The 57,671-nt window shown below is 59.2% G+C and carries 48 protein-coding genes and 4 pseudogenes; 42 read left to right on the top strand and 10 right to left on the bottom strand.

Annotation, left to right across the window (positions count from 1 at the left end):
* The first annotated feature begins 81 nt into the window (after positions 1–81).
* Complete coding sequence (locus tag BN871_RS10750) at positions 82–537, top strand: GNAT family N-acetyltransferase (protein ID WP_048745923.1); 456 nt, start codon at positions 82–84, stop codon at positions 535–537.
* Between the two features lie 157 nt (positions 538–694).
* Complete coding sequence (locus BN871_RS10745) at positions 695–1,267, top strand: hypothetical protein (protein WP_069202424.1); 573 nt, start codon at positions 695–697, stop codon at positions 1,265–1,267.
* Between the two features lie 146 nt (positions 1,268–1,413).
* On the opposite strand, the gene lexA is transcribed toward BN871_RS10745, so the two are convergent.
* Entirely contained in the window at positions 1,414–2,037 is a 624-nt protein-coding gene (gene lexA / locus BN871_RS10740; protein WP_048745894.1) for a transcriptional repressor LexA, read from the bottom strand.
* Positions 2,038–2,247: 210 nt separating this feature from the next.
* Between lexA and BN871_RS10735 the strand changes: the two genes are divergently transcribed.
* The 5 genes from BN871_RS10735 to BN871_RS10715 all read left to right on the top strand — a co-directional run bounded on the left by BN871_RS10735 (position 2,248) and on the right by BN871_RS10715 (position 5,502).
* Positions 2,248–2,712: a LysM peptidoglycan-binding domain-containing protein gene (locus BN871_RS10735; protein ID WP_021877445.1), complete on the top strand. Its 465-nt coding sequence runs from the start codon at positions 2,248–2,250 to the stop codon at positions 2,710–2,712.
* Between the two features lie 137 nt (positions 2,713–2,849).
* The gene (locus tag BN871_RS10730; protein WP_373864513.1) at positions 2,850–3,062 is read left to right on the top strand and encodes a DUF896 domain-containing protein; all 213 of its coding nucleotides are present in this window, start codon (positions 2,850–2,852) and stop codon (positions 3,060–3,062) included.
* Position 3,063: 1 nt separating this feature from the next.
* On the top strand, positions 3,064–4,050 hold the full coding sequence (locus BN871_RS10725) for an aldo/keto reductase (RefSeq protein ID WP_048745891.1): 987 nt from the start codon (positions 3,064–3,066) through the stop codon (positions 4,048–4,050).
* Between the two features lie 97 nt (positions 4,051–4,147).
* On the top strand, positions 4,148–4,663 hold the full coding sequence (locus BN871_RS10720; RefSeq protein WP_232312963.1) for a hypothetical protein: 516 nt from the start codon (positions 4,148–4,150) through the stop codon (positions 4,661–4,663).
* Positions 4,664–4,716: 53 nt separating this feature from the next.
* Complete coding sequence (locus BN871_RS10715; protein WP_021877448.1) at positions 4,717–5,502, top strand: HAD family hydrolase; 786 nt, start codon at positions 4,717–4,719, stop codon at positions 5,500–5,502.
* A gap of 176 nt (positions 5,503–5,678) precedes the next feature.
* Here the strand turns inward: BN871_RS10715 and BN871_RS10710 are convergent, their stop codons facing one another.
* Positions 5,679–6,221, bottom strand: a complete 543-nt coding sequence (locus BN871_RS10710; RefSeq protein ID WP_048745889.1) for an acireductone dioxygenase — start codon at positions 6,219–6,221, stop codon at positions 5,679–5,681.
* Positions 6,222–6,376: 155 nt separating this feature from the next.
* On the opposite strand from BN871_RS10710, the gene metH reads away from it, so the two are divergent.
* From metH to BN871_RS10635, 15 genes and pseudogenes are all read left to right on the top strand, one after another.
* Positions 6,377–9,817 carry a methionine synthase gene (metH, locus tag BN871_RS10705; protein WP_048745887.1) on the top strand — a complete coding sequence of 1,147 codons (3,441 nt, stop codon included), beginning with the start codon at positions 6,377–6,379 and terminating at the stop codon, positions 9,815–9,817.
* 32 nt (positions 9,818–9,849) lie between these two features.
* Complete coding sequence (gene rnz / locus BN871_RS10700) at positions 9,850–10,806, top strand: ribonuclease Z (protein ID WP_021877452.1); 957 nt, start codon at positions 9,850–9,852, stop codon at positions 10,804–10,806.
* A gap of 328 nt (positions 10,807–11,134) precedes the next feature.
* Positions 11,135–13,381: a DEAD/DEAH box helicase gene (locus BN871_RS10695; RefSeq protein WP_048745884.1), complete on the top strand. Its 2,247-nt coding sequence runs from the start codon at positions 11,135–11,137 to the stop codon at positions 13,379–13,381.
* Between the two features lie 148 nt (positions 13,382–13,529).
* Entirely contained in the window at positions 13,530–14,876 is a 1,347-nt protein-coding gene (locus BN871_RS10690; protein ID WP_048745883.1) for a ribonuclease H-like domain-containing protein, read from the top strand.
* Complete coding sequence (locus tag BN871_RS10685) at positions 14,873–15,712, top strand: HAD-IIA family hydrolase (protein WP_021877455.1); 840 nt, start codon at positions 14,873–14,875, stop codon at positions 15,710–15,712. Before BN871_RS10690 ends, BN871_RS10685 begins: the two co-directional genes overlap by 4 nt.
* Before the next feature lie 34 nt (positions 15,713–15,746).
* Positions 15,747–16,565, top strand: a complete 819-nt coding sequence (locus tag BN871_RS10680; RefSeq protein WP_021877456.1) for an Fpg/Nei family DNA glycosylase — start codon at positions 15,747–15,749, stop codon at positions 16,563–16,565.
* A gap of 3 nt (positions 16,566–16,568) precedes the next feature.
* Positions 16,569–17,408 carry a deoxyribonuclease IV gene (locus BN871_RS10675; protein WP_021877457.1) on the top strand — a complete coding sequence of 280 codons (840 nt, stop codon included), beginning with the start codon at positions 16,569–16,571 and terminating at the stop codon, positions 17,406–17,408.
* Positions 17,405–17,776, top strand: coding sequence for a cyclic-phosphate processing receiver domain-containing protein (locus BN871_RS10670; protein ID WP_048745882.1), 372 nt, complete (start codon positions 17,405–17,407; stop codon positions 17,774–17,776). Before BN871_RS10675 ends, BN871_RS10670 begins: the two co-directional genes overlap by 4 nt.
* Before the next feature lie 11 nt (positions 17,777–17,787).
* Positions 17,788–18,570, top strand: coding sequence for an ABC transporter ATP-binding protein (locus tag BN871_RS10665; RefSeq protein ID WP_048745920.1), 783 nt, complete (start codon positions 17,788–17,790; stop codon positions 18,568–18,570).
* Between the two features lie 120 nt (positions 18,571–18,690).
* Positions 18,691–19,584, top strand: a complete 894-nt coding sequence (locus tag BN871_RS10660; RefSeq protein ID WP_332310212.1) for an SAM-dependent methyltransferase — start codon at positions 18,691–18,693, stop codon at positions 19,582–19,584.
* Positions 19,585–19,710: 126 nt separating this feature from the next.
* Positions 19,711–21,273 carry a serine/threonine-protein kinase gene (locus BN871_RS10655; protein ID WP_048745881.1) on the top strand — a complete coding sequence of 521 codons (1,563 nt, stop codon included), beginning with the start codon at positions 19,711–19,713 and terminating at the stop codon, positions 21,271–21,273.
* A 146-nt stretch (positions 21,274–21,419) separates the two neighbouring features.
* Positions 21,420–21,662 (top strand): hypothetical protein, encoded by a 243-nt coding sequence (locus BN871_RS10650; RefSeq protein WP_021877462.1) that lies wholly within the window; start codon positions 21,420–21,422, stop codon positions 21,660–21,662.
* A gap of 177 nt (positions 21,663–21,839) precedes the next feature.
* Positions 21,840–23,399, top strand: a complete 1,560-nt coding sequence (locus tag BN871_RS10645; protein ID WP_048745880.1) for an ABC-F family ATP-binding cassette domain-containing protein — start codon at positions 21,840–21,842, stop codon at positions 23,397–23,399.
* A 139-nt stretch (positions 23,400–23,538) separates the two neighbouring features.
* Positions 23,539–24,236 (top strand): annotated as a pseudogene (locus tag BN871_RS10640) (response regulator transcription factor).
* The gene (locus BN871_RS10635) at positions 24,233–25,606 is read left to right on the top strand and encodes a HAMP domain-containing histidine kinase (protein ID WP_021877466.1); all 1,374 of its coding nucleotides are present in this window, start codon (positions 24,233–24,235) and stop codon (positions 25,604–25,606) included. Before BN871_RS10640 ends, BN871_RS10635 begins: the two are co-directional and overlap by 4 nt.
* A 95-nt stretch (positions 25,607–25,701) precedes the next feature.
* Here BN871_RS10635 and BN871_RS10630 read toward each other — a convergent pair whose 3' ends face one another.
* Positions 25,702–26,184, bottom strand: coding sequence for a C40 family peptidase (locus BN871_RS10630; RefSeq protein WP_049867307.1), 483 nt, complete (start codon positions 26,182–26,184; stop codon positions 25,702–25,704).
* 197 nt (positions 26,185–26,381) lie between these two features.
* Between BN871_RS10630 and BN871_RS10625 the strand changes: the two genes are divergently transcribed.
* The 4 genes and pseudogenes from BN871_RS10625 (at position 26,382) to BN871_RS10610 (ending at position 29,458) form a co-directional block, all read left to right on the top strand.
* Entirely contained in the window at positions 26,382–27,242 is an 861-nt protein-coding gene (locus BN871_RS10625) for a carbon-nitrogen hydrolase family protein (protein WP_048745879.1), read from the top strand.
* A 31-nt stretch (positions 27,243–27,273) separates the two neighbouring features.
* Positions 27,274–27,942, top strand: a complete 669-nt coding sequence (locus BN871_RS10620; RefSeq protein WP_048745878.1) for a GNAT family N-acetyltransferase — start codon at positions 27,274–27,276, stop codon at positions 27,940–27,942.
* Positions 27,943–27,984: 42 nt separating this feature from the next.
* Positions 27,985–28,652: pseudogene (locus BN871_RS10615) on the top strand (GNAT family N-acetyltransferase).
* Positions 28,652–29,458: an MBL fold metallo-hydrolase gene (locus BN871_RS10610; RefSeq protein WP_048745877.1), complete on the top strand. Its 807-nt coding sequence runs from the start codon at positions 28,652–28,654 to the stop codon at positions 29,456–29,458. The pseudogene BN871_RS10615 and the gene BN871_RS10610 overlap by 1 nt, the downstream one beginning before the upstream one ends.
* Before the next feature lie 78 nt (positions 29,459–29,536).
* Here the strand turns inward: BN871_RS10610 and BN871_RS10605 are convergent.
* Together BN871_RS10605 and BN871_RS10600 are read right to left on the bottom strand one after the other, a co-directional pair.
* A pseudogene (locus tag BN871_RS10605) lies at positions 29,537–31,365 on the bottom strand (ABC transporter ATP-binding protein).
* Positions 31,349–33,094 carry an ABC transporter ATP-binding protein gene (locus BN871_RS10600; RefSeq protein ID WP_048745876.1) on the bottom strand — a complete coding sequence of 582 codons (1,746 nt, stop codon included), beginning with the start codon at positions 33,092–33,094 and terminating at the stop codon, positions 31,349–31,351. Before BN871_RS10600 ends, BN871_RS10605 begins: the two are co-directional and overlap by 17 nt.
* Positions 33,095–33,686: 592 nt before the next feature.
* On the opposite strand from BN871_RS10600, the gene BN871_RS10595 reads away from it, so the two are divergent.
* Complete coding sequence (locus tag BN871_RS10595) at positions 33,687–35,666, top strand: endonuclease MutS2 (protein ID WP_048745916.1); 1,980 nt, start codon at positions 33,687–33,689, stop codon at positions 35,664–35,666.
* 88 nt (positions 35,667–35,754) lie between these two features.
* Here BN871_RS10595 and BN871_RS10590 read toward each other — a convergent pair whose 3' ends face one another.
* On the bottom strand, positions 35,755–36,414 hold the full coding sequence (locus BN871_RS10590; protein WP_232312959.1) for a thiamine diphosphokinase: 660 nt from the start codon (positions 36,412–36,414) through the stop codon (positions 35,755–35,757).
* Positions 36,415–36,548: 134 nt separating this feature from the next.
* Between BN871_RS10590 and BN871_RS10585 the strand changes: the two genes are divergently transcribed.
* Together BN871_RS10585 and BN871_RS10580 are read left to right on the top strand one after the other, a co-directional pair.
* A complete protein-coding gene (locus BN871_RS10585; RefSeq protein ID WP_048745872.1) occupies positions 36,549–37,193 on the top strand; it encodes a trimeric intracellular cation channel family protein in 645 nt (214 codons plus the stop codon).
* Positions 37,193–37,708, top strand: coding sequence for a low molecular weight protein-tyrosine-phosphatase (locus BN871_RS10580; RefSeq protein WP_048745871.1), 516 nt, complete (start codon positions 37,193–37,195; stop codon positions 37,706–37,708). The genes BN871_RS10585 and BN871_RS10580 overlap by 1 nt, the downstream gene beginning before the upstream one ends.
* An 87-nt stretch (positions 37,709–37,795) precedes the next feature.
* On the opposite strand, the gene BN871_RS10575 is transcribed toward BN871_RS10580, so the two are convergent.
* Complete coding sequence (locus BN871_RS10575) at positions 37,796–38,527, bottom strand: esterase family protein (RefSeq protein WP_048745869.1); 732 nt, start codon at positions 38,525–38,527, stop codon at positions 37,796–37,798.
* Positions 38,528–38,930: 403 nt separating this feature from the next.
* Between BN871_RS10575 and pdhA the strand changes: the two genes are divergently transcribed.
* The 9 genes and pseudogenes from pdhA to BN871_RS10530 all read left to right on the top strand — a co-directional run bounded on the left by pdhA (position 38,931) and on the right by BN871_RS10530 (position 51,144).
* Positions 38,931–39,995 (top strand): pyruvate dehydrogenase (acetyl-transferring) E1 component subunit alpha, encoded by a 1,065-nt coding sequence (gene pdhA / locus BN871_RS10570; RefSeq protein ID WP_048745914.1) that lies wholly within the window; start codon positions 38,931–38,933, stop codon positions 39,993–39,995.
* 41 nt (positions 39,996–40,036) lie between these two features.
* Positions 40,037–41,014, top strand: a complete 978-nt coding sequence (locus BN871_RS10565) for an alpha-ketoacid dehydrogenase subunit beta (RefSeq protein ID WP_021877477.1) — start codon at positions 40,037–40,039, stop codon at positions 41,012–41,014.
* A gap of 121 nt (positions 41,015–41,135) precedes the next feature.
* Positions 41,136–42,474, top strand: a pseudogene (locus BN871_RS10560) (dihydrolipoamide acetyltransferase family protein).
* Between the two features lie 3 nt (positions 42,475–42,477).
* On the top strand, positions 42,478–43,893 hold the full coding sequence (lpdA, locus tag BN871_RS10555; RefSeq protein ID WP_021877479.1) for a dihydrolipoyl dehydrogenase: 1,416 nt from the start codon (positions 42,478–42,480) through the stop codon (positions 43,891–43,893).
* Positions 43,894–44,262: 369 nt separating this feature from the next.
* Positions 44,263–45,057 (top strand): thymidylate synthase, encoded by a 795-nt coding sequence (locus BN871_RS10550; RefSeq protein ID WP_021877480.1) that lies wholly within the window; start codon positions 44,263–44,265, stop codon positions 45,055–45,057.
* Positions 45,054–45,548 (top strand): dihydrofolate reductase, encoded by a 495-nt coding sequence (locus BN871_RS10545; protein WP_021877481.1) that lies wholly within the window; start codon positions 45,054–45,056, stop codon positions 45,546–45,548. The genes BN871_RS10550 and BN871_RS10545 overlap by 4 nt, the downstream gene beginning before the upstream one ends.
* Positions 45,549–45,757: 209 nt before the next feature.
* The gene (locus BN871_RS10540) at positions 45,758–47,245 is read left to right on the top strand and encodes a glutamate synthase subunit beta (RefSeq protein ID WP_048745912.1); all 1,488 of its coding nucleotides are present in this window, start codon (positions 45,758–45,760) and stop codon (positions 47,243–47,245) included.
* 415 nt (positions 47,246–47,660) lie between these two features.
* Positions 47,661–48,593: a glucosaminidase domain-containing protein gene (locus tag BN871_RS26180; protein WP_157060261.1), complete on the top strand. Its 933-nt coding sequence runs from the start codon at positions 47,661–47,663 to the stop codon at positions 48,591–48,593.
* A 46-nt stretch (positions 48,594–48,639) separates the two neighbouring features.
* Positions 48,640–51,144 carry a DNA topoisomerase 3 gene (locus BN871_RS10530; protein ID WP_048745867.1) on the top strand — a complete coding sequence of 835 codons (2,505 nt, stop codon included), beginning with the start codon at positions 48,640–48,642 and terminating at the stop codon, positions 51,142–51,144.
* Between the two features lie 82 nt (positions 51,145–51,226).
* Here BN871_RS10530 and BN871_RS10525 read toward each other — a convergent pair whose 3' ends face one another.
* Positions 51,227–53,023 carry an ABC transporter substrate-binding protein gene (locus BN871_RS10525; protein WP_048745865.1) on the bottom strand — a complete coding sequence of 599 codons (1,797 nt, stop codon included), beginning with the start codon at positions 53,021–53,023 and terminating at the stop codon, positions 51,227–51,229.
* A gap of 204 nt (positions 53,024–53,227) precedes the next feature.
* On the opposite strand from BN871_RS10525, the gene BN871_RS10520 reads away from it, so the two are divergent.
* Positions 53,228–53,422, top strand: coding sequence for a hypothetical protein (locus BN871_RS10520; RefSeq protein WP_021878170.1), 195 nt, complete (start codon positions 53,228–53,230; stop codon positions 53,420–53,422).
* 93 nt (positions 53,423–53,515) lie between these two features.
* Here BN871_RS10520 and BN871_RS10515 read toward each other — a convergent pair whose 3' ends face one another.
* Both BN871_RS10515 and BN871_RS10510 read right to left on the bottom strand, forming a co-directional pair.
* On the bottom strand, positions 53,516–54,265 hold the full coding sequence (locus BN871_RS10515) for an HAD family hydrolase (protein ID WP_048745863.1): 750 nt from the start codon (positions 54,263–54,265) through the stop codon (positions 53,516–53,518).
* Positions 54,266–54,520: 255 nt separating this feature from the next.
* Positions 54,521–54,739 (bottom strand): hypothetical protein, encoded by a 219-nt coding sequence (locus tag BN871_RS10510; RefSeq protein ID WP_021878172.1) that lies wholly within the window; start codon positions 54,737–54,739, stop codon positions 54,521–54,523.
* Between the two features lie 177 nt (positions 54,740–54,916).
* Here BN871_RS10510 and BN871_RS10505 point away from each other — a divergent pair, with 177 nt between their 5' ends.
* The 3 genes from BN871_RS10505 to BN871_RS10495 all read left to right on the top strand — a co-directional run.
* Complete coding sequence (locus tag BN871_RS10505) at positions 54,917–55,639, top strand: phosphonate ABC transporter ATP-binding protein (protein ID WP_021878173.1); 723 nt, start codon at positions 54,917–54,919, stop codon at positions 55,637–55,639.
* 68 nt (positions 55,640–55,707) lie between these two features.
* The gene (locus tag BN871_RS10500) at positions 55,708–56,316 is read left to right on the top strand and encodes a DUF3298 and DUF4163 domain-containing protein (RefSeq protein ID WP_021878174.1); all 609 of its coding nucleotides are present in this window, start codon (positions 55,708–55,710) and stop codon (positions 56,314–56,316) included.
* 111 nt (positions 56,317–56,427) lie between these two features.
* Positions 56,428–57,671, top strand: a 1,244-nt coding sequence (locus BN871_RS10495) for an amino acid permease (protein ID WP_048745861.1), incomplete at its 3' end; no start/stop codon positions are given.

The following is a 57,671-nucleotide window of genomic DNA, read 5'->3' as shown; positions in this document are numbered from 1 at the left end:
CTGTTTAATTTCTCCCTTTTTCCCCTACCCGGACACCGATATAATACAGGTAATGGATTGGACAGGGGAGAGAATGAAATGATGAGAATTATGTTGGATGACTTAAACGGGCCTGATGTCCGGGCTTTGATCGGGGAGCATCTCCGGGGGATGGCCGAAAATTCTCCTCCTGAAAGCATTCACGCGTTGGACTTGAATGAATTGAAAAAGCCGGAAATCACTTTCTGGAGCGTCTGGGAAGAGGGGGAATTGCTCGGATGCGGCGCTCTCAAGGAGCTCGACGCCAGCCATGGCGAGCTCAAGTCCATGAGGACGGCTTCGAGACATTTGCGCAAGGGCGTTGCCCGAAAGCTTCTTGATCATATTATCCAGGAAGCCAAACGAAGGGGTTATGCTCGAATCAGCTTGGAGACAGGCTCCATGGATGCCTTTGTTCCGGCCCGCGATTTGTATGCGTCCTTCGGCTTTATCGAATGCGGGCCGTTCTCTGGCTATGAGGAAGACCCAAATAGCGTATTTATGACAAAGCAATTATGAGAGAGTGCAGATCAACCCAATAAGCTTTGACGGCGGCTGTCCGATCGGACAAGCCGTTTTTTCTTGTTCTCGGACAATCTTAGGGCGGCATAGGCTCATACTCATAGGCATCTTGCCGGAACATTCCGGTTAGGATTCGTTAACAGGGGGGAAGAGCGTGGCCAGACAATCAAAGCCGAGAGCTGGGGTGTCAGGGCTTGTGCTCGCGCGGACAGCCTCCAGCATGCTGCCGCTTTATGCCCGGTTCGTTAGAAGCCGTCCATTCGCCGAGGAATGGAGCGCTGCAGTACGAGCGGCGGATCTCGATACGCTGTTGAAGCTGTTCAAGGAGGAGGCTCCGCTTGCGCCGGTCAATTCGTTCAGTACGAACGGCATCGGATTTTTCGTGGACTTCAACTATCCACCGCCGGTTCGAGCGTACACGAATGCGACGACCATTCCGCCCGGAACGGCGCAATTCGCTTTTTCGGCAGCTGTGCTCCGCAGGCTATCGGCGGCCGTGCTGCCGCTCTACCGGAAGCTGGCCGGCAGCGGCACCTTCGCCAAGGAGGCGGCGGTTCTGATACGAAGCGGGCAGGAGGAAAGATTCCGCCGATTGATCAGGCCCTATGTGCGAAGCCGGTACTTGACCGGAGTTCATCTTGAATCCTCGGGATTCTACATGAGCTTTCAATACCCGGGCTCCAAGCATATTTACCTGAACGAGTTTTTCCACGAAAAGTTTCGATGACAATGCGAAAAGCAGCGAACAACAGCGAAAAATAAGAACCTTTGAAAAACAAACGCGCACTCTGTCAGAGTGCGCGAATGGGTGAATAAAGCCGGATATGGAGGGGTAATGGAAGGGACTTCCTATTGACCCAAAAGGGACATGCCTCAGTGAAGATTGCGGAACAATCCGATTACCTTGCCGAGAATCGTCACATTCTTGAGCCGGATCGGCTCCATGGAGGCGTTCTCGGGCTGAAGCCGAATATGGTCGCGTTCCTTGTAGAACGTCTTGACCGTCGCTTCGTCATCTTCCGTCATGGCTACGACGATATCGCCGTTGCTGGCGGAAGGCTGCTGGCGGACGATGACGTAATCGCCATTATGTATGCCCGCTTCGATCATGCTCTCCCCGACGACGCTCAGCATGAACACCTCGTGATCGCCGACATAGTCAGCCGGCAAAGGGAAGTACTCCTCGATGTTCTCGGTCGCCATGATCGGCACTCCGGCCGTTACCTTGCCGACGACGGGAACGCGGCTGATCGAGACGGGAAAGGGCAGCATGGCGGCATCGTCGCCGTCGAGAATCTCGATGGCGCGCGGCTTGGTAGGGTCTCGGCGGATCAGGCCCTTCTTCTCCAGGCGGTCCAGATGGCCATGCACCGTGGAGCTGGATGCCAGGCCTACCGCCTCGCCGATCTCACGTACTGAAGGTGGATAGCCTTTGTCCCGGACTTCGTTCTTGATGAAGTCAAGAATGGCCTGCTGGCGGTTGGACACTTTAGACATCGCAATCACTCCAAAACTAGAAATTAGTAGAAAGAAATATGTAGGCAAAGTATAGCACAGAACCCGAGTTCGTACAAACATAAGTTCGAGAAACAGCCGTTCGCATAGGGCGATTCCGATCGGCGAACATACGTTCCAAATAAGCGTTGACCAAAACAAATGTTCGTGTTATTCTGGGAATAAGAACAAACGTTTGGGGAGTGAACGGTCATGATGACTTTATCTGGATACAGCACGCCGGAGCGAGGCTCTGAGGCAACGGTCCGCAGGCAAGTGAAGAAGCAGGAACATCATTATCTCAAGGAATGCTTCCGTCCCGGAGCAGTTCCCGGCGATTCCAGATTCATCCCCCGTTCCTCCGCTGTCTCGGCAAGGACAGCCGGGAGCAGACGTCCGCGCCGCCTGCTTCCATATGCAGCGTCAATCCTCCTGTTCCTTCTGGTCTTCTCCAGCTTTTGGGGATTTTCCGGAGCGAGCTCTTCTGGAATCGCCCCCGCAGCTGAGGGCGAGCTGACCGTCACGGTGACGAGCGGAGACACTCTCTGGTCCATCGCCGGGAATTCCGGCCTTTCCCATGACATCAGGCGCAGCGTCTTCATGATCAAGCAGCGCAACGGCCTGAAGGATTCCGATCTGCAGGCGGGTCAGACCTTGATCATTCCCAAGCAATCTTGAACGGCTTCTTTTAGGCCTCGCCCGTTTTGAGAGTCTAATTTCATTTCGATAGATATCAGCCCCGGGAGACATCGCCGGGGTTTTTTGGCTTTCTTGACAAGCTCTTCTCCGTAGTTCAAAGTTAGAAGGAAACGTCAATGAACAGAGGTGAACGACGAGTGGATATCGATGCCTTGATCGCAAGGATCAACGAGCTTTCCCGCAAGCACAAATCTGTCGGGCTGACGCCTGAGGAAGTCATAGAACGGACGCAGCTCAGACAGCAGTATCTGGCCAATTTCAAGCGCAATTTCAAGCAGCAGCTGGACAACATTGAATGGGTGGATGACGAGAACAAGGGGGGCCAATAAAATGGAATACCGATTGCTCGGCAAAAGCGGGCTAGCCGTCTCGGAGCTGTGTCTCGGAACGATGATGTTCGGCAATACGACGCCTGAAGAAGAAGCGGCTCGCATGATCCACCATTTTCGCGGCGAGGGCGGCAATTTTCTGGATACGGCCAACGTCTACGCCGGCGGCAGATCGGAGGAGATCGTCGGACGGGCGATCGCAGGCAATCGGGACGAATATGTGCTGGCCACCAAGGTCCGCATGCAGACGGAAGAGCATATCAACGGAGCCGGACTGTCTCGCAAGCATATCGTTCAGAACGTGGAAGCGAGCTTGAAACGGCTCGGCACCGATTATATCGACCTCTACCAGGTCCATGTATGGGATCATGCCACTCCGCTGGAGGAGACGCTGCGCGCCCTGGACGATCTCGTCTCCGCCGGCAAAATCAGGTACATAGGATGCTCGAATTACTTGTCCTGGCAGATGATGAAGGCGCTCGCGATAAGCGACAGCCGGGGATGGTCGCGCTTCATCAGCGTGCAGCCGCAATACAGCCTCCTGAATCGCGAAATGGACCGCGAGATGGTGCCGCTCTGCCTGGAAGAGAACGTCGGCATCATTCCATGGGCGCCGCTTGGCGGGGGCTTCCTGACCGGCCGTTACGGACGCGAGGAGCCGACAGAAGGCAGGCTGACTGCGAATGCCGGCGAGAGTTCCTGGCAATACCGGAATACAGATCCTAATTTCCGCATCCTGGACGTCCTTAAGGAGGTAGCCGCGCAAGCCGGCAAGACGCCTGCGCAAACGGCTCTCCGCTGGCTCATCCAGCAGAAGGGCATCACATCGCCGATCTTCGGAGTGAGCACTTACGCGCAGTACGAAGAAAACATGGGAGCTGCGGGCTGGGAGCTGACGAAGGAGCAATTCGAAGCTTTGGACGAGGCGAGCCGCCTGCCTTCGGAATATCCGACGCGATTCCTGGAGAAATTCCGCAGGCCTCTCTGACAGGCGGCCATCGGCGTCTCCGCGCGAAACGGGAAGCCGCCCGCTTACGTAATACCGACAAGCCGTCCTAATAAGGCCAACAAAATCTATGGCAGAGGTGACCCTATTGTCTCGTTCCTGGGAACGCAAAGTACGCCGCAATTCGGCGCAAATCAATGCAACTAGAAAAAAGAGGGGACAGACCGCGATCAAGCCTGCGGCGTCCGGGGATCGTACGGAACGGTTCAAAGGCCGCAACTACATTTCCCCGATCATGCTGGTGCTCTTCGTCGCCTTGTATGTGCTGATCCTTCCAAAAGATGAAGGAGCGACGAACTGGAACTGGATCGTCGTGGCGATGTACGTCTTCTTGGCTTTGATGTTCTTCCTGCGGCGCCCTTATCTGGCGGTCGGAGCCGATTTTGTGCAGACGCGCCGCATGACCGGCGACAAGCGTCTCAATAAAGAAGCCATCAAAGGCATCTCGGTCATGAAAAGCTATGTCGTCATCGAGCAGGTCAAAGGTGCGAACTGGGTGTTCTCCCGGGTGCTGAACCGATATCCTACGGACCGTATGGCGGTCAGCCTGGAGCAGTTCGCCGCCCGCAACGGCATTCCTTTTACGCAGAAATGACATCCGGCTTGCAGCCGTCAGCTTGGACATAACGGTTCGGGAGGAAGAGAGAGATGGCGAAGAAAGCGGTACTTTTTGATCTGGACGATACGCTCCTGTGGGATGAGCGGAGCGTGGACGAAGCCTTCCAGGCCACTTGCGAATGGGCCAAGGAGCAGGCGGGCGTCGATCCGAAGCGGCTGGAGGAGGAAGTGAAGCGGGAGGCGAGAGAGCTGTACAGCTCGTATGAAACGTTCCCGTTCACGCAGCAAATCGGCATCAATCCGCTGGAAGGGCTTTGGGCCCGCTTTTCGGAGGGGGAGCTGGAATCGTTCCGCAAGCTGGAGCAGCTCGCTCCAGGCTACCGAAAGGATGCTTGGACCCGCGGCCTCGCGGCCATCGGGGTCGACGATCCGGCGCTTGGAGCGGAGCTGGCCGAGCGCTTCCCGAAGGAACGCCGCGAGCGGCCGATCGTATACGAGGAAACCTTCGAGGTGCTGGACTCCCTCAAAGGCAAGTACAAGCTGCTTCTGCTGACCAACGGATCCCCGGATTTGCAGCAGGAGAAGCTGCTCGGCGTGCCTGAGCTGACCTCCTACTTCGACGAGATCGTCATCAGCGGCAATTACGGCAAAGGCAAGCCGGATGCCGACATATTCCGCCATGCTCTTGAACTGCTCGGAGTCGATCCGGAGGATGGCATCATGGTCGGAGACAAGCTTACGACCGACATTCTCGGAGCGAACACGATCGGGATGACATCGGTATGGATCAACCGGGGCGGAAAGGCGAAAAATCCGGAGATCGTGCCCAGCCATGAAATTACGAGATTGGATCAGCTCATTCCGCTGCTTGCATAAGGCGTCGCAGGACAGTTCCCGATGTGCAAGCTTCCGCGTCCCAAGCGGAGGCTGCGGGAATGCGCCGGCAGCGCGAACCGCGAATCGGCGACTGGAACGGTCATCCCCGAATAAAAAGGCTGCCGCCCCGTCTTCAACCGAAGACGACGGGCAGCAGCCTTTTTGGCGCCGGCAAATCAAGCTTTCTGGAATTCAGGATCGGAGTAGTTATGGGCGATCCAGCCGTCTTTCTCAATAAACAGACGGACAGCGACAATTTTGCGGTTCTCCATCAGGGTGAAGAAATGCGGCTTGTTCTCCGGAACGGAGATGACGTCTCCGGCTTCTAGCTCTACGTCGAAGTAGCCGACGTCGTCGGAGCCCTTGATGATGAAGATGCCTTTGCCTGCTGTGATAGCGCGGATTTCATCCTCGGTATGCGTGTGGACGTTCTCGAATTTCTGGAGCAGCTCGTCCAGATTCGGAGTCGACTCGGACAGAGTGATGATATCCCAGATCTGATAGCCTCGGCGGCCCGCCAGATCGCGGATTTCGGAGTCGAACGTTTCCAGGATGGAGGCCTTTTCGTCGTCGCTCAGGGTGAACTTCTCCTGCAGGGACGCGTCGAGCTTGCTCATGTCCCAGTGCTCGTAAAGCACTTCCTGGGAATCCAAAAATGCTTTTACTTGCTCATCGCCGGAAATGCGATCGTTCGTATTGCGGATGCGGATTTCAGCCATCGGCAATTCCCTCTTTTCCCATTGAAATGAATTGAATATAGCGCTAATTTCTATTATAAATCAACTTTCGGGGGTTGTCGATTACAGTTCTTTTCACTCCCGCGATCATCTGATAGACTAAAGGATAACGATTTTTGACGGAGAGGTGCAGAAGATTGTCGAAGCCGAGTTTGCAGGAAATGCTTGAGAAGCGAATCTTGATTCTGGACGGGGCCATGGGCACGATGATCCAGCAGGTCGATCTGACGGCCGATGACTTCGGCGGCGAGGAGCTGGAAGGGTGCAACGAAATGCTTGTGCTGACCCGGCCCGAGGTCATCCGCAGCATCCATGAGCAGTACCTGGAGGCAGGAGCGGATCTCATCGAGACGAATACGTTCGGTGGAGCCAGCATCGTCCTCGCCGAGTACGACATTCCGGAGCGGGCCCGGGAGATCAATCTCGCCGCAGCGCGCATCGCGAGGGAAGCGGCGGACAAATATTCCACCGACGAGCATCCGCGCTTCGTCGTGGGCGCGATCGGTCCGACGACGAAAACGTTGTCGGTGACAGGCGGCGTCACCTTTGAAGGTCTCGTGGACAGCTATTTCGAGCAGGCGGTCGCCCTGATCGAGGGCGGCGTCGACTGCATGCTGCTGGAGACATCCCAGGATACGCTCAACGTCAAGGCGGGCAGCATTGCGATCCGCAACGCTTACGAGGCGACGGGAAAGACGCTGCCGCTGATGATATCCGGCACGATCGAGCCGATGGGCACGACGCTGGCCGGCCAGAATATCGAATCCTTCTACATCTCCCTGGAGCATCTCAATCCGATCTCGATCGGGCTCAACTGCGCGACAGGTCCGGAATTCATGCGCGACCATATCCGCACGCTGAGCGAGATCTCGCTGGCGGCCGTCAGCTGTTACCCCAATGCGGGCCTCCCGGACGAAAACGGCCATTACCATGAATCTCCCCAGTCGCTTGCCCTCAAGATGGGCGCATTCGCCGAGAACGGCTGGCTGAACATCGCCGGCGGCTGCTGCGGTACGACTCCGGAGCATATCCGGGCGATGGCGGAAACGATGAGCCGGTACGCCCCGCGCGGCCGCGGAGGCAGCCATCCTCCAGCTGTATCCGGCATCGAGACGGTCTACATCGAATCCGACAACCGTCCCTATATGGTAGGCGAACGGACGAACGTGCTCGGCTCGCGCAAGTTCAAGCGCCTCATCGTGGAAGGCAAATACGAGGAGGCGGCTGAAATCGCCCGCGCTCAGGTCAAGAAGGGCGCCCATGTCATCGACGTCTGCCTCCAGGATCCGGACCGCGACGAGAGCGAGGACATGAAGAAATTCCTCGAGATCGTCGTCAAGCTCGTGAAGGCGCCGCTCGTCATCGACACGACCGATCCCGCGGTCATCGAGCTGTCGCTCAAATACAGCCAGGGCAAAGCGATCATCAACTCCATCAACCTGGAGGACGGCGAGGAGAAATTCGAGCAGGTCGTGCCGATCATCCACCGATATGGGGCAGCCGTCGTCGTCGGCACGATCGACGAGCGCGGACAAGCCATCACAAGGCAGGACAAGCTCGAGGTCGCCAAGCGGTCCTATGACCTGCTCGTGAACAAATACGGACTCCGTCCGGAGGATATCATTTTCGACCCGCTCATGTTCCCTGTCGGGACGGGCGACGAGCAGTACATCGGATCGGCCGAGGAAACCGTCGAAGGCATCCGGCTCATCAAGCAGGCGATGCCGAAATGCCATACGATCCTAGGGATCAGCAACATCAGCTTCGGGCTGCCGGAAGCCGGACGCGAGGTGCTGAACTCTGTCTACCTCTACGAATGCACCAAGGCAGGCCTCGATTACGCGATCGTCAATACGGAGAAGCTGGAGCGGTACGCTTCCATTCCGGAGCATGAGCGCAAGCTGGCCGAGGATCTGATCTACCGCACGAACGACGAGACGCTCGCCGCATTCGTCGCCGCATTCCGGGAGAAGAAGGTCGAGAAGAAGGAGAAGGTGTCCAATCTGCCGCTGGAAGAGCGGCTTGCTTCCTACGTGGTGGAAGGAACCAAGGAAGGCTTGTTCGCGGATCTGGACGAAGCTCTCGGCAAATATTCCGCTCTGCAGATCATCAACGGACCGCTCATGAAAGGCATGGACGAGGTCGGACGGCTGTTCAACAACAACGAGCTCATCGTCGCCGAGGTGCTTCAGAGCGCCGAGGTCATGAAGGCATCCGTCGCCCATCTCGAGCCTCACATGGAGAAGACAGAGTCGTCGGTCAAGGGCAAGATCATTCTTGCCACCGTCAAGGGCGACGTCCACGACATCGGCAAAAACCTGGTCGAAATTATTCTTTCCAATAATGGGTACCATATCGTCAACCTGGGCATCAAAGTGCCGCCTGAGCAGCTGATCGAAGCCCAGCGCAGGGAAAAGGCGGACGCCATCGGCCTTTCGGGGCTGCTGGTGAAGTCCGCGCAGCAGATGGTCATCACGGCCCAGGATCTCCGCAATGCCGATATCGACGTCCCGATCATGGTCGGCGGTGCCGCCTTGACCCGCAAGTTCACGAAAACGCGGATCGGTCCGGAATATGACGGCTTGGTGCTTTACGCCAAGGACGCCATGGAAGGCCTCGACCTCGCCAACAAGCTGATGGACAAGGACCATCGCGCCCGCTTGAATGAAGAGCATGCCGAAGCGAAGGCCAGCGGCGCCGTCGCCGTGGAGGAGAAGCCGCAGCTGCCGCAGCAGAGCCGCGCGGCCCGCTCTACCGTCAACCGCGATGCTCCCGTGTATTTGCCGCCGGATCTGGACCGCCATATTCTGCGCAACGTCCCTATCCCGCATATCGTTCCTTATGTGAACATGCAGATGCTGCTCGGCCATCATCTCGGCGTGCGCGGCAAGGTGGAGGAGCTGCTGGCCGCTCGCGAGCCCAAGGTCATGCAGCTCAAGGATACGGTCGATTCCATTCTGCATGAAGCGGTTAAAGAAGGAATTATCCGGGCTCACGGCATGTACCGGTTTTTCCCGGCCCAATCGGAAGGCAACGATATCGTCGTGTACGATCCGCAGGATCCTTCCCGGATTCTCAAGCGCTTCAGCTTCCCGCGCCAGCAGGTCGAGCCTTACCTGTGCCTGGCCGATTATCTGAAGAGCGTGGACAGCGGCATCATGGACTATGTCGGATTCCTCGTCGTGACGGCGGGAGAAGGCGTACGCGATCTGGCCGGAGAATGGAAGGACAAAGGCGACTACCTGCGCTCCCACGCCCTGCAGTCGGTCGCTCTCGAAGTCGCGGAGGGGATGGCGGAGCGCGTTCACCATATGATGAGGGATATGTGGGGCATCCCGGATTCTCCGGACATGACCATGAAGCAGCGCCACGGCGCCCGCTATCAGGGCGTCCGGGTTTCGTTCGGCTATCCGGCTTGTCCGAATCTGGAGGACCAGGGCCCGCTGTTCGAGCTTCTTCATCCCGAGGATATCGGCGTTGAGCTGACCGAGGGCTTCATGATGGAGCCGGAAGCATCCGTGTCCGCGATGGTGTTCGCCCATCCCGAAGCCAAATATTTCAACGTCGATAAAGCCTAAAGGAATTGGAATGGAAGGGGGAGCCGCCATAAATGGAACTGACATTATTGGGAACCGGCGCCGGCAGGCCCTCGCGCCTGCGCAACGTGACCTCCGTTGCCCTGACGCTTCCGCAGCCGCGCTGCTCGGTGTGGCTGTTCGACTGCGGAGAGGCGACCCAGCATCAGCTGATGCGCACTCCGCTCAAGATGAGCAAGGTCGAAGCCGTGTTCATCACGCATATGCACGGAGATCATGTCAACGGCTTGCCCGGACTGCTCAGCAGCCGCTCCTACCACCCCGGGGCAGGCAAGCTCCGTCTGTTCGGGCCGGAAGGAATCCGGGAGTACGTGCAGGCCGTATTCAGGCTGACAGCCTCGCATCTGGACTATGAGCTCGAAATCACCGAGCTGGCTCCCGGCATCGTCTACGAGGATGAGCTGTATGCCGTCGAAGCGGACAGGCTGGACCACCGCGTCGCAAGCTGGGGATACCGAATCGTCGAGAAGGACAAGCCCGGCGCCCTCGACTCCGCCAAGGCACGTTCATTAGGCGTCCCGTTCGGCCCTCAGCTCGGGCTGCTCAAGCAAGGACAGGACATCACGCTTGACGACGGACGCGTCATCCGCAGCAGCGACGTGCTCGGACCTGCATTGCCGGGGCGGATCGTCACCATACTCGGCGACACGACTCCTTGCCCGGCGATCGTACGCCTGGCCAAGGATGCGGATCTTCTTGTCCACGAGGCGACGTTTGAAGGGGCGATGGCGGCCAAAGCGAAAGCCTACGGCCATTCCACGACGCTGCAGGCGGCTGCTGCAGCCGCCGAAGCGGGTGCGCGCAGACTCGTCATGACGCATTTCAGCAGCCGCTACCGAGATGAGGACATGCCGGCGCTGGTCGCCGAGGCGCGCGGCATATTTGCAGAATCCTATGCGGGAGCCGACCTGCTGACCTTACCTATTCCCAGACAGGGTGAAGAGGAGACGGGGGGCTACTGCTTGATTTGAGCCGAAAGGCGGCAGGACTGCCGTCGATACGGTTCCAGGAACGGCCCTTTTCCGCATCGGCGGAAAAGGGCCGTTTGCCTTTCGGCGGCTCGTATGCGCCGTGAAGAAGGAGAATGCCGCAACGAAATTGATGGCTGTGCGGGCAACGAAAATGGAATCTATATTTGCCGATATTAATAGTTAATACAATAAAATATAAACGATACGAATGATGAGGAGCGCGGAAGGACGCTCCAGGCTCCCGTCTCTCTCGGACTCTCTTTCTATTCTTCTGGCAAAACGAACAGATATTCGCTAAAATGTCACTAGAAGAGGTGACGGCATCAGGATGAAAAAGAAAACTCTTTCCGAGCTGATTCAGGAGCTGCGCGAAAATGAACATATAGCCAATTGGCATGAGATCGAACCGCAGGAGGCGCGGACCCGGCCGATGCCCGAGAGCGTCGACCCGCGGATCAAGAACGCCCTCGGCAAGCGGGGCATCGCGGAGCTGTACACGCATCAGAGCAGCGCGTACGAGACGGTCCGAAAAGGGGAAAACATGGTTGCGGTGACGCCGACCGCCTCGGGCAAGACGCTTTGCTACAATCTGCCCGTGCTGCAGCAGATCGCGGACGACGATTCGAGCCGGGCGCTGTATCTGTTTCCGACCAAGGCTCTCGCCCAGGACCAGAAGAGCGAGCTGAATGAAATCATCCAGGAAATGGGCATCGACATCAAAAGCTACACGTACGACGGGGACACTTCTCCGGCGATCCGGCAGCTCGTGCGCAAGGCCGGGCATATCGTCATCACCAACCCGGACATGCTCCATTCCGCCATTCTTCCCCATCATACGAAGTGGGTCAGCCTGTTCGAGAACCTGAAGTTCATCGTCATCGACGAGCTGCATACCTATCGCGGCGTGTTCGGCAGCCATGTCGCCAACGTCATCCGGCGGCTGAAGCGGATTTGCGCGTTCTACGGCAGCAGTCCGGTATTCATCTGCACGTCGGCGACGATCGCGAATCCTCGGGAGCTCGCGGAGCATCTGACCGGCAGCCCGATGAGGCTGATCGACGACAACGGCGCTCCGAGGGGGCGGAAGCATTTCGTCTTCTACAATCCGCCCGTCGTCAACCAGGCGCTCAACATCAGGCGGAGCGCGACCGTCGAGGTCAACAATCTAGCCAAGGAATTCCTGAAGAACAAGATCCAGACGATCATCTTCGCCAGAAGCCGGGTCCGGGTCGAAATCATTCTGAGCCACATCCAGGAGCTTGTGAAAAAAGAGATCGGCCCGAAGTCGATCCGCGGCTATCGGGGCGGCTACCTGCCGAACCAGCGGCGCGAGATCGAGAAGGGGCTTCGGAGCGGCGATATTCTCGGCGTCGTCAGCACGAACGCGCTGGAGCTCGGCGTCGACATCGGACAGCTCCAGGTATGCGTCATGACGGGCTACCCCGGCAGCATCGCCAGCAGCTGGCAGCAGGCAGGCCGGGCGGGACGGCGCCACGGAGAGTCGCTGATCGTCATGGTGGCCGGATCGACGCCGGTCGACCAGTACATGGTCCACAACCCCGACTACTTTTTCGAGCGGAGTCCGGAAGCGGCGCGGATCAACCCGGAAAATCTGATCATCCTCGTCGACCATTTGAAGTGCGCGGCTTACGAGCTGCCTTTCAAGGAGCATGAGGAATACGGTCCTCTGGATGTCGCCGACATCATGGAGTATCTGGTCGAGGAGAGAGTGCTGCACAAAAACGCCGATACGTTCTACTGGGCCAACCAGTCGTTCCCGGCGAGCGGCATCAGCCTGCGCTCCGCATCCCAGGAGAACGTCGTCATCGTCGACCAGTCCGACGTCGCCAACGTGCGGATCATCGGGGAGATGGACCGGTTCAGCGCCATGACGCTGCTGCATGACGAGGCGATCTACCTTCATGAGGGCGTCCAGTTCCAGGTGGAGAAGCTCGATTGGGACCACAAAAAGGCCTATGTGCGCGAAGTGGACGTGGAGTATTACACCGACGCGAATCTAGCCATCAACCTTAAGGTGCTGGAAATCGACAAGACGAAGGAGCGGCGGGCCGGTTCCCTGCACTTCGGAGATGTCACCGTCAATGCCATCCCGACGATCTTCAAGAAGATCAAGATGTCGACGTTCGAGAATATCGGCTCTGGGCCGATCCATCTTCCCGAGGAGGAGCTGCATACGTCTTCGGCCTGGATCGAGATCAGGCAGGTCGACGACGATATCGGCGCCAAGACGCTGGAGCAGCTCCTGCTCGGCATCGCCCATGTGCTCAAGCATATCGTCCCCGTGCTGGCGATGTGCGACCGGAACGACATCCATGTCGTGCCGCAGATCAAGGCGGCGCATACGCAGCTGCCGACGATATTCGTTTATGACCACTATCCGGGAGGCATCGGCTTGGCGGACGAGGTGTACAAGCGGTTCGACGAGGTCCGGGACGCGGCGCTGAACATGATTTCCGGATGCCCGTGCAAGGATGGATGCCCTTCCTGCATCGGCACGGAAATGGAAGGAAGCGACCTCAAGCGCAGAAGCCTCCGGCTTCTGGAGCGGTTATGAAAGCTTACAGGATCGTCAAGGCGGACAGGCCCGCAAGGCGGGCAATGAAGAATAGGCTCGTGAAGGCCGGAAAACTTGTGCCGGAAGCCCGGCAAGAGCGGCATGGATCCATGGCCGACAGCGGAAGCGAAAAGAGAGGAGGCGGCTCATGAGCAGCCTGCGCGAGAAAATGAACCGGTTGAAGGGAATCAAGCCTGCAGACGCAGAGGATCAAGCCGCCGCGTCTCCCGCATCCGCTGATCTTCCGGAGAAACAGCCGGTGCAGGAACCATCTGCATCCGAAGCGGCAGCGGGCGGGCTGGCTTCGGCCGGCCCGGAATGGGACCGCCACGGCGTGAAGCTCGTCGCGAACGAAGCCGGCGATTGCCTGGAGAGGCGGATCACGCTGCCGCTCAGCCACCGCAGCGGGCATCATTTTCTCTCGGAATGGGCCGGAACGGCGGGACAGCTCGGCGCCTTCCATCCGGAGGCAGGCGAAGCGCCTCATGCCGAGAACGTCCTCTTCCTCGACTTGGAGACGACCGGCCTCGGAGCCGGAACGGGCAACGTTCCGTTCATGATGGGGCTGGCGTATTTCGAGGATGGAGCCTTCATCCTGCGTCAGTTCCTGATCCGCCATCCCGCCGAGGAGAGGGCGATGCTTCAGGAGCTGCTGCTCCTGCTGCCGCGCTTCCGCTGGCTCGGAACGTACAACGGGCGCTCCTTCGACTGGCCGCTCGTTCAATCCCGGTTCATCATGAACGGCTTCCGCGGGACGCCTGAGCTGCTGCATCTCGATTTTCTCCACCCGTCGAGAAGCATATGGAAAAACACGCTTGTCTCCTGCAAGCTCAGCCATGTCGAAGAAGAGCGTCTCGGCATCTTCCGAACGGACGATGTGCCGGGATCGCTGGCGCCGGCGCTTTACTTCCACTATTTGGCGGAAGGCGATCCCGATGTGCTGGAGGGCGTATTCCGCCATAACGAACAGGATATGGTCACCCTTGCCTGCCTGGGCATCCGCTTCGGCCATTTGCTCGCCGGGGCCATCGGAGAGCGGATGCCGATGCCCGAGGAGAACGAAGAGCGGCTGCGCACCGGATTATGGCTGGAGAAGATGGGCCGGACGGCTGACGCCGAGCGTCTTTTCGCCATGGTGGAAGCCTCGGAGGAGCCGGCTCCTTCGGCTTGGCACTCGCTGGCGATGAGGGCGAAGAAAACTGGCAATTGGGACCGGGCTGTGGTATTGTGGCAGAAAGCCGCCGCCTGCATGAGGACGGCGCTTATTCCGAATGTGGACGCCCATGTGGAGCTGGCCATGTTCTACGAACACAAGCGCAAGGATGTCCACTCGGCTCTCGCCTATGCGGAAGAAGCGATCGGGCTGTTCGCGTGCAGGCCGCATGCTTACCGCAGCGCCAAGGAGCGGGCCGGGCAGGAAGCCTTGCTCAAGCGGCGCGACAGGCTCCGCCGCAAATGCGGAGGGGGCGGCGCCATGCTGGAGGTTGACAGATGACGAAAACGTACAGCTTGCCGGGAATGCCGGCGCCGGACCGGCCGATCGGCGGCCTCCTGCTCGACCTCGACGGAACGATCTATCGGGGCGAGCAGGCTGTCGATGGGGCCGGTTCTCTTGTGAGGGCGCTTCGCGATGGTGGAGTTCCCTACAAATATGTGACGAACAACTCCTCCTCCAGTCCCGAGGCCGTCGCTAAGAGGCTGCGGGAGATGGGCGTGGATGCGGAAGCGGACGAAGTATGCACCTCTTCCCAGGCGGCAGCGCGATATGCGGCCGAACGCTTTCCGGGCGGCAGGGTGTTCCTGATCGGAGAAGAAGGCTTGGCGGCAGAGCTGGAGCAGGCGGGCCTGATGCTGGTCGATCGGGATGCCGATCTCGTCGTCCAGGGCATCGACCGCGCCTTCTCCTACGCCAAGGCTTCCGAAGCGGTGAGAGAGCTGCTGGCGGGAGCGGAATTCATCCTGACGAACCCCGATCTGCTGCTGCCTTCCCATGGAGGGCTCTTTCCGGGAGCGGGCTCCATCGGAGCGATGCTTGCCGCCGCATCGGGAGTAAAGCCTGTCGTCATCGGCAAGCCGGAGAAGATCCTGATGGATTATTCGCTGGAAAGGCTAGGTTTGACGGCAGGAGAGGCATTTGTCGTCGGCGACAATCTGGCGACCGACATCGCCGCGGGCAAGAACAGCGGCTGCGGCACCATTCTTGTGCTGACGGGACTGACGACCCCGGACAATTATGCCCGCTACGCGGAAGCGGCGGATGCCGAGCCCGATGCCGCCTGCGGCTCGCTCGCCGATCTGCAATCGTATATATTGAAGTACATAGGGCGATAAAAAGAACAACACGAGGGAAAGGAAGCGAGACTTCATGCCGGAATATCCTGAAATGGACCACTATCGGATGCTGCTGGGCGCTTCCGTCACCGGGCAGCGGATTCGAAAGGTCGCCGTCGAGCGGGAGAAGTCGGTCAATCTTCCGGCCGGAGAGTTCGTCTCCAGGCTGGAGGGCCGTACGATCTGGTTCGTCGAGCGGCGCGGAAAGCATTTGATTTTTCATTTGGACAACGGAGAAAGGCTGCTTCTGCATCTGATGCTGGGGGGCTGGATGTTCTACGGTTCCGATGAAGAGCGGCCCGACAGAACCGTTCAGGTTCAGCTGGACCTCGACAGCGGCAACCTGTATTTCATCGGGCTGCGGCTCGGCTACCTGCATCTGCTCTCCGCCAAGGAAACCGAAGGGAAGCTGGCCGCGCTCGGTCCCGAGCCTTTCGATCCGAGATTGACGCTGGCCGCGTTCACCGCCAGGCTCCAGGCCAAGAAGCGGAGCGCCCTGAAGACGGTGCTGGTGGACCAGAGCGTCATCGCCGGCATCGGCAACTGCTATTCCGACGAGATCGCCTGGGAAGCGAAGCTGCGCCCGGACGCCAAGCTCGGCGCGCTGAGCGAGGAGTCCTTCTCGCGGCTGTACGACGCGATGCATTCCATGCTGCTGGAGGCGCGCACCCGAGGCGGTTATATGGAGCATCCGTTCCAGGCCGGAGACGAGTCGACAGGCGGCTATAACGACGATTGCAAAGTCTATGACCGTCCGGGCGGCGAATGCTACCGCTGCGGCGGGACGATCGAGCAGCATGAAATGTCTTCGCGCAAAGTATTCTTTTGTCCGGATTGCCAGAAGGAATCCTGAGCCATGCCAGACAACCGGATCGGCTGCCATCTCAGCACCAGAGGCGGATATCGGGCCGCGGCGGAAAGGGCTTCGGCCCTCGGCTGCGGCTCTTTCCAATACTTCCCCAAAAATCCTCGCAGTCTCGGCGTCAAAACGTTCGATCGCCGCGACGCCCAGCGCTGCAAGGAATGGTGTCAGGAGCATGGACTGTCGTCCATCGCCCATTCTCCTTATCCGAACAACCTGGCCTCGGAGGATGCTTCCGTCCGCGAGCGGACAGCCGAATCTTTGCTCAACGATCTCGACATCGCGGAGGCATGCGGATCGCTTGGCGTCGTCGTCCATTTCGGCATTTACAAAGGCGCGGATCCGCTGGAAGGCTACCGGCTGATGATCGGGACGCTGGATGACATCACAAGCCGCTGGGACGGCAAATGCAAGCTTCTTATCGAGAATCAAGCCGGCAATCACGGCTTCATGGGCATGACGCTGGAGGAGCTGGCGCAAGTGCGCTCGCTCTGCCGCGAGCCTTCCAAGATCGCCTTCTGCCTCGACAGCTGCCATCTGTTCGCCAGCGGAATATGGAAAGGCGACCCCGGAGCGCAGTGGCATGCCGACGCGGAGAAGGCCGGCAGCCTGGACCATATCGCCGCCCTTCATTTCAACGACTCCGCCTACGGCAGCGGTTCGCGGCGCGACCGCCATGCCCGGCTGGGAGAAGGCGTTGTAGGCGACGCCGGACTCCGGTGGCTGCTTGAAGCCCTCCCCGGCATTCCCGCCGTCCTGGAGACGGCTTCCGGCGCAGACGGCACGCACCGGGAGCAGCTGTCGATCATGAAGTCATGGGAGGAACGGACTTGATCCATGTCTATTTAGATGATTTCCGCCGTTGTCCGGAAGGCTTCGTTCATGCCCGGAATGCCGAGGAATGCATCGCCCTCATCGCTTCCGGGGACATCGGCATTCTCTCCCTGGATTTCGACCTCGGCTGGGGCGAGCCCACGGGAATCGAGGTTGCCCGCTATATCGCAGAGAGCGGCCGTTATCCGCAGGAAATTTATCTGCACACATCCAGTACGGAAGGCAGGCAAATGATGTACAAGCTCCTGTCGGACTCGCTTCCGGCAGGAAGCCGTCTTTCCTATGCCTCCATGCCGGAAGAGACGCTTGCCAGGGCGGTAGGCGGCGGAACGGCCGGTGCCGCATCAATTCAAGAGAAGAACGGGTGAGCAGCATGACAATCATATCCTTGCAGCATTTGAGGCTGCAGCGAGAGGAACGCGAGATTCTTCAGGATGTCAGCCTGACCGTTCAGCCGGGCGAGCAGTGGGTCGTGCTGGGCCGCAACGGCTCCGGCAAAACGACGCTTCTCGAAATGCTGACGGGCTATATGTTCCCGACAGCCGGAACGGTCGAGGTGCTGGGCAACCGGTACGGGGAATGCGATGTCCGCGAGGTGCGAAAGAGGATCGGCTACATCAGCCAGTCGCTCGTGGAGAAGCTGGCTCTTGCCGACCCTGTATGGGAAGTGGTGGCTACGGGAGAGTATGCTTTTTTGCGCTTTTACCAAGAGATCCCGGAAGACGTGAAGGACAAGGCGCTGAGACTCCTTGAGGAATGCGGGCTCGGCCATGCCGCCCTGCAGCCGTTCGGAACGCTGTCGCAAGGGGAGCGCAAGAAAGTGCTGCTGGCGCGAGCGCTCATGAGCGACCCGGCCATCCTGATTCTGGACGAGCCTTGCTCCGGACTGGACCTGTATGAGCGCGAGAAGCTGCTCGCGGAGACGGGCAAGCTTGGAAGCCGCAGCATGACCGTCATTTATGTCACTCATCATATGGAAGAAATCATGCCTATGTTTACTCATGTCGCCTTGCTTCAGGACGGAAGGCTGATTGCTTCCGGACCCAAGGAGGAAGTGCTGACGGAACGCGTGCTCGGCGATGCCTATGAGCTTCCGCTGACGGTGGAATGGGCGCATGGCAGGCCTTGGATCAAAGTAGGAACGGATGGTGCAGCAGGTTGAGTCAGTGGATCGGAACGGCGAATAAAAGTTATGCATCCTATGCGATGGAAGAGCTTCGCAGGCAATTCGAAGGCATCTCCATCACGCAGCTTTCCCCGGGGGGAAGCTTTTCTGTTTGAAGTGCCGCTTGAACAAGAGGCGGTGCTGGCGTCCATCAAGGCGGAACAGCCGATTTTCCTGAGGCATTTGCAGCCCGTGGACGTTGTTCGGTCGATTTCGGCCGATGCGGACGACCTGGACTGGCTCAGCGACTGGATCCGGCTCTCCCGCGGCAAGCTCGAGGGCAAGCGCGCGGGCGTCCACGTACGCAAAGCGGAGGGAAGCCCTTATCCTTATTCTGCGGCGGATACAAAAGCCGTCGCGGCCGCAATGCTGGAGCAGTGCGGGGCGGAGCCGGAACAGAAGCATCCCGAGATTCTTGTCGCGGTATATGCATCCCGGGATACGCTGTATGCCGGCATCGGAACGCCTGCCGAGATGCTGTCCGACTGGCCGGGCGGAGCGGTACGCTTCCAGAAGGAGGAAGGGCAGATCTCCAGGGCCAAGTTCAAGCTTCTGGAGGCGGAAAGAGAGTTCGGGCTCGATTACGCCTCCTTCCGGAACGCGGTCGACATCGGCGCGGCTCCGGGAGGGTGGACGTCGCTCCTGCTGGAGCGCGGGCTGCGGGTGACCGCTATCGATCCCGCCGAGCTCCATCCGTCGCTGCTCGCTTACCGGACGTTGACCGTGCTCCGCAAAAATGCGGCTGAAGTGAGCTTCCAGCCCGGCGCTTTCGATCTGCTCGTCTGCGATATGAGCTGGAGCCCGATGCAGATGACGAAGCTCGTCCTCGATCTCGTTCCGGCTCTGCAGCAGGGCGGGACGGCGATTGTGACGGTCAAGCTGATGCACCGCAAGCCGCTGCAGACGATCCGGGAAGTAAAGAGCCGCCTGTCTGCGGCTTTCGACATTCTCGGCGCCAGGCAGCTGTTCCACAACAGGGAGGAAATGACCCTGTATTTGAAGAAGAAATAACTCATCCATTTTATACGAAGTGGCAAGCGGGAAAGCATCCCGGCTATGCGCAGGCTCTCTTTGGAGATGCTGCGCCATAGCCGGGTTTTTGCATTCCAGGCCGCATGGCGAGGGAGGCTGAGGGACATGGAAGAACATACGGCTGACATTTATCTGAATAGGGATGGCCTGGCCGCAGGCAGCTTGGTAGGCGGCCGGTATAGAGTGGCGGCGGAAATCGGACGCGGGGGGATGAGCCGAGTGTACGCCGTGGAGGATACCCGGCTGAACAATAAATTAAGGGCGTTAAAAATAAATGCGGCCGACCGGGCTGCCCTGACGGCGGAGGAAGCCTTCATGCTCATGAGGCTCGAGCACCCCCACCTGCCTCAGCTGCTGGATTATTATCCTCCGAGCCCGGGCTCCGGCGAGATGCTCGTCATGGACTACATCGACGGCCAGACTCTCCAGCAGGCGGTCAAGGCGCGGGGCAGAGGGCTCGAACTCCACGAAACGGCGGCGATATCGCTGCAGCTCTGCTCGGCGCTGTCGTACTTGCACCGCCAGCAGCCGCCTGTCATCCACCGGGACTTGAAGCCGTCCAACGTCATGATCGACAAGGAGGGAAGGGTCAGGCTCATCGACTTCGGCATCGCGCGCAGCTACAAGCCGGGCAGCCGATTCGATACGCGCCGGCTGGGAACGCCGGGTTTTGCGGCTCCGGAGCAGGAATCGGGAGGGCAGAGCGATTCCCGCACCGACGTTTACGGGCTTGGCCGTCTCGTGCGCTGGCTGATGCTCGGCGGCGAATGCCGCGAAGGCTTCCACGGAAGGAGGGAAGGGGAAGTGCTGCCTCCATGGCTTTTGAACATGCTGGAGCGGCGGCCGGAAGACCGGCTGCCATCCATGGAGGAGGCGGCCAGGGAAATCCGATTATGGGCCGACAGCGCTGGTGCGGGCTTGGCCGACAACGGCAAGGCGGCGGCGCTCGGCTTTGCCGGAGGCGCTTTGCCCGGAACCGTGTCGGTGCTGTCTCTCTCACCGGGGAGCGGGGCGACGTTTTTGTGCCTGATGCTGGCCCGGTATTTGGAGGAGAAGGGGCGGCCTTTCCAGCTGATCGAGGCTCCAGGGGGAGAGCCCGAATACTGCGCCTTGATCGGAAGCCCGGCGCTGCCTCCTGCCCCGGATGGGCCCGACCCCCGCTACCGGCGTCTCGGAGGCGTCCGCGCATCCTGGCAGGTGCTCCATCCCGAGCCTGCTCCCGCCGCGGCTGCCGATCAGGATGCGCGCTTCCGGCTGATGGCTTCCGGAGGCGGCGAAGGCGCCGTCATCGTCGACTGGTCGTCCCGCTGGCATGAGGCCGCCTTAGCGGAAGAGTGGGCTTCCGGTTCCGGGCTGCTCGTCGTCTGCGCGGATCCCAATCCCGCACGTTGGAGCAAAGCGAGAATCGCCGCCCTGAACCGGCTGCTGCGGATGCGGGAAGCTGCGGGGCTCCGTACGGTGTGGGCGGCCTGCAAGGACGCTCCGTTCCCGGAAAGGGCGGAATGGCTGGCGCTGCTCCCGGAAAAGCCGGCCATCGTAATTCCTTATCTGGAGCCGTCCGAATGGTACGCGCTGCTCTGGGAAGGAATGCCGCTGCCGCGCAAAGGGAATGCGGCCGCTGCGCTCCGTCAGGCATTGGGAGCTTTGTCGGCGTTGCTTCCGGGATAGAGAGGACCAAACCGATTTCCTGCAAGGAGATTCGTGCCGCGAGTCCGTTTATGGAAGGCTGGCCTCCTTTCTAAGGGTCTGCGCAGCCGTTCGCACTTTCTCCAATTTATGGTAATATGACAAGTAGAGAACCGGGAGGTGCGGATATGAAAGCAGGCTACATCTTGATGGCGGCTCTAGGCGCCGCCTTGATTCTATTCGGGCTTCTGCCCGTTGCGTATGCGTATCCTTCCAGCAGCGGCCCCGATTCCGGGCCAAGAACCCGCTGGGAGCTGATGCTGATCATTTCCTATGAAAACGGAACAGCGAGCGTCGTCATCGGCATTCTGCTCCTTCTGCTGGCGGCTTCAATGCTGTTCTTTCTCAACAATAAGACGGCGGCGGCCTAGTCACCCGGCCGCAGCTGCCGCAAGCGGCGGGTTCGAATCCGCTTCCAGCATGGCGATCCCAAGCCTCTTCTCGGAAGGGGAAGCCAAGCAGCCCCATAATGTGATACAATATCCCATTAGGAACCCTAATCGGGATATTTTCTCTGCATAAAGACAGGAATGGAGAATGGAACTTACATGAGCTTACTGACCGTTGAAAATTTATCGCATACATTCGGAGACCGCGTCCTGTTCAGGGACGTGTCGTTCCGACTGCTCGCAGGCGAGCGCGTAGGCTTGGTCGGCGCGAACGGCACCGGCAAGTCGACGATGATGAACATCCTGACCGGCAAGCAGCTGAAGGACGAGGGCCGAGTGGAATGGACACCCAAAATCCGATACGGCTACCTCGACCAGCATACGAAGCTGGAAGCGGGCAAGACGATCCGCGACGTGCTGCGCGACGCCTTCGGGCCGCTGCTGGAGCTGGAGAAGGAGCTGAACGAGGTGACGGCCGCCATGGGCGAGCCGGACGCCGACCTGGACGTCCTGCTGGAACGCATGGGCGAGATCCAGGAGGAGCTCGAGATCGGGGATTATTACCTGCTCGACGTGAAGGTGGACGAAATGGCGAACGGCCTCGGGCTCAGCGCCATCGGCCTCGACCGCGACGTCACGGCCCTCAGCGGCGGACAACGGACCAAAGTCTTGCTGGCCAAGCTCCTGCTGGAGAAGCCTACGGTCCTTCTGCTCGACGAGCCTACGAACTATTTGGATGATGAGCATATCTCCTGGCTGGCGAACTATCTGCGCAATTATCCCCATGCGTTCATCCTGATCTCCCATGACACCGGCTTCATGAACGCCGTCGTCAGCGTCATCTACCATCTGGAGTTTTCCCGCCTGACCCGCTACACGGGCAACTACGAGAAATTCCTGGAAATGGCCGAGATGAATAAAGCCCAGCATCTGGGAGCATACGAGAAGCAGCAGGAGTTCATCAAGAAGCAGGAAGACTTCATCCAGCGCAACAAAGCCAGAGCCTCCACCTCCGGCCGGGCGAAGAGCCGCGAGAAGCAATTGGACCGGATCGACCGCATCGACAAGCCGGAAGAAGCGGCGAAGCCGACGTTCAGCTTCAACGAAGGGCGGACGAGCGGCAAGACGATCTTCGAGGCGAAAGGCCTTTCCATCGGCTATTCGAGCCCGCTCCTGCCAAAGATGGACATGCTGATCGAGCGCGGCGACAAGATCGCCATCGTCGGCTGCAACGGCGTCGGCAAGTCGACGCTGCTCAAAACCATTTTGGGCCGCATCGAGCCGCTCGATGGAACGGTGTACCGCGGCGATTACCTGCTGCCGGCCTACTTCGAGCAGGAGGCGAAGGCTCCGGGGCTGACGCCGCTCGAGGATGTATGGAACGAGTTCTCTTTCATGAACCAGCATGAGGTCCGCGCGGCTCTTGCCCGCTGCGGCCTCAAGAACGAGCATATCACCCGCAGCCTGAGCCAGCTGAGCGGCGGCGAGCAGGCCAAGGTGCGGCTGTGCAAGCTGATGCTGCGCGAAAGCAACTGGATCCTCTTCGACGAGCCGACGAACCATCTGGACGTCGTAGCCAAAGCCGAGCTGAAGCGCGCGCTCCAGTCCTACCGGGGCACGATCGTCCTTGTCTCCCACGAACCTGATTTCTATGAGGACTGGGTAACGAAGACATGGGATGTAGAGGCCTGGTCGATGGAGCGTCAGGCGCAGAACTGATATAGGGCATGCTGTTCAAGCGGGCATCATGAGTATCCGGCTGTCAGGATCCGTCGACCGCGGTTCCGGATCTCGACAGCCGGCTTGACAGCCAGGCGGCGGCGCCGCCAATCTACCCGAAAGCAGGTGACATCCAAGAATGAATGAACGTGTGCTGGTTATCGAGGATGAAGAAAGCATCGCGCGCATCCTCCAGCTGGAGCTGGAGCATGAAGGCTATCATGTCGGCCACGCCCCGGACGGGCGCAGCGGCTTTCTGCAGGCATCCTCGGGAGAGTGGGACCTGGTCCTGCTCGACGTCATGCTGCCGGAGCTGAACGGCATCGAGGTGCTGCGCCGGCTCCGCCAGGCAGGCAATCCCATCCCCGTCATTCTCATCACAGCCCGGGATACGTGCCCGACAAGGTCAGCGGATTCGAGCACGGCGCCAACGACTACATCACCAAGCCCTTCGCGATGGAGGAGCTGCTGGCGCGCGTGCGCAATCTGCTGCGCATCTTCCAGCAGAATCCGAAGGAATCCGAAGGTTCCGATCTGCTCAAGATCGGCGATCTGACGGTCGAGCTGCGCACCCGCAAGGTGTTCCGCAAGGAGCTCGCCATCGACCTGACGCCGCGCGAGTTCGAGCTGCTCGTCTATTTGGCGCAGCATAAGAACGAAGAGAAGTCCCGGGAAGAAATCCTGTCGGAAGTATGGGGATACGACTTCATGGGCGAGACGAATCTCGTCGACGTCTATATTAGGTACCTCCGCCAGAAGCTGGACAAGGGCTTCCGACACAAGCTGATCCATACGGTGCGCGGAGTCGGCTACATGATGAAGGAGCCGGAGGCATGACTCTCCGCAAGCGGTTCACCCTCTTCACGATCTTCTGGCTCATCTTCATCCTCATCCTGTTCAACATCTTCGTCTACTTGTTCATGACGAAGATCACGACGCGCAGCGAGCAGCAGGTCATGATGAACAAGGTGAACCTGATTTTGGAGAACAACAAGCTGAACGACAAGACGCATCTCGCGGACGAAGGGCTGCTCAGGGAGTTCTACAACGTCAACGAGCTGATCCGGATCATCAGTCCGGAAGGCAAGACGGTCAATCTGCAGGGCTCCGATACGGACCTGCTGGCGCTGCCGGTCAAGTTCGTCGCCTACCGGGAGTCGGGGGAAAGGTTTGTCGGCAGCACGAGGGTTCTGTTCATGAAGGTGCCGCTTTACCAGGATTCCGAGATCATCGGCATGCTGGAGATCGAGCGCAAGCTCAATCTTCAGGACAGCTACATGAAGGTGCTCGTAGCGGCCTTGTCCGTGACCAGCATCGGCGCGATCCTGTTCGCGATCTTCGGCACGTACTGGTTCACCTCGAGGCTGACAGCCCCGATCCAGCAGATGGTGCAGACGATGAGGGAGATCGACCGCAGCGGCAAGCTGCGCAAGATCGAGATGGGGGACAAGGAGGAGTCGGCCGAGCTGCTCCAGCTCCTCCGCGCCTTCAACCAGATGATCGAGAGGCTGGACCGCACGTTCGCCCGTCAAAAGCAGTTCGTCGCAGACGCGTCGCATGAGCTGAAGACGCCGCTGACCGTCATCGTCAGCTACGCGGGCATGCTGAAGCGCTGGGGCCGCGACGACGCCGCGATCCGCGAAGAGGCGATCGATGCGATCGCCAAGGAAGCGGAGCGCCTGCAGAACCTCACCAAATCGATGCTCATGCTGGCCGAAGCGGAGCAGGAGGATTGGCTGAATCTGGAGACGTTCGACGTCGTGCAGATGGTCGACGAGCTGGCCGGCATGCTGCAGGCGACGTTCCAGCGTCCGATCCGGGTCCATACTTCCGCAGGCGGACTGAAGATGTCGGGCGACAAGGACAAGATTCGCCAGCTGCTCGTCATCCTCCTGGACAACGCCATCAAGTACAGCAAGGAGCCGATCGACGTCACGGTGAGCGCGGTCAAGCAGTCCGTGCGCGTCCATGTGACGGACAAGGGCATCGGCATTCCCGAGAACGAGATTCCTTATCTGTTCGAGCGGTTTTACCGCGTGGACGGGGCGCGCCGCCGCACGACCGGCGGCGTCGGGCTCGGCCTCTCGATCGCCAAGAGGATCGTCGAGCTCCATGAAGGACAGATCGACGTATTCAGCAAGCCGGGCAAAGGAACGACGATTACGCTCCAATTCCCGCAGACGCTGAAAGGCAACGGCGGCCGGTAGCGCTGCCGGCCTTTTGGCCGCAATGAAAGCAAAAAAGCCGCACGCCCTCGGTATCGAAGGCGATGCGGCTTTTATCATCGTTCGTAAGGAATTCTCTACAGGACGCGCTTGGCGGTGACGTAGTGATTGTTCCAGTAGGAGGTGCCGAGGCTGGAGATCGTCACGCCCGTCTTGCCGTAGGTGTGCAGAATCTTGTTGGAGCCGGCGTAGATGGCGACGTGGCCGATGCTCTTGCCGGAGCTGCCGGTGAAGAAGACGAGATCGCCCTTGCTGAGATAGCCGCGGGTCACCTTGACTCCCTTGGCGGCCTGCTCGCTAGAAGTCCTTGGCAGGGAGACGCCGGTTTTCTTGTAGACGTATTGGGTGAACGAAGAGCAGTCGAATGCGTATGTAACGCCGCTAGGAGCTCCGAGGCGGTAAGGAACGCCCAAATACTGCTTGCCGTAGGAGAGAAGCTTTTCCGCCTGCGGCGTCGCGGCATGTGCTGTCGATGCAGAGCCAAGAGCGAGTCCCGACACTCCAATGACAGCGCAGAGGCCGATGTTCATGATCGTCTTTTTCCATTTGCTTGTGCGCATGTCTTGTGGTGTCCCTCCATCATGGTGTACGTTGATTATGTAGTGTTGCTTACAAAAAGGATCATAACACACCTTTTGTATCCTAATCATTTCCAGAAAGAAAGAAAACCCAACCAAACCGCGATGTAAAAGGCTTTATGAGAATACGGTGAGAATCCTCTCATAATTGGTTGGCCGTTTATTAAAGGAGGTTAATGATGAAATTCCGCGTAAGCGCGGTCCAGTATGAACTGGCCGATATCGATTCCTTTGACGAATTCGCCGCTCAAGCCGCCCATTATGTCCGCAATGCCTCGGAATATGGAACCCAGTTCCTGCTGTTCCCCGAATTCATGACGACGCAGCTGCTCAGCATCAGAGGAGAGGACGGCAAAGCGCTCGGCATACAGTCGCTGCCGGACTTCACGGAGGCGTACGAAGGGCTGTTCGCCGGCCTTGCCCGGGAATACGGCATGCACATCATCGCAGGCACCCACGTCGTCCGCACGGCGGAGGGCAAGCTCAGAAACACGGCGTATTTGTTCGGACCCGACGGGAGCATGCGCACGCAAGCCAAAATCCATCTGACGCCGACAGAAGTGGAGGAATGGAACATGTCCGCCGGAGACGGCCTGGAAGTGTTCGACACTCCGTACGGCAAGATCGCGATGCTGACCTGCTACGACATCGAGTTTCCCGAAATCGTGCGCATGGCCCGTGCCAAAGGGGCGGACGTCATCTTCTGTCCTTCCTGCACGGATGACCGCCACGGCTTTTACCGCGTGCGCTACTGCTGCCATGCCCGGGCCGTCGAGAACCAGGTCTATATCGTGACGACCGGAACGGTCGGTTCCTTGCGCCGGGTAGACTTCATGAGAGCCAATTACGGCCAGGCGGCCGTCATCACTCCGAACGATATTCCGTTCCCTCCGAAGGGCATCATGTGCGAAGGGACGGAAAACCGCGATATGCTGATCGTGGCCGACCTTGACCTGTCCTTGCTCGAGGACGTCCGCCGGAGCGGCTCCGTGACGACGTGGAGAGACCGGCGTACGGATCTGTATGGGGATTGGAGCTGACAGAAGCCGGGGAGAAGGAAGGAATCATCAGATGCTGAAAAAACTGTACGTGATCCACGCAGGCAAGCCGGTAGAAGCGGCGATTCGCCGCTACGGCCTTGAAGATGCGGAGGGATTGATCCGGGTGCAGGAAGCGAGCTTCCCGCCTCCTTATCCTCAGGAGCTGCTCTGGAACCGGGAGCAGATCCGCGAGCATGCAGCCCGCTTCCCGGAAGGAGCCCTATGCGCTGTCGTGGATGGGGAGATCGTCGGGTCCATGACCGGCATGCTGACGGACGGAAGCCTCGCCGGAAACCATGACTGGGCAACCGTCACCGACAGCGGCTATATCCGGAATCACGATCCGGAGGGGGACACTCTCTATGTCGTGGATATATGCGTCCGGCCCGAGCATCGCAAGAGCGGCATCGGCAAGTGGCTGATGCAGACGATGTACGAAACAGTCGTGCATCTGGGCAAGGCAAGGCTGCTTGGCGGCGGCCGGCTGCCGGGCTACCATCGTCATGCCGCCGAGCTGAAGCCGCAGCAGTATGTGGCCGCCGTGCTGAAGGGCGACCTCCATGACCCGGTTTTGTCTTTTCTGCTCCGCTGCGGCAGGATGCCGGCCGGGATTGCGGAGAACTATTTGGAGGATGAGGAATCCTGCCACTATGCCGCACTGATGGAATGGCGCAATCCGTTCCTCATCCAGGAGTCTTAAGAAAGAAACCTGATCAAAAAAAAGAAGGAGTTGGCCGTATACATGGAATTCCACCGCATTGTGTCCATTGATGATCCGCAGTTCCCCAAGCTCCACCGCCTGCTGCAGGAGGTGTTTCCGCCGGAAGAGGTGCTCGCCTACGACCTGTGGCGGGAGCCGCTGCTCGACCCGTCCATCCATGTCTGCGTCGCCCTGCATGAGGGCGAGGCGGTCGGCGCCACGGAATACCGCTATTATCCGGACATGCGGGTCGCCATGACGGACTTACGATCATCGGCCGGCCGGGCCTCGGCATCGGGCGTTTCCTGATGCGCAGCCGCGAGCGGGAGCTGGATCGGCTGGCCAAGGAATCCGCAACGGAGCCGCTCGGCATGTTCGCGGAGATTTACGATCCTTACCGCACCGGGCATGAATTCGGAGGCGTCAGCCCGATGAATCCGATCGTCAGGCGCGAGGTGCTGTCCCATATCGGCTACAAGCGACTGGATCTCGCCTATGTCCATCCTTCCTGGGATTTGGAAGGCGGAGCGGTAAGCGGCCTGGACCTCGGCTTCCTGCCGACGGACGAGCTCCGTGACGAGATTCCGGGAGCTCTGGCCGCTCAGTTTTTGGAAACCTACTATTCGGCAATCGAGCGCAAGCCTCGGGAATGGTACGACATGGTTCAGGGCATCCGAGAACGGGAATTTATCGCCCTGCTTCCGCTCTGATGGCTTCGGCACCGGCCGTGCTGACCTTCCTCGGCACCGGCGATTCGCTTGGAGTGCCGCGGGTTTATTGCAGTTGCTCCGTGTGCGAGGAAGCAAGGAAGACCGGCAGGAACCGGAGGCTGCGCTCCCTCGTGCGGATCGACGGACTGGAAGGCGGCGGCTCTCCGGACGATGTGACGCTGATCGACTGCGGACCCGACTGGGGCAGGCAGATGGAAGCGGCAGGTTTGCGCTCGATCAGGAGAATGCTGATCACGCATGCGCACTTCGACCATATCGGCGGCCTCGTGGAGTGGGCGGATGCATGCAGATGGACGAAGCAGAGGGGCCAGGCACACGCTCCCGCCGAGGTCATCCCCGATATTCGGGCCCGCTTTCCCTGGCTGGACCGATGGATCGATTTCACGCCGATCGAAGAGCCGCTCGTGATCGGCTGCTGGAGCATTCGAAGCTGGCGCGTCCATCATGGATTCAACGGTTATTCGTACGCCTATCGGTTCGACCATGGCGAGACCGGATACGCCTGGGTCTACTGCTCGGATTCCATCGGCCTTGACGAAATGCAGAAGGCGCCGCTGCGCGGCGCCGATCTCATCGTGCTCGGGACGAGCTTTTACCGCGAGCCCTATCCTTACGCCGGGCGCTCCGTATACGACGTCACGGAAGCTCTGGAGCTGCGGGAGGAGCTGCAGCCGGGCGAAATGCTGCTGACGCATATGTCGCATGATATCGATCTGCGCCGTGAGTACGGCCTGCCGGACAACGTGAAGTTCGCCGAGGCGGGAATGCGCCGTATTCTCGATTAATTGAACTCGACAAACAAGCAGCCCCCGAAGATGCGGCATCGCATCCGTCGGGGGCTGCTTGTTTGGTCTACGGGCTGTCTAGCCGGCTCCGCGTTCTTCCGGGCGGCCCTGGGAATGGCGGAACAGCTGCTCGTAATAGCCGCGCTGCCGGACCAGCTCCTCGTGGCTGCCCTGCTCGGCGATGATGCCGCTGCGCATGACGATGATGCGGTCCGCATCCATGACAGTCGAAATGCGATGGGCGATGACGAGTGTCGTCCTTCCCGCCGCAACGGCGTCCAGCGCCCGCTGGACGAGCTGCTCGGTGCTGGAGTCGAGATTCGCCGTCGCCTCGTCCAGCACGAGAATGGCAGGCTGATAGAGCACGATGCGGGCAAAGCTGAGCAGCTGCCGCTCTCCGGTGGACAGTCCGCTGCCTTTTTCGCTCAGCATCGTGTCATAACCGTCCGGCAGACGGCGGATCAAAGCGTCGGCCCCGACGAACCGGCAAGCTCCATCGCTTGCTCCCGGCTGAAGCGGGTGTCGAACAGGCGGATGTTGTCGATGATCGAGCCCGAGAACAGGTACGGCTCCTGCTGGACCAGCCCGACCGTCCGGCTGAGCGTGGCGAGAGGGAGCTCGCGCACGTCGATGCCGTCGATCCGCACCGAACCCTTCCGCACGTCGTAGAACCGGCACAGAAGGCTGATCAGCGAGCTTTTGCCGGCTCCTGTCGTGCCGACGATGCCGATTCTCTCTCCGGGACGGATTCTCAGGCTCAGCGCCTTGATGACCGGCTCCCCGTCCCCATAGCCGAACGTCACGTTGCGGAAATCGATGGCGCCGCTGACCTTCGGACTGCCGCCCCCGTTCAAGACCGGGAAGGAGGCTTTTCCTTCATCCGGAAGATCGGGCTTGGTGCTAAGCAGGCCCCAGATCCGGTCCATCGATACGGAGGCGGATTGCAGCGTATTCCATTGCTGTGTAATCGCATTGATGGGCTGGAAAAACTGCCGGATATACGTGATGAACGCATACAGGATGCCGAATTCCAGGCTTTCGCCCAGGACGGCGCGGCCTCCGAGCCAGGCGATGAAGGCGACCGACAGGTTGCCCAGCAGGTCGAAGGAGCGGTTGAACAGCACGTTCGTGCGGATTTCCCTCAGATTGGCCTCGAAGTACGTTTCGTTCTTTTCGGCGAACTGGCGCTCCTGCTCCTTCTCCTGATGGAAAGCCTGCACCAGATTCATGCCGGAGAGGTTCTCGGCCGTGAAGGCGATCAGGCGCGACAGTCGGCTGCGCGACAGCTGGTACGTCTTGCGCATGTAGCTGCGGAAGGAGAACGCGATGATGCCGATGACGGGAAGCAGCACCATGCTGTAGGAAGCGAGCACGGGATCGAGCTGGAACATGAGCACGATGATGAGCAGCAGCGTCATCCCGTCGCGCATGAGGCTCATCAGCACCTGGGTGAAAAATTGGCTGACCGTCTCCGTGTCGCTGGATACATGCGTCACGAGGCTGCCGCTCGACGTCCGGTCGAAGAAAGACGGGGACAGCCGGGATATATGGCGGAACAAGTCCTTGCGGAGGCTTGCCACGATGCCTTGGCCGGTGCGCTGGATCAGGTTGTTCTGCAGATAGGAGAACAGCAGCGCGAGAATGGACAGAAGAAGATACAGGACGCCGATGAGCAGCAGCGGCCGAAATTCCGTCCTGCCTTTCATGAGGTGGTCGTCGATGACGATCTTGACGAGATAAGGCTGGAGCAGGTCGGCGAATACCGCGATCAGCGTGCAGAAGAATACGCCTGCGAACGCTTTGCGATACGGCTTGGCATAGATCATGATGCCTTTTCGGGCTTCCTTGGAGCGGGCCGGGTTTTGCTGCTGCTTCGCTGCTTCGGCATGCTCAGCCGATTTGGCCATGTGAAGTCCCTCCTTGCTGCAGGGCGAACAGCTCCGCATAGATGCCTTTCTCCGCCAGCAGGCTTTCATGCGTTCCTTGCTGGACGATCCGGCCTTCGTCCATGACGAAGATGACATCGGCATGCTTGAGCGCGCTGATGCGATGCGCGATGATCAGCGTGGTCTTGTTTTGGCGGAGCTGCTGGATATTGCGGATGATGGCCGTTTCAGTGACGGCATCGACAGCGCTGACGCTGTCGTCGAGAATGAGAATGGGAGCGTCCTTGATGAGCCCTCTGGCCAGGCTCGTACGCTGCCTCTGTCCGCCGGAAAGCGTGACGCCTCGCTCGCCGAGGCGGGTCTGGAAGCCCTCGCTGAACTGCTGGATGCTCTCGTAGATGCCGGCTTGGCGGGAGGCGTCCTCGACCTCCCTCTGCTCGGCATTGCGCCTGGAGAAGGCGATGTTGTCGCGCATCGTCGTGCTGAACAGGAAGCCGTCCTGCGGGACATAGGCGATATTCTCGCGCAGGCTGCCGAGGCCGAGCTCCCGGATATCGGTTTCGCCGATCCGGATCGTTCGCGGGGGTGCTTCGTAGATCCGCAGCAGCAGCTTGGCGATCGTCGTTTTGCCGCTGCCGGTCCGGCCGATGATTCCCGCAGTCATGCCCGGCTTAACAGAGAGCTGGATATCATGGAGCGCCTCCATGGGCGAGCCGGGGTAGTTGAAGCTGAGGCCGCGCAGCTCGATTCCGGATCCGGAGAGCGGGACGGACTGCTCCGCATCGCTGATATCCGGGATGATGGACAGAAGCTCCTGCAGCCGCTCAAGGCTGGCGCGGGACCGCTGCATCGTGTTGATGACGTTGCCGATCTGCTGCAGAGGATTGATCATCAGCCGAACATAAAGCGTCAAGGAGACGAACATTCCGATCGTAATGGCTCCGCTCAGAGCCTGATAGCCGCCGTAAGCGATCGTGACGACCAGCGACAGGGCGCCGAGAAACGGAAGCAGCGCCTGGAAAAAGGAAGACATCCGCACCAGTCCGAGCTGGCTTTCCCTGATCCGGTCGACGGTGCCGCCGAATCTCTCCGCCATGACGTCCTCGGCGGCGAATTTCTGGGTGACGCGCATGCCGCCGAACTGCTCCTCGGCCGATTCGGTCATGCGCGCGAGGGCGTTCTGCACGATGCGGGAGCGCTTGCGGATCCGCGGTCCGAAGTAGACGACCAGGAACGGAATCAGCAGCAGGGGGGACACGCAAGGAACGATGAGTCCCCAGGGAAGTCCCGAAGCGGCCATCATGACGAAGGCCGACAGGAGCAGGATGACGGCGTTGGCCGTCTGATTGAGGCATACCGAGATGGCTTCCCGGACGGAGGTGACGTCGTTCATGACGTAGCTCAGCATTTGGCCGACGCCGTGCTTGGCGTAGTAGGACTCGCTCAGCCGGGTGAAGTGGCGGAACAGACGCTTGCGCATCAGCCGCTCGAAGCCTCTGCCGAGCCTCATGATGAGGTATTGTCCGAGGCCGGCCATGGAGCCGTAGCAGACGGCGATGGCGACGAGCATGAGCGCGTACATTCGGATGTCGGGCATCGCGATATCATCGTTTTTGAGACGGTCGATGAACTCTCCGAGAATGTGCGGGTAGTAGGACTGGATGATGTTTCCGGCGGCGATAAGCAGCAGCGAGGCGGTGTAGAGCCAGCCTCTTGAAGCCAGGTAAGGGGTCAGCAGCCTTAATTTCATCTCGTACCTCCTGCGATGCAGCGTTGGTTCCATTATAAGGCGGCTCCGAATATAATTCACTACTAAACAAAAAGGGGTCTTCGGGAGACGGCATTCGGGCGGCGGAAGCTCTTGACGAAAATCGATTTTGTTTGTATGCTCGTGGGAGCTATACGATTCCAGCCGACTTTCATCCAAAGGGGAGCTATTGATGATTACAGGTGTTCTTAACTCTTAAATTTTATATGGCGCTTCTCGAAGTCATTCCCCTTATGAATGGATTCATTCACTAGGTTTTTCGGGTGCGCTTATGAAGAGTTGAGAACATGTGGATACTCACCCTGAGCGATGGTCTGCGGACAATCGTCTTACCGGTATTCCGTGCTCCTTCGAGCACGGTTTTTTTTCGTTTCCCATGCACCTGCCGCCGCAAGCTGTTCACCGAGGCTTGCGGCAGCCGGTCATTGGAGGCGTACTGGGGAAAGACGGCAGCAGGTACCTAGCCCGACAGGAGTGGAGCGCTTCCGCGTTCCCTCCTGTTTTTTTGTGTCCTTGAACGCCTTCTAGCGGCTGGGTCGATATGGACATGAGCATTTTCGGGGAGGAAATCAAGTTGAATCAAGCATCCATGGCAAGACTGGAATACGACGCCATCCATGAGCAGCTGTGCGGCTTCACCGTATCGGAGCCCGGCCTCAGGCTGGCTCAGAAGCATCGTCCAAGCCCGGTAGGGAGACAGGCGGCGCAGTGGCTCCGCGAGACGGCCGAAGCGGAGTCGCTGCTGGCGTCGGGAGCGAGCGTACCGCTGTCCGCGATGGAAGGCATCGGTCCGTTCCTTGCGCTGCTCGGCAAGGGCAGAATCTACGACGAGCGCGAGCTGTCGGGCTTGTCGGCATGGCTCGGCTCCGTGGCGCAGATGAAGCGCTACATGGAGGCCAAGAGAGATGCCGCGCCGCTTCTGTCCGGCTACGCCTCTTCCATGCGCGATTGTCCGGAGCTGCGGGCCGAGCTGGATCGCTGCATCCGGGGAGGATGGCTGCATGACCATGCTTCGCCCGAGCTGTCCCGGATCAGGCGCGCTTACGGAGTGGCGGAGGACCGAATACGGAGGAAGCTCGACGCTTCGCTGGCCAAATATCGAAATGCAATTCAGGAAGCCGTCATCAGCCAGCGCAGCGGCAGGTTCGTCCTCGCGGTCCGGCGCGAGCACCGCAAGCTGGTGCCTGGAACCGTATGGGATGAATCCGCCAGCGGCCAGACGCTGTTCGTAGAGCCGGCCGACATTGCCGATCTGCAGGCGGAGCTGTCTTCATGGAAATCGGCGGAGGAGCAGGAGCGGCTGCGCATCCTGGCCGGGCTGTCGGAGCTGGCGGAGGAGCATGGGCCGCAGCTCGGCATCAACCTGGAGACGATGGCGATGTTCGATTTCATTCTCGCGAGAGGCAAGCTGGCGATCTCGTACAGCGGGACGGAGCCCGCGCTTGAAGCCGAACCCGCCGTCAGGATCGTGTCCGGGCGCCATCCGCTGCTCGGGGAGCAAGCGGTGCCTATCGATGCCGAGCTCGGCCTGGAATGGGATCAGCTGTACATTACCGGTCCCAATACGGGAGGCAAGACGCTGGCGCTCAAGACGATCGGCCTTTTCGTGCTCATGGCCCAGGCAGGCTTGTTCCTGCCGGCGGCCGAAGGGACGTCGATCGGCCTGTTCGACGATGTGCTGGCCGATGTAGGAGACGGGCAGAGCATCGAGCAGTCGCTCAGCACCTTTTCCGCCCATCTGGCCGTTCTGCGGGAAGTGCTGGCCACGGCTGGAAGGAGGACGCTCGTCCTGCTCGATGAGCTCGCCGCAGGGACGGATCCGGGTGAAGGGATAGCGCTTTCGATCGCCGTGCTGGAGGAGCTGGGACGGCGAGGCTCGAAGCTTGCCGTGACGACTCATTTCAATGAAATCAAAGCGTATGCCGCGCGCACCGGACGCTGCATGAACGCCCGCATGGCCTTCGATCCGGAATCTCTGCAGCCGCTGTACCGGCTGGAGCCGGGAGAGGCGGGGGACAGCTACGCGCTGGCGATCGCGAGGCGATACGGACTGCCCAAGTCGATCCTCGACCGTGCGGAGCAGCTGAGGCCGCATCGGTCTCCGGAGCTTCAGCGGCAGGAAGGAGCTTCGGAAGCTCCTTCGATGAAGCCTCTCGATAGGAGGCAAAGCGATCCGGAACGGACTGGAGCAAGGGAGCGAAGCAAGGCGGAGCCCGCTTCGGCGGGAAATGCCAAAAAAGCGGAGGGGAAGGAGAAGGTGCATTTCCGCGTCGGAGACTGCGTCTGGATCTACCCGCTCCGGAGAATGGGCATCGTCTTCCGTGAAGCGGATGAGCGTGGAGAGGTCGGGGTTCAGGTTCAAAAGGAAAAGAGAAGCTTCAACCGCAAGCGGCTGGCCTTGTATATCGAGAAAGAGCAGCTCTATCCGGGGACGGAGTACGATCTCGACATCGTGTTCGATTCGAAGGAAAACCGCAAGGCCAGAAAGCTGATGTCCCGCAAGCATGTCGATGGGCTGAGCATCGAGACGCCGGGCGACGGCGGCAAGGAATGACCGGTGTCAAGCCGGAGGCAAGCGGCAAGCGGCCGAAGGCGAACGGCGAACAGCAGACCGCGTACGGCGAAAGCCGGCAAACGGAATCTCAGCCGATGCTCTCGATGACGAGAAGCCAGCCTTCCGCCGACGATACGGTGCCGGATTCGGCGGCCAATGCATTGCTGATGCCGAGCGACTGGCCGATCTCCAGGCTTGCGTCGGTCAGCGGATATTGAAAACCGGCAAGGTTGATGCCGGCTACGCGCATGCTGAGCGGCAGCAGCGAGATATGCTCGAAGCGGCTGCGGCCCAATGCCATCGATGAGCCCGGCGGCAGCACGCGGATCCGGTTCGCAGCGTCCTCGATGGCTGCGGGAATGCCCTGTTCCGCGGACAACCGCAGCAAGTGGACATTGGCGAGCGTGTGGTCAAGGCGGCTTCCCGTCGCGCCCAGCAGAAGAATCGACGACGGCTTCAGGTCAAGGCCACGTCGGAAGGCAAGCTCGGTATCCGTATAGTTTTTGTCGACGGGATCGAAGGAAGCCGATTCGAGGCTTTCGGCGTGGATATCCTTCTGCTCCTCCGGGCTTACGGAGTCGAAGTCGCCGAGCGACAGATGAGGCTTGATGCCATGGCGCACGAGAAACAGCGCTCCGGCGTCGGCTCCGATGATGCGGTCGCCTTCTTGGATCAAATCCAGAATCCAGCTGCCCAGACTGCCTCCGGATACGATGACGACCCGGCCATTGAAGGTTGACGGTTCCAAGGTTTTCCATCCTTTCGGGATTGAATCTGCCGACATTATAGCTTGTCCGGAGACGATGCCGCAATGACGGTTGCGTCCTGCATCCCTCGCGGCTATTATAGGTAGGATGATGGAGACTTAAGGGGCGTTAGAACTTGTACACCGATATTTTTGCCGTATTCAGCATTATCGGCACGATTGCGTTCGCGGTCAGCGGAGCGATCGTCGCCATGGAGGAAGAGTATGACATTCTGGGCGTCTTCGTGCTCGGACTTGTGACCGCATTCGGAGGCGGCGTCATCCGCAACCTGCTCATCGGGGTTCCGGTCACGACGTTATGGACCCAGGGCCTTCTCATCAAGGTTGCGCTGGCGGCGATGACGATCGCCTTCCTGCTGCCGGTCGGCTGGATCCAGCATTGGCGCAGGATGGAGGCGCTGTTCGATGCCATCGGCCTGTCGGCGTTCGCGATACAGGGCGCCTTGTACGCCACGGGCATGAAGCATCCGCTCAGCGCGGTCATGGTCGCCGCCACGCTTACCGGCATTGGAGGCGGAATCATCCGCGATCTGCTCGCCGGGCGCAAGCCGCTCGTGCTGCGCGACGAGATCTACGCGGTATGGGCCATTCTCGCCGGCGCCGCGATCGGCCTCGGATGGCCGGGAAGCACGGTCGGGCTGATCGTCCTGTTCGTGCTGATCATCGTCATGCGCATGTTCTCGGTCATATTCAAGTGGAGGCTGCCGAGAAGGTCGCTGCGTCCCGCCTCGGGAGACATGAGAAAGGGAGGGCTGTTCTGATGGCGGACAACAAGAAGACGAAGGTTCTGTTCGTATGCCTCGGCAACATCTGCCGTTCCCCGATGGCCGAGGCGGTTCTCCGGCACAAGGCGGAGGAACAGGGGCTTGGCGGAATCGTCGAAGCCGGCAGCTGCGGAACCGGAGACTGGCATCTCGGCCATTCGCCTCATGAGGGCACGCGCCGGATGCTGGACGCGGCCGGAATCTCCTGCCAGGGAATGATTTCGACGCTCGTCAGCCGGCAGGCTCTGGAGCAGGCCGACTATATCGTCTGCATGGACGAGAAGAACGAGCAGGATGTGAGGGAGCTGCTGCGGGAGTGGTCCATCGAACCGGACGGCGAGCTGCTTCGTTTCATGGAGCTGCTTCCGGGGCAGGAGCGTGCCGGGGTGCCGGATCCATATTATACCGGCGATTTCGAGGAGACGTTCCGCCTCGTGAAGGAAGGCTGCGACCGGCTGCTGAGCTTAATCAAGAACGATCAGGCCAGACTTGCCGGCCATGCGCGCGTATAGAAGTGGGCGGCAGCACGCCAAAGGCGAATAAAAAAAGGGAAGCGGCTTTCCGGCCGTTTCCCTTTATTTTTGCGCCATGACAGCTGATCAGTCCATGAAATGCTTGAGGCCGTCGGGAATTTCCCGCTGCCAGAAGCCCCATTGATGCTTGCCGTCTTTTTCCGTATACAGGATCCCGGCGCCCTTGGCCTCGAGCAGCTCCCGCATCTCGCGGTTCAGCGTGACGAAGTCGTAGATGCCCGTATCGGTCTGGTAGTCGGTTTCCTGCAAGCCGACATACTGGTACAGCTGCAGCCAGCCAAGCTCCTGCTCCAGCGCCGCCAGCTGCTGCGAGGCCTCATAAAATGCGCCGGACAGCGAGAGGACGCGGCTCCAAATATCCGGATACCGGAGCGCGAGATGAAGGGACACCGTGCCGCCGAGCGAATCGCCGACGAGCAGCCGCTCCGAGCGCTCGCGCCGGACCGGATAGCGCTCCTCGACGAAGGGAAGCATCTCTTCCGCGAAAAAGCGGACGTAGGCTTCGTGCAGGCTGCCGTCCGGGGAATATTCGGCCGTGCGCTTCTTTTTGTCCACGTCGACTCCGACAATGATGAAGGGCTCGATCTCGCCGTCGATGATCAGCTTGTTGGCGAGCGTCGCGATCCGTCCGAAGTTGAACAGGTCTTCGCCGTCCTGGCCGTACACGACCGGGTAGCTCAGCACTTCGTTGTAGCCGGGGGGAAGGTAGATCCTCAGATCGCGGGAGCCCGTATCCAGGAAGGCGCTCGGCACCGTTTCCTTCACGATGGTCCGTTTCAAGTATTTGTCGTCGGTCATGCTTATGTCCTCCTTGGGCTGCATGGGGAAGCGGAGCTTAGGGTAAACAATAAGGAGATGTCCCGCGCCCCGCCGTTCCGGCCTGCAGCTGTTTTTCATTTTTCTGTAATGGAGATCCCACGGCTGGAAATCCCATCCCGTCGCAGCCGGCTCTCGCCGTTCCTTGGCATTCAGAACGTCCGCCGCTTATGAAAACGCTTGTTGTACTATCCTGTACTACTGAAATTGCAAGGCTGTTACACATACAATTCATGCACATATTTCTTGAAAATCATGAAAAATCGCCGCTTTCACGCAATTTTTTTTTGACCGTTTCAAGGTAACAGGTTTATAATAATTCTATAACAGAGCAGATCAAGATTCAAATAACAAATCGAGGTGAACCTCCCTGATGAGCAAGCTCATGAACAAGCATTCTTACGAAGTCCACAGTGATAACGTAGAGCCGCTTACGATTCTTTCGCCGGAGGGCGAAGTCGTGAATCCGGATCTCATGCCGGAGCTCAGCGACGAACAATTGAAGGAACTGATGTACCGCATGGTCTTCACGCGCACTTGGGATGAGCGCGCCGTGAATCTCGGCCGTCAAGGCCGTCTCGGCTTCTACGCGCCGGTATCCGGCCAGGAAGCTTCCATGATCGGAAGCGAATACGCGCTGAACAAGGAAGACTTCATCTGCCCGGCTTACCGCGACATGCCTCAGATCGTCTGGCACGGCCTTCCGCTGTACCAAGCGTTCCTGTACTCCCGCGGCCATCAGCATGGCGGCCAGATTCCCGAAGGCGTCAACGTCCTGATGCCGCAAATCATCATCGGCGCTCAGATCCTCCATGCGACCGGCGTTGCGATGGCATTCAAGAAGCGCGGCGAGAAGCGCGTTGCGATCACGTACACCGGCGACGGCGGCTCGTCCGAGGGCGATTTCTACGAAGGCCTGAACTTCGCGGGCGCCTATAAGCTGCCTGCGATCTATGTCGTGCAGAACAACGGCTACGCGATTACGACTCCTTATTCCAAGCAGACGGCTGCCCAGTCGATCGCCCACAAGGCTCTCGCTGCCGGCATCAAAGGCGTGCAGGTTGACGGCATGGACGTATTGGCTGTCGTCAAAGCGGTATCCGAAGCTGCCGAGCGCGGACGCAACGGCGAAGGCGCGACGCTGATCGAGCTGCTGACGTACCGTTTCCGTCCGCATTCCCTCTCCGACGATACGACCAAGTACCGTACGAAGGACGAGGAAAGCGAATGGACCCAAAAGGATCCGATCATCCGCTTCGGCAAATATCTGGACAAAAAAGGCCTCTGGACAGAGGAAGATACGGCTCGCGTGAAAGAAGAAGCCAAAGCAGCCGTGAACGATGCGATCAAAAAAGCCGAGGCGACCGAGAAAATGACGGTCGGCGGCCTGATCGACTCGATGTTCGAGAACACGCCTGCGCATCTTGAAGAGCAAAAAGCCGATTTCTAAGCGGCCAAGCGGCCGATCCACCGAAGGAGGAACCTGTTAACATGGCTCAAATGAATATGCTTGAAGCAATCCGCGACGCTCTGCGGACCGAGCTTAAGCGTGACGATAATGTAATGCTGTTCGGGGAGGACGTCGGCCATACCGGCGGCGTCTTCCGCGTGACGGAAGGACTGCAGAAGGAATTCGGCGAGGAGCGCGTATTCGATACGCCGCTCGCGGAATCCGCTCTGGCCGGCATGGCGGTAGGCCTCGGCGTCCAAGGCTTCCGCCCCGTCGCTGAAATCCAGTTCGTCGGCTTCATCTATGAAGCATTGGATCAAATGTTCGTTCAAGCGGCCCGCATGCGCTACCGTTCCGGCGGCCGCTACAACTCGCCGATCGTATTCCGCACCCCGTTCGGCGGCGGCGTGAAGGCAGCCGAGCTGCATACGGATTCCCTGGAAGGCCTTGCGATGCAGACTCCAGGCATCAAGGTCGTCATTCCTTCCAATCCATACGACGCCAAGGGCCTCATGATCTCCGCCATCCGCGACAACGATCCGGTCTTCTTCATGGAGCACTTGAACCTGTACCGCGCCTTCCGCGCCGAAGTGCCGGAAGAAGAGTACACGATTCCGCTCGGCAAGGCCAACGTCGTCCGCGAGGGCAGCGACGTGACGATCGTTACGTACGGCATGATGGTCCACACCTCTGTGAAAGCAGCCGAGGAGCTGGAGAAGGAAGGCGTCAAGGTCGAAGTCATCGACCTGCGCACGCTGATGCCGCTTGACATCGATACAATCGTGGAATCCATCAAGAAGACGAACCGCGTCATCATCGTGCAGGAAGCGCAAAAAACTTCCGGCGCTGCTGCCGAGGTCATCGCTCAGATCAACGAGAAGGCCATTCTCCATCTGGAAGCTCCTGTCCTGCGCGTAGCCGGACCGGATACGGTGTACCCGTATGCGCAGATCGAGGATCAATGGCTTCCGACGCCTGCGCGCATCATCGCCGGCGTGAAGAAAGTCCTCGACTTCTAATCCATCCGGCCGGACTGCCGGCTGGTTCCGATGGCGAGGAGCGGGCAGGCCCGTCTCTGCAGGGGCTTGTCCCAGCTCCGCGGCCCATCACCAAGCTCTAGACGCAAAAGGAGGTACATCCGTGGCAAAATTCGAATACCGGTTCCCGGAGCTCGGCGAAGGTCTGCATGAAGGCGAAATCATGACCATGCATATCAAGCCGGGCGACAAAGTAACCGACGATGACATCATTATGGAAGTGCAGAACGACAAAGCCGTCGTGGAAGTGCCTTGTCCGGTCAACGGCACCGTGCTTGAAGTATTCGCGAAGGACGGTCAGGTATGCCATGTAGGCGAAGTGGTCGCGATCATCGATGCCGAAGGCGATCTTCCGGAAGGCGCGGCTCCTGCCGAGGACAGCGCGAAGGAAGTAGCGAAGGACGAAGCGGCCAATGTCGCTCCTGGCGCAGCCAAAGCCGATGCCGAAGTGACGGCGAAGGACGCGGCTCCCGCCGCGCAGCCGGCCAAGGCCGAAGGCGCAGCCAAGGGCAGCGTGCTTGCCACTCCTAGCGTACGCAAGCTCGCCCGCGAAAAAGGCGTGGACATCACGGCCGTCCAAGGCACGGGCAAAAACGGCAAGGTGACCCGCGAGGATGTCGAGCAGTTCGCTGCAGGCGGCGGCAAATCGACTCCGGCGGCAGCTTCCGACAACGCGGCTGTTGCTGCCAAAGGCGCTGGAGAAGCGAAAGCCGCTCCGGTGGCATCCCAAGGCGGAGACCGTCCGGAAGAGCGCTTGCCGTTCAAGGGCATCCGCAAAATCATCGCCGGCGCGATGGCGAAGTCCGCTTATACGGCTCCGCATGTCACGCTGATGGATGAAGTCGACGTGACCGCTCTGGTCGAGCTTCGCCAAAAAGCGAAGCCCGTCGCCGAGAAAAAAAGGCGTCAAGCTCACTTACCTGCCGTTCATCGTGAAAGCACTCGTAGCGGCTTGCCGCGAGTTCCCGATCATGAATGCGATGCTGGATGAGGAGTCCCAGGAAATCGTGCTCCGCAAATATTACAACATCGGCATTGCGACGGATACCGACAACGGCCTCATCGTACCGGTCATCGAGCATGCCGACCGCAAAAACGTCTGGACGATCGCCGATTCCATCCGCGACCTGGCTATCCGCGGCCGCGACGGCAAGCTTACCGGCGCCGAGCTCAAAGGCAGCACGATCACGATCACGAACATCGGCTCCGCCGGCGGCATGTTCTTCACGCCGATCATCAACTTCCCTGAAGTCGCGATCCTTGGCGTAGGCCGCATTTCCGACAAGCCTGTCATCAAGAACGGCCAAATCGTTCCTGCTTCCGTCATGGCTCTGTCCCTCAGCTTCGACCACCGCATCATCGACGGTGCGACGGCTCAGAATTTCCTTAACTACATTAAACAGCTTCTGGGCGATCCTCAGCTGCTCGTTATGGAGGTATAACTCATGGTAGTAGGAGATCCATCTCTCGATATCGATACACTGGTAATTGGTGCCGGCCCAGGCGGATATGTAGCGGCGATCCGCGCCGCTCAGCTCGGCCAGAGCGTGCTCTGCGTAGATAAGGAATATGTAGGCGGCGTCTGCTTGAACGTCGGCTGCATTCCTTCCAAGGCTCTGATCTCGGCTTCCCATCAATTCGACACGGTAAGCCATTCCGAAGCGATCGGCATTACGGCCGCCGACGTGAAGGTCGACTGGTCCAAGATCCAGGAGTTCCGCGGCAGCGTCGTCAAGAAGCTGACCGGCGGCGTAGCCAGCCTGCTGAAAGCGAACAAAGTCCAGTACTTTGCCGGCGAAGTCATGTTCATCAACGAAAACGAAGCCCGTGTCTTCAACGATCAGGAAGCGCCGCGCTACCGGTTCAAGAACTGCATCATCGCGACGGGCTCCCGTCCGATCGAGCTGAAGGCATTCCCGTTCGGCGGACGCATCGTGTCCTCCACGGGCGCTCTGACGCTGCCTGAGATTCCGAAGAGCCTCGTCGTCATCGGCGGCGGCTACATCGGCATCGAGCTGAGCCAAATGTACAGCAAGTTCGGCACGAAGGTGACGATTCTCGAAGGATCCGATTCCATCCTGCCCGGCTTCGACAAAGACATGTCCCAGCTCGTGGCGAAAAAGCTCAAAGCCAAAAAAGCCGACATCATCACCGGCGCGATGGCGAAAAGCTCCGAGCAGACCGACAAGGACGTCACCGTTACGTACACGGTCGGCGACAAGGAAGAGAAAATCACGGCCGACTACCTGCTCGTAACGGTCGGACGCCGTCCGAACACGGACGGAGAGCTTGGCCTTGATCTCATCAACATCAAGATGACGGACCGCGGCCTTATCGAAGTCAACGACGAAGGACGCACGAACATTCCGCATATCTTCGCTATCGGCGATATCGTTGCCGGTCCTGCGCTTGCCCACAAAGCGATGTATGAAGGCCGCGTCGCGGCTGAAGTCATCGGCGGACAGCCGAGCAAAGTCGACTACAAGTGCATGCCTGCGGTATGCTTCTCCGATCCGGAATGCGCAAGCGTCGGCCTGACCGAGAAGGAAGCCAAGGACAAAGGCTACAACGTCCAAGTCGGCAAATTCCCGTTCGCGGCGAATGGACGCGCGCTTTCCCTGAACGCTGGAGAAGGCTTCGTCAAAATCGTCGCCGACAAAGACAGCGGCCTCGTGCTCGGCGCCCACATCGCGGGCATCGAAGCTTCCAACATGATTTCCGAGCTCGGCCTGGCCATCGAGATGGGCGCTACGCTTGAAGACATCGCCCTCACGATCCATGCCCACCCGACGCTCGGCGAAATCGTGCTGGATGCGGCGGAAGTGGCTCTCGGCCACCCGATCCACGTTTTCGTCAAGTAATACATCCGCTGCCGATTTCTGGCGGCATGCAGCAACAGCCGGCACCCCGCGTGCCGGCTGTTTTTTGTTTGGTCTGGGGAGCAGGCAGGAGGGGCGACGCGCCGGGGGTTCGTAAAAGCGGCTGCAACGCATCGATGCGCTTGGAGCGTTATAGCTGCTTACGAGGTTTTTCTTATTTGGTTATTCCTTCCTGCCCAAAATCCTTTATTGCCCCTAATCGTTACCGCGCCAAAGGATTATAGGCCGATTCGATCGTTTTCTTGCGACATTTCCTTGCATAATGGAGACAAAACTCGCCTGCTGATGGTAGAATAGGAAAAAGGTTTTCAAAGCGGGTTATAGACAGATTGGGACAAAGGGGAAGGTTGCATGAAAAATTACTTGGAGCTTTTGCAGGATATTCTTGACAACGGCACGGAGCGTTCCGACCGGACGGGCACGGGAACGATTGCCGTCTTCGGCAGGCAGCTCCGCTTTGATTTGTCGAAGGGATTTCCTTTGGTCACGACCAAGCGGGTGCATGTGAAGTCCATTATCCATGAGCTTCTGTGGTTTTTGAGCGGAGACACCAATATTCGTTATCTGCAGGAGAACGGGGTGCGGATCTGGAACGAATGGGCGGACGAGAACGGCGATCTCGGGCCTGTGTACGGCTCCCAGTGGCGGGCGTGGGAAGGGAAGGACGGCAACGTCCACGATCAGATCCGGAGCCTCGTGGATTCCATCCGCACCAATCCCGATTCGCGGCGCCATATGGTGAGCGCCTGGAATGTGGCAGAGGTCGACAATATGAAGCTGCCGCCATGCCATTTCGTCTTTCAGTTCCAGGTGGCTGCCGGCAAGCTGAACTGCATGTTCACGATGCGGTCCTCGGATACGTTCCTCGGTCTTCCGTTCAACATCGCCCAGTATGCGATGCTGACCCATATGATTGCGCAGCAATGCGATCTGGAGCCTGGAGAGCTGATCTATTCCGGCGGAGACGTCCACATCTACAGCAATCACCTGGAGCAGGTGAAGCTGCAGCTGACGAGGGAGCCGTATCCGCTGCCGCAGCTGGTGCTGAAGAGGCGTCCGGAATCCATCTTCAAATACCGCTACGAGGATTTCGAGATCGTAGGCTATCAGCATCATCCTACGATCAAGGCGGAGGTCGCCATATGATTACGATGATCGCCTGCATGGACCGCGACCGCCTTATCGGGCGCGGCAACGACCTTCCATGGAAGCTTCCCGAAGACATGAGCTACTTCAAGGAGCGGACGATGGGCAAGACGGTGCTGATGGGACGCAAAACGTTCGAGTCGTTCGGCAGCCGGCCGCTCAAGAACAGGCGCAACGTGATCCTGACCCGGGACGCCGGCTTCACGCCGGAAGGAGCCGAGACGGTGCATTCCCTCGATGAGGCTCTGCAGCTGGAGCCGGCGGGGGAGGAGCTGATGGTGATCGGCGGCGAGCAGATCTACGAGCTGCTGCTGCCTCATGCCGATTGCCTGCTGCTAACGGAGATCGACGCTTCATTCGGAGGCGGGGACGCCTTCTTTCCATCCTTCCGCGAGGAAGAATGGAGACTTGCGGATTCCTATCCCGGCAAGGGCGACGAGAAGCTGGGAGTCGCCTACCGCTTCAACCGTTATGAACGGGTGAAGGATTAGTCTTTATTGCTGTCATGCGACAAAGTGCAAATGATTGTACGCTTACTCCATTATGATCAACCGGTCAACAATGCTACGATGAGGTACAAAGTATGCGCCGGAATGCAACTTTATGCTTTTTCCGGCAGCGGCATTCGGGGCTGCGTCCTTTAGAGCCGACAGACAGATGACGTAACGATAGGGACCTTACGGATGGAGGAATGGGCAAGATGTCGACACCTACTGGTTTTATGGAATACAAGCGCGAGCTGCCTGCGGACCGCAGCCCGCTCGAGAGGGTCAAGGATTGGGAAGAATTCCACAAGCATCTGCCGGATGACCAGCTGCGCACGCAGGGAGCCCGCTGCATGGATTGCGGCACTCCGTACTGCCACACCGGCATGGAGATTGCCGGCGGAGCTTCCGGCTGCCCTGTCAACAACCTGATTCCGGAATGGAACAATCTGATCTATCGCGGCCTATGGCGCGAAGCGCTGGAGCGCCTCCACAAAACGAACAACTTCCCGGAATTCACCGGACGCGTATGTCCGGCGCCTTGCGAGGGCTCCTGTACGGTCGGCCTGATCGGCGATTCCGTTACGATCAAGACGATCGAGCAGGCGATCATCGACCGCGGCTTCGATGAAGGCTGGGTCGTCCCGCAGCCTCCGAAGATGCGCACGAGCAAGCGCGTTGCGGTCATCGGCTCCGGACCTGCAGGCATGGCCTGCGCCGCCCAGCTCAACAAAGCCGGCCACACGGTGACGGTCTACGAGCGCGCGGACCGAATCGGCGGCCTGCTCACGTACGGCATTCCGACGATGAAGCTCGACAAGGGCATCGTGCAGCGCCGCGTCGATCTGATGGAAGCCGAAGGCGTCAGCTTCGTGACGAACACGGAGATCGGCAAGGATATCGGAGCGGAGGAGCTTCTGGAAGGCTTTGACGCCATCGTCCTTTGCGGCGGCGCCACCAAGGCGCGCGGAGTAGACATCGAAGGCTCCACCCTCGGGGGCATCTACCCCGCAATGGACTACCTCAACGGAACGATCAAGAGCTACCTGGATTCCGGGCTGGAAGACGGCAACTACATCTCGGCCAAGGACAAGGATGTCATCGTCATCGGAGGCGGCGACACCGGCACCGACTGCGTGGCCACCGCCCTGCGTCATGGCTGCAAGTCCGTCACCCAGTTCGGCACGCATGCCAAGGCTCCGCTTCAGCGCGACAGCATCAACAACCCGTGGCCGCAGTTCCCGAACGTTTATACGCTCGATTACGCCCATGAGGAAGCCAAGGCTGTATACGGCGAAGATCCCCGCGCCTTCTCCGTCCTGACGAAGAAGTTCGTCGGCGACGAGAACGGCCAGCTCAAGGAACTTCATACGGTTCAGATCGAGCGGACGGTCGACGAGACCGGCCGCAAGATCTACAAGGAAATTCCCGGCACCGAAAAAGTATGGCCGGCCGATCTCGTCTTCGTCGCCGTAGGCTTCGAAGGTCCGGAATCCACGCTTGTAGATGCGTTCTCCGTCGAGCAGGACCGCCGCACGAACGTCAAAGCCCGCAAAGGCGATTACCGCACAAGCGTGGACAAGGTATTCGCCGCAGGCGACATGCGCCGCGGACAGAGCCTCGTCGTCTGGGCCATCAACGAAGGCCGCGAAGCCGCCCGTGAAGTGGACCGTTATTTGATGGGAACGACGATGCTGCCTTAAATGCTTCTGCATGGCTCGAAAAAGCGCCTCTCCGGCGCTTTTTCTTTTTCCATTTCGGAAGGAACGAAGACAAGAAAGCCAGCGGCAGTTGGAATGGGGCCCAGGAGGAGAGCAGGAGGAAAGTCCTGAGCAGAGCCATAATGTGGAGCCGCCTTTCCATTGGGACCTATGATACAATATTCGTATTGTCCATAAGTCTATATACCTAAAGGAGAGGCTGCCCGTGAACGCAACCGAAGGCGCATCTGTCTTGACGCCGGCGGATATTCACCATATCAGAACCTTTATTGATGTGAAATACTTTGACAAACCTCAAAGTGAACGTTCTGAAATTCTATCCGACGCCATTTGCCGAATCATCTTTCAACAGCTCCCTGATTTCGCCGAAACCATCAAAAAAGAGCTGACGGCAAGATTGATTCGTACCCATATCATCTCCAAAAAAGGCATCGTCAACAGCGACGATATTTTTGCCGCCTGCCTGAGTCTCAACTTCCGCGATCAGCGCATCGCCCGTCCTCTGATGAACTGGGTGGAAAAAAAGCTGGACGTGTCGCTCGAGCATTCCGAATTCGAGCGCATTCTCAGGCGCGTCAAGCCGTTCGCGGCCTCACGCGACGAAGCGCTGCTGGCGGCCGTGGCGGATCATCTCAACTTGCCGGAGACCGTCTCCGATCTCTCCGCTAAAAGAGAATCCTCCATGCTGGGAAGCAGCAGCACCCGGGTTCTGATGATGGCGGTATTGTCCGTCATGCTTCTTGGAGGTACACTTGTATATGGCTGGTCGCTGTTCCATCATCATGCCGCCGAGATTCCCGTCGCGGCTGCTGCGGAGGCTGCCGTCCCGGCTCCCAAGGCGCAGCCCGTCGCCAAGAAGGCGCAATCCGCGCCTGCGGCGCCGCTAGCCAAAAACGAGCTTCCACAGTCGCTTCAATATGCCGATATTGAAGTGGAGCGCCTGACGGCTTATTTGGAGAGCCGCTCGTCGATGCTGGCCAAGCCCCGATACATGAACGCCATTATCGCGGCCGCCAAGCAGTACAACGTGCATCCGCTGCTTCTGTTCGCCATTACCGGCCAAGAACAGAGCTTCGTGCCCGACGATCACAAGCGCGCGGCCAAGATGGCCAACAATCCGTTCAATGTTCATTACAGCTGGCAGGATTTCAACACCAGCATCGAGGAGTCTTCGCGGATCGCAGCCAAGACCGTCGTCAATCTGAGCAAGAACAGGCCGCCGAATGCCGACCCGTTGACATGGATCAACCGCAAATACGCGGAAGATCCCAAATGGTCCCGCGGCGTCCGCCAGATTTTCGCGATGCTTCAGGAAAAGGTTGCCGCTTGACGGCATTGTTGGCCAAGGACCACCCGGAATAGAAGGAGGCGGTTCCTTGAAGACATTGATTATCGCAGAAAAGCCGGATATGGGCCGCAATATCGCGTCCGCGATCGAGCCCAGGGCGACGAACCGCCGCACGCATCTCGAAGGCGAGCGTTATATCATCACCTGGGCGATCGGGCATCTGGTCAGCCTCGCGGAACCGGATGATTACGATCCCCGGTACAAAAAATGGCAGGCGCAGGATCTTCCCATCATCCCGGATACATTCAAGCTGTCTCCCAATCCCCGCACCCGCGATCAGCTCAAGGTCATCGGCGAGCTCGCCCGCCAATGCGGACGGCTCGTCAATGCATGCGATGCGGGGCGGGAGGGCCAGCTTATTTTCCATTTGATCCGACGGTATTTGAAGCTTCATCAGCCCGTAGACCGTCTGTGGATATCCGATTTGACGCCGGAGACGATCCGCAGGGGATTCGAGCAGCTTGGCAGCGACGAGAAGTACGCGCCGCTTACGAAGGCGGCTCAGGCCCGCAGCGAGGCCGACTGGCTGATCGGGATGAACGCCTCGCGCGCCTTCACAATCCGCCATAAGTCGCTGCTGTCGGTAGGACGGGTTCAGACTCCGGTGCTTGCGCTCCTGTACGACCGCCATCGGGAGATCGAGGCGTTCAAGCCGGAAACGTATTACAGGATCAAGGCTTCTTTCGATCAAAAAAGCTCCAAGTACAACGGCATCTGGCAAGGCGACAAGCTGACGGACGGAGCCAAGGCGGAAGCGATCGCAGCCAAGGTCAAAGGGAAAAAAGGAGCCATCGTCCGTTACGACAAGGCCGAGAGCAAGGAGTTTCCTTACCGTCTGCATGATCTTACGCTGCTGCAGCGCGAAGCCAACGGGCGATACGGCTTTCCCGCCAAAAAGACGCTTGACGTGGCGCAAGCCCTCTACGAGAAGCATAAGGTCATCACGTATCCGAGAACGAATTCGAATTATGTGACGGAGGAAACGGTTCCCGTCATGGGCAAGGCGCTCGACATGCTGCGGGGAACCGAGTATGCGGAGCTTGCCGCCGGGGCGGACAGGTCCCGGGTACATAAAGGCAACAAAGCCGTCTGCAATCCGGCCAAGGTGGAGGATCACCATGCCATTTTGCCGACACCCAAAAAACCAGGCGCGCTGAGTCCGGACGAAAAAAAGATCTATGATCTTATCGTTCGCCGGTTTCTCTCCCATTATTATGGACCGGCCTTGTATCTCAACCATACGGTGCTGACCGAGGTGGAAGGAGAAACGTTCCGCACCCGCATCAAGCAGCTGCTTGATCCCGGATGGAAGGTTACCCAGGGAGTTGCGGAGACGGAGGACAAGCCCAAGCGCGGCAAGGGAAAGGCCAAGCCGGACGAGGACGGAGACGATGAAGAGCAGGAGCTTACCGATGCTTCCTTCCATGTCGACGAATCGCAGCCGGTGTTGTGCAAGCAGGCCAAAGCCGAAGAGAAGTCGACACAGCCGCCCAAGTCCTATACGGAAGGAACGCTGCTGAAAGCGATGGAAAGCGCCGGCAGAGCCATGGAAGACGAAGAGCTGCGCGAGACGATGAAGGACAGCGGCTTGGGAACGCCTGCCACGCGCGCGGCAACGATCGAGCGGCTGAAGACGGTAGGTTATATCCGTGCCAGCGGCAAAAAGCTGGAGATTGAAGCGAAAGGCTGCGCAGCCATCGAGCTGATCCGGGGAGCCGGGGTAGAGCTTCTGGCTTCGCCGGTCATGACCGGTCAGTGGGAGCGCCGGCTGAGCCAGATCGCCCGGGATGAGGCATCCGACGAAAAGTTCATGGAGCAGGTCAAACAGTTCGCCCGGATGATCGTCCAGAAGGTAGCGGAGCAGACGCCTGCGCCTGCCGGGACGTTCGCTGAGCCGGAGCGTGGCAAGCCGGCCGCCAAGGGCGGCGGCTCGCGGCGTGGCAAAGCGGCTGCTCGGAGCGGAGCTTCCCGCGCTTCCCGCTTCGGAGCAGGAGCGGGCCGCACAGCCGCCGGGGCTTCCCGCTCCGGGACAGGCTCAAGCCCTTCGGCAGCTTCAAGTGCTGGACGCAGCGGGAAGCCGGAGAATGCCGGCTCCGCCCGATCGTCCGCTGCGGCATCGGCTTCGAATCTGCCGCAGAGTGAACGTGCGCGTGCAGCTTCAATAGCGGCAGCCTCTCCATCATCAGGAGCAGGAAGAGCCTCCTCATCCAGCCAAGCAAACCAATCCGGACAAGCCTCCTCGCCAGGGCGGACAACTTCCGCCGGTCTGAAGCCGCAGGGAACTTGCCCGAGCTGCGGCGGCAGCATCGTCGAAGGCAAGCGGGGCTACGGCTGCTCCCGGTTCCGTGACGGCTGCAAGTTCGTCCTCTGGAAGGAGCAGCATGGCCGGACGCTGACGCCGGCCATGCTGCAATCGCTCCTCGCCAAGGGGAGCACGGCAGCAGCCGCCTTCCCGCGTGCGGAGGGCAGCGCCAAAGGCCGTCTGCGGCTCAAGGATGCCCGGACAGGCGATACCGTCGTGGAATGGACATGACGGACAATTAATGCCATCAAACAAAAAACCTCATCCGCCTTCTTGGTCCAAGAAGATGGGATGAGGTTCTTTTTCATCTTTTTCATGCCGGACTATCCGAGACCAGCCAAATATCCTTGAAGTCCATCCAGCCGAACGTATTGATGCCGATCCCGCGGACCGAAGGGTGCACATAGGTGTTGAGGGAGCGATGCTGCAGGAACAGCACTTGGCCTTCTTGAACGAGCCGCTGCTCGATTTGGCTGAAGAGGGTGCGCCGCGTATCGCGCCGATCCGAAGCGAGAATGGCATCGGTCACCCGGCGGATCCAGCGTTCCAGAGCGGGATCCAGATGCTGGCGGATATAGCTGTGCTCCTGGAGGTAGGTCTCCAGCTCTCCGACTTCCTCCTCGGCCATGACCAGGCTCATCAGGATGCAATCGGCCTCCTTGACGAGATCGCTCGTATGCACGATTTTGTGCTGCTCGCAGCGGATGTCCACGGGGATGCCGATCTCCCCGCAGCGTTCCTTGATCCAAAGCGCTTCCTTGGCATGCTGGTTCGTTGTCAGCAGCTTGAGAGGAGCGCCGTCATAACCGTCTTCCTTCAGCATCCGGATGGCTGTATCCGGTTCGTAGCGCTCTGCCGACAGCTCCGCGCCGGGAACGGGGAAGAAGCCATACGCCGGATAGCTTAATTCGCCGCCGGCGCCGATCATGCCGACCCGGTCCATGGAAAGTCCGACGGCCAGCCGGAAGGCGAGCGACTGCTGCGGCCCTCCGTTGAGCCGGTTCCAGCTGAGCAGCGTGCATCCTTGATGGACGGTTCTGATCATGCCCCAGCCTTGCTCATCCTTGGAAGCCATGCGGGAATCGCTGGCCATGATCTGCCCCCATTTAAGCCTCAATTCGGGCGGGATGTCCTCGGGCATGAAAGCGATCTGAACCTCGTCCAGATAGGCTCTTCCCTGGTAGTACTGCTCGTGGACAGACAAGTCGATCCGGTCGGATGTCCAGCAGTCGACCCGGAAGGGACCTGTGCCGGAGGGAAGCATCCAGTAGCGGCTCTCGTCTTCCTGGACGAGATCGGCCGGGAGAATGGAGGCCGCTCCGGAGCACAGCAGGCGGGGGAGAAGGCGGTTAGGCTTGTTCAGCGTTATCCGGACGGTCCGTGCATCCAGAGCGGTGATGGCTTCGACCGACTCCAGCAGGAAGCGGTTGGGCTGCCCGTCGGCCAGCCTGCTCAGCGTGAAGCAGACGTCGGTTGCATTCAGCTCCCGGCCATGATGGAAGCGGACGCCTTTGCGAAGATGGAAGGTCCAGGCCGTTGCCGAATCGTTGCTTTCCCAATAATGGGCCAGACCGGGAACGAGCGATTTGGTTTCAGCCTCGAATCCGAGCAGCCGGTCGAATATTTGATGGATCAGATGGGAGTCGAAGGCAAAAAACAGCTTCCCGGGATCGAGGGAATAAGGGGGACGGTAGACGGGAAGCCGGAACACATCCCGCTGCGCGGGAGAGCCTTCCTCGATCCGATCCGATCCGAAATGTCCGCTCAGCCATTCGACAAAGCGGTCGCGAACGGAAGTATGCTGGCCATGGAGTTGAAACAGCTGGAAGGCCTTCTGGTAATCCCCCTCCGAAGCAAGCTCTTTGGCGATATCAAGCAGGAAGCGTTCCCGGCTTTTCAGGAAATGGATCTTGGAGAGGTTGCCCCTTCCTTTGCCCGGAACCCAGCGAATCCACCCTTCCTCCTCGAGCTTGCGCACGATGAGCTTCACATTGCGCTCGGTGCAGTGAAACAGCTCGGCGAGCTCGTCCAGAGCGGTCTCGGCTTCAGTGTCGGGCTCTTCGATTTGGAATCGGTTGAGCAGCAGCAAGTATCGTTCGGCGTTGAGCATGCGCGCAGATTTCTCCTTTTTTGCTCGATATGACCCTTCATGCAATCGGCATGAAGGAATGGAAGCCCTTTCCATGCTGAAAAAGAGGAAGTCATTTGAAATTATTGTACACTTTTTGTTCCTGTTATGTCATGAGATACTTGATTCAACGGCAGGGAAGAATCAAAACCAGGCCGACGAAAACAACAGGGAGTGTCAATAAAAATGAGCTACGAACATGTTTACCGAAACGAAATGGAAATCAAGCGATTCCACCAGTCCAGCCACGAGAGCAAACACGCGGATTCGATCTGGAAACAGTCTGTCGAGCCCAACCGGACCGATTACAAGGGCAGAGCGAGCCGCCAAGTATGGAAACCGGTCCACGCCATGATCTTGTTCATGGGCATGAAGAAATGAGCGGCCGCAAGCGGCAAGCCGAAGCGAAGGCAAGCAAAAAACGAAGGGCATGGCTTAACCGATAAAACCGGTTGAACCCTGCCCTTCGTTTTTTTAGTGGCCCAGGATGTAACGCTGGATGCCGTCCGGAACATCTCTTAGATGATGGAGCTGCAGGAAAGCGCCTTGAGGCGCGACTTCGATGGAGATGTTGTTGTATTCCCATTCGGTCTGCGCTTCCACATGGATCGCATGGATGCCTGCGGTCAATGCAGGCACGACATCCGTACGGATGGAATTGCCGATCATCCAAGTGTTGTGACGGTCGAAATGCCCTTCCGCCAAAATTTGCTCCAGCGCTGCGATATTCTTGTGCTGGCGGATGTAGATCTTGTCTCCGAAGTAGCGGTCCAGGCGAAGCCTGTCCACCTTGCGCCGCTGGATCTCCGGCTCGCCACCGGTATATAGATGCAGGTCATGACCTTCGTCCTTCAGGCGCAGAAGCGTCTCTTCCATATCGGGATAGGGCTCTGCCTCCTGCTCGTAGACGCTCTGTCCCATGCTCCAGAGCAGGTCGATCTCGTTGGAATCCTCCGGCCTGCCGGTCAACCGGGTAAAGTCGACGTAGGTGTCGAGGAAGGATTGCGGAAAGTGGTCGCTCTTGAACCCGGTTGCCTGCACGCCGGCGATGTCGATTTCGACCTGCTTGCGGCGGATTGCCGCTTCTGTCATGTCCGGATAAGCGTGGAACCAGGTCCTCATGGCATCCACGAATTGATCGATGACCAGGTTGAAATATTTGTTGCAGTGGATGAGCGTATCGTCGAGATCGAACAGAATCGTTTGTCGGATTGGCGCGTTCATGATGGTCTAACCCCTTTTGTAGGCTTGCGTGAATCTATTTTTATCCAATCTACAGCAAGGGAATGCGCGCCGTCAATTCCAGCCTTGGGGGTTGAAGCCGCTGCCAGCTGCATTAAGCGGCAGGCATGAAGGAATGAGAACGAAAAAAAGCCCCGAATGGGGCTAGGCCATGGTGCGGATCTATGAGGACGATTGAAGAAAGGAAACTCAATCGGATGAGAAGATTGAAGAAGAACGAATACCGGTTCGGCACAATCAGGCGTACTTCTGCACCTTGATCTGCAGATCCTTCTTGATAAAAGCGATCCGCTTGCGGACATAGAAGTCCCGGCTGTCGCCGCGAAGATCGTTGGGAGTGACAATGGATTCGGATTCGTTGTCAATAATGGTGAGACGCCCGTCGTCATAGAACTTGAAAGTCAAATCGCGGAAAGGGCGATGACGTTCAACAAAGCGAAAATGCTGACAGCTCATCGGAACTCACTCCTTCGGGAAAGAGAGGTTTAGGAACGTTTGTTCTGTTTTTATTATAGCAAACATTTGTTCGGGTGGAAAGAGGAATTTTTATCCCGTACACTGAAGAAATAAGCTGGACAACCCAGAGCTTGCCGGCCAAGTTCCGGAAGCGGCCAAAGGAGTGCTTCAACTTCCATGATCCATATAGCCCATCTCAAGAAACAGATTCCGGCGGGACCTCTCGTGCTGGACGACATCAGCTTCCGCGCGGATGAAGGCGAATTCATCGCGGTCAAAGGCGGCAGCGGGAGCGGCAAGTCGATGCTCCTTAAATGCCTGGCTCTCCAGGAAGGCTGGACATCGGGCTCGTATAAGATAGACGGCAGGCAAATACCGACTACAGCCATCGGAAGGATGCGCATCCGCAGGGAGGTGACGCTCGTCGAAGAGAAGCCTTTCCTCAGCGCGAACCGGACCGCTCTCAAAAACGTCTTGATCGGATCGGCCGCACAGGCTTCGCTCCTGCGCCGCGCCACCGGCATGGTACGCAACGACGATTATATGGGAGCCATGGATATGCTCGAGAAGGTCGGACTGCTCGACAAGGCGCACAGCAAGGCGGACAAGCTGAGCGGAGGCGAGCGCCAGCGGGTCGCGATCGTCCGCGCTCTTGTGCACGGCGCCAAGGTGCTGCTGCTGGACGAGCCGATTTCCGGCCTCGATCCCCATGCCGGGGAACAAGTGCTGGCGGACCTCAAGCAGCTGTGCAAAAATCAAGGGCTCATCGTCATCGCCGTTCTTCACCAAGGCGACTGGGCGGAGAGGTTCGCCGACCGGATTCTGGGACTGAACGGCGGCAAGCTGGTGCTGCAAGTGAGCGGCAGACGGCTGACGAGCAAGGAGAAAATGCTGCTCTAGAGCATGAATGGGGATCGGCCGCGCATAGGATAGGAGCAAAGATCCCATGCAGGAAGCAGGTGGCGCCCATGGCATTCGAGCCTCCCTTATCGGTCCATACGACCAAGGTTACCAGGCTCCGCACGGAGCTGTTCATTCCCGTCGTCCATCTGGAAGGCGGGGAGCTGGCTGCGGCGCATATGAATTCCGCCATCCGCAGGTCCGTCCGCCAGATGATCGAAGATCAAGGCTCCCTGGCCGACCCTTCCTCCCAAATGACCGCTTATTATGAAGTCAAAACCAATGAGAGAGGCGTATTCAGCCTTTCTCTCTTCAACTATGCCTTCACGGGCGGAGCCCATGGCTTGACGCTGCAGCAGTCGCTTACCTTCATGACTGCAGACGGCCATAACCGCAAGCTCGCCAGCCTCTTCAAGCCGGGATCCGATTACAGAGCCAGGCTGAGCGAGCTGGTGGCGGCGCAGATCAAGAGCCGGCAGATCGAGCTGCTGCAGCCGTTCGAGGGCATCCGGGCCGATCAGGATTACTACATCGCGGACCGTGCCCTCGTGATTTGGTTCAGCATTTACGAAATTACCCCTTATGTGTACGGCTTCCCTTATTTTCCGATTTCCGTTTATGACCTGTCCGACATTGTCGCCGACGAAGGCCCTTTATCCGTAATGAATGAAAATTAACGGTTCGACTACCGGTCTGCCCGCGCCTGTTGAATTGCGACGGGTTGTTTGCCGCGGGCGCCTGCTTGGAGACGACGGATAGATATTCGATACGGACAGGGGGCATGAAGCATGTTGATGTGGACGGGGTTTGCTTTGTTTTGCCTGGTGGCGGTCGCTTGGCTTGCTGCCGCAGCTGCGGCGGAGAACGGACTCAGAAGAAGCGGGTATCGCTCCATGACTCGCTACGCCGCTTACATCCAGTTCATGCAGGACAAAAGGGAGCTGAACAGACTCGGCATACCGCAGCAGCTCAAACGAGCTTTCGGACCGTTCGCCGCCTTCGGCGTCTCGTTCAATGCCCTGTCGCTGCTTGGAGGAGCGGCGCTGTTCTACGCTTACGCATGGAATACAGGCAGCGAATGGCTGCTTGTATGGGCCTGGCCCGTCCTCGGACTGCTGGCGCTCTCGATCCATGCCGGGCAAGCGGAACTCATGTCTGCGGTTCCTTCAGCCGGGGGCAGCTACCATGCGGCGCTGCTTCTGGGCGGCAAGGGAAGGGGCTTCCTGACAGGCTGGCTGCAGCTTGGCGGCCAAATCAGCATGCTGGCCTTCGTGAATTTGGCGGCAGCGGATTGGATTCAGGGCTTATTGGCTTCATGGAACGGATGGAGCCATGCAGCAGGCGTTGCCATGCTGTTTGCCGTGCTGATGCTGGTCCAGCTGTCTCTGTGCCTGTTTGGCAATTACGGCTTTTCTATGCTGCAAAAAAGCGCGGCGCTGCTGCAAATCGCATCGGTCGCAGCGGTGATTGCCGTCATGACGGCCTACTTATGGCCTTCCTTCGGATTGGAGAAGCTTTATTCCGCCCGGTCGCTCGCGGCTGCCGGGGAGCCGCGAGCCGTCGGAGCGGGATGGATCATGGGACTGCTTCTGCTTTACCGGATGTTCATGGGGTCGGCGACGGCGGAGCACTTGTCGGAAGAGACGGTCGAGCCGAGAATCAGGCTTCCCTGGGGGCATGTGCTGTCGGGGGCTTATGTATACGTCGGCGGGTTCATCCTGCTTGGTCTGGCTGCTATGGCGCTTCTCCAGCTTCCGCTTGGAGCGGAGCATGATTTCTTTCTGCAGGCGGCAGCGCCTTGGGGCGGCGGCTGGAGGGTAACAGCGGCCGCAGCGGTGGGAGTCAGCCTGTGCGTATCGGGCGGATCGGTGCTGTTCGCTGCAAGCAGGCTGGCCGGAAGCCTCTCGAGGGATGAGGCGCTGCCGTTCAGCAGGCAGCCCATTTGTTACCGATGTCGAGTTTCAATGAATCCTCCGCGCCGAAAAAAGATCTTGGCAGAATGCCGGTTTTTCCGCTTGCACCTTACGCTGCG

It is taken from the genome of Paenibacillus sp. P22 (assembly GCF_000469945.2).
Classification (GTDB): domain Bacteria; phylum Bacillota; class Bacilli; order Paenibacillales; family Paenibacillaceae; genus Paenibacillus_O; species Paenibacillus_O humicus.
This window is presented reverse-complemented; position numbering and strand designations above follow the sequence as displayed.

Bases quoted from the DNA above. Each gene is read 5' to 3' on its own strand.
- BN871_RS10750 (WP_048745923.1), top strand. From the start codon at position 82: ATGAGAATTATGTTGGATGACTTAAACGGGCCTGATGTCCGGGCTTTG.
- lexA (WP_048745894.1), bottom strand. From the start codon at position 2,037: ATGTCTAAAGTGTCCAACCGCCAGCAGGCCATTCTTGACTTCATCAAG.
- BN871_RS10735 (WP_021877445.1), top strand. From the start codon at position 2,248: ATGATGACTTTATCTGGATACAGCACGCCGGAGCGAGGCTCTGAGGCA.
- BN871_RS10730 (WP_373864513.1), top strand. From the start codon at position 2,850: ATGAACAGAGGTGAACGACGAGTGGATATCGATGCCTTGATCGCAAGG.
- BN871_RS10725 (WP_048745891.1), top strand. From the start codon at position 3,064: ATGGAATACCGATTGCTCGGCAAAAGCGGGCTAGCCGTCTCGGAGCTG.
- BN871_RS10715 (WP_021877448.1), top strand. From the start codon at position 4,717: ATGGCGAAGAAAGCGGTACTTTTTGATCTGGACGATACGCTCCTGTGG.
- BN871_RS10710 (WP_048745889.1), bottom strand. From the start codon at position 6,221: ATGGCTGAAATCCGCATCCGCAATACGAACGATCGCATTTCCGGCGAT.
- rnz (WP_021877452.1), top strand. From the start codon at position 9,850: ATGGAACTGACATTATTGGGAACCGGCGCCGGCAGGCCCTCGCGCCTG.
- BN871_RS10695 (WP_048745884.1), top strand. From the start codon at position 11,135: ATGAAAAAGAAAACTCTTTCCGAGCTGATTCAGGAGCTGCGCGAAAAT.
- BN871_RS10690 (WP_048745883.1), top strand. From the start codon at position 13,530: ATGAGCAGCCTGCGCGAGAAAATGAACCGGTTGAAGGGAATCAAGCCT.
- BN871_RS10685 (WP_021877455.1), top strand. From the start codon at position 14,873: ATGACGAAAACGTACAGCTTGCCGGGAATGCCGGCGCCGGACCGGCCG.
- BN871_RS10680 (WP_021877456.1), top strand. From the start codon at position 15,747: ATGCCGGAATATCCTGAAATGGACCACTATCGGATGCTGCTGGGCGCT.
- BN871_RS10675 (WP_021877457.1), top strand. From the start codon at position 16,569: ATGCCAGACAACCGGATCGGCTGCCATCTCAGCACCAGAGGCGGATAT.
- BN871_RS10655 (WP_048745881.1), top strand. From the start codon at position 19,711: ATGGAAGAACATACGGCTGACATTTATCTGAATAGGGATGGCCTGGCC.
- BN871_RS10650 (WP_021877462.1), top strand. From the start codon at position 21,420: ATGAAAGCAGGCTACATCTTGATGGCGGCTCTAGGCGCCGCCTTGATT.
- BN871_RS10645 (WP_048745880.1), top strand. From the start codon at position 21,840: ATGAGCTTACTGACCGTTGAAAATTTATCGCATACATTCGGAGACCGC.
- BN871_RS10635 (WP_021877466.1), top strand. From the start codon at position 24,233: ATGACTCTCCGCAAGCGGTTCACCCTCTTCACGATCTTCTGGCTCATC.
- BN871_RS10630 (WP_049867307.1), bottom strand. From the start codon at position 26,184: ATGCGCACAAGCAAATGGAAAAAGACGATCATGAACATCGGCCTCTGC.
- BN871_RS10625 (WP_048745879.1), top strand. From the start codon at position 26,382: ATGAAATTCCGCGTAAGCGCGGTCCAGTATGAACTGGCCGATATCGAT.
- BN871_RS10620 (WP_048745878.1), top strand. From the start codon at position 27,274: ATGCTGAAAAAACTGTACGTGATCCACGCAGGCAAGCCGGTAGAAGCG.
- BN871_RS10610 (WP_048745877.1), top strand. From the start codon at position 28,652: ATGGCTTCGGCACCGGCCGTGCTGACCTTCCTCGGCACCGGCGATTCG.
- BN871_RS10600 (WP_048745876.1), bottom strand. From the start codon at position 33,094: ATGAAATTAAGGCTGCTGACCCCTTACCTGGCTTCAAGAGGCTGGCTC.
- BN871_RS10580 (WP_048745871.1), top strand. From the start codon at position 37,193: ATGGCGGACAACAAGAAGACGAAGGTTCTGTTCGTATGCCTCGGCAAC.
- BN871_RS10575 (WP_048745869.1), bottom strand. From the start codon at position 38,527: ATGACCGACGACAAATACTTGAAACGGACCATCGTGAAGGAAACGGTG.
- pdhA (WP_048745914.1), top strand. From the start codon at position 38,931: ATGAACAAGCATTCTTACGAAGTCCACAGTGATAACGTAGAGCCGCTT.
- BN871_RS10565 (WP_021877477.1), top strand. From the start codon at position 40,037: ATGGCTCAAATGAATATGCTTGAAGCAATCCGCGACGCTCTGCGGACC.
- lpdA (WP_021877479.1), top strand. From the start codon at position 42,478: ATGGTAGTAGGAGATCCATCTCTCGATATCGATACACTGGTAATTGGT.
- BN871_RS10550 (WP_021877480.1), top strand. From the start codon at position 44,263: ATGAAAAATTACTTGGAGCTTTTGCAGGATATTCTTGACAACGGCACG.
- BN871_RS10545 (WP_021877481.1), top strand. From the start codon at position 45,054: ATGATTACGATGATCGCCTGCATGGACCGCGACCGCCTTATCGGGCGC.
- BN871_RS10540 (WP_048745912.1), top strand. From the start codon at position 45,758: ATGTCGACACCTACTGGTTTTATGGAATACAAGCGCGAGCTGCCTGCG.
- BN871_RS10525 (WP_048745865.1), bottom strand. From the start codon at position 53,023: ATGCTCAACGCCGAACGATACTTGCTGCTGCTCAACCGATTCCAAATC.
- BN871_RS10520 (WP_021878170.1), top strand. From the start codon at position 53,228: ATGAGCTACGAACATGTTTACCGAAACGAAATGGAAATCAAGCGATTC.
- BN871_RS10515 (WP_048745863.1), bottom strand. From the start codon at position 54,265: ATGAACGCGCCAATCCGACAAACGATTCTGTTCGATCTCGACGATACG.
- BN871_RS10510 (WP_021878172.1), bottom strand. From the start codon at position 54,739: ATGAGCTGTCAGCATTTTCGCTTTGTTGAACGTCATCGCCCTTTCCGC.
- BN871_RS10505 (WP_021878173.1), top strand. From the start codon at position 54,917: ATGATCCATATAGCCCATCTCAAGAAACAGATTCCGGCGGGACCTCTC.
- BN871_RS10500 (WP_021878174.1), top strand. From the start codon at position 55,708: ATGGCATTCGAGCCTCCCTTATCGGTCCATACGACCAAGGTTACCAGG.